This is a genomic window from Streptomyces sp. NPDC013317 (assembly GCF_055563155.1).
Genome location: NZ_JBVHDX010000006.1, coordinates 1 through 56,759, shown reverse-complemented (window position 1 = coordinate 56,759; position 56,759 = coordinate 1). Strand labels below are relative to the sequence as shown.

At 72.0% G+C, this 56,759-nt stretch carries 48 protein-coding genes (1 of these 48 running past the window's edge); 31 read left to right on the top strand and 17 right to left on the bottom strand.

Features of this window, described 5'->3' with window-relative positions; all coding sequences use genetic code 11:
• From ACZ3IJ_RS17820 to ACZ3IJ_RS17810, 3 genes are all read right to left on the bottom strand, one after another.
• On the bottom strand, nt 1–538 hold the 5' end (the start) of the coding sequence (locus tag ACZ3IJ_RS17820; RefSeq protein WP_467469186.1) for a lipopolysaccharide biosynthesis protein. It extends 1,604 nt beyond the left edge of the window; 538 of the gene's 2,142 nt are visible here — the first part of the coding sequence; the start codon lies at nt 536–538; its stop codon lies off the left edge, out of view.
• Entirely contained in the window at nt 531–1,751 is a 1,221-nt protein-coding gene (locus tag ACZ3IJ_RS17815; RefSeq protein WP_467469184.1) for a DegT/DnrJ/EryC1/StrS family aminotransferase, read from the bottom strand. The genes ACZ3IJ_RS17820 and ACZ3IJ_RS17815 overlap by 8 nt, the downstream gene beginning before the upstream one ends.
• Before the next feature lie 176 nt (nt 1,752–1,927).
• Nucleotides 1,928–2,830, bottom strand: a complete 903-nt coding sequence (locus tag ACZ3IJ_RS17810) for an RNA polymerase sigma factor SigF (protein WP_467469182.1) — start codon at nt 2,828–2,830, stop codon at nt 1,928–1,930.
• A gap of 209 nt (nt 2,831–3,039) precedes the next feature.
• Here ACZ3IJ_RS17810 and ACZ3IJ_RS17805 point away from each other — a divergent pair, with 209 nt between their 5' ends.
• The 7 genes from ACZ3IJ_RS17805 (at nt 3,040) to ACZ3IJ_RS17775 (ending at nt 8,615) form a co-directional block, all read left to right on the top strand.
• Nucleotides 3,040–3,408, top strand: coding sequence for an STAS domain-containing protein (locus ACZ3IJ_RS17805; RefSeq protein ID WP_391801060.1), 369 nt, complete (start codon nt 3,040–3,042; stop codon nt 3,406–3,408).
• 99 nt (nt 3,409–3,507) lie between these two features.
• Nucleotides 3,508–3,981: an ATP-binding protein gene (locus tag ACZ3IJ_RS17800; protein ID WP_467469179.1), complete on the top strand. Its 474-nt coding sequence runs from the start codon at nt 3,508–3,510 to the stop codon at nt 3,979–3,981.
• A gap of 135 nt (nt 3,982–4,116) precedes the next feature.
• Nucleotides 4,117–4,806, top strand: coding sequence for a peptidase (locus tag ACZ3IJ_RS17795; protein WP_467469177.1), 690 nt, complete (start codon nt 4,117–4,119; stop codon nt 4,804–4,806).
• Nucleotides 4,806–5,660, top strand: a complete 855-nt coding sequence (locus ACZ3IJ_RS17790) for a COG1470 family protein (protein WP_467469174.1) — start codon at nt 4,806–4,808, stop codon at nt 5,658–5,660. Before ACZ3IJ_RS17795 ends, ACZ3IJ_RS17790 begins: the two co-directional genes overlap by 1 nt.
• Nucleotides 5,657–6,748 (top strand): hypothetical protein, encoded by a 1,092-nt coding sequence (locus ACZ3IJ_RS17785; protein WP_467469172.1) that lies wholly within the window; start codon nt 5,657–5,659, stop codon nt 6,746–6,748. The genes ACZ3IJ_RS17790 and ACZ3IJ_RS17785 overlap by 4 nt, the downstream gene beginning before the upstream one ends.
• A gap of 14 nt (nt 6,749–6,762) precedes the next feature.
• Complete coding sequence (locus ACZ3IJ_RS17780) at nt 6,763–8,064, top strand: hypothetical protein (protein ID WP_467469170.1); 1,302 nt, start codon at nt 6,763–6,765, stop codon at nt 8,062–8,064.
• A gap of 200 nt (nt 8,065–8,264) precedes the next feature.
• A complete protein-coding gene (locus ACZ3IJ_RS17775) occupies nt 8,265–8,615 on the top strand; it encodes a hypothetical protein (protein WP_391801066.1) in 351 nt (116 codons plus the stop codon).
• An 88-nt stretch (nt 8,616–8,703) separates the two neighbouring features.
• Here ACZ3IJ_RS17775 and ACZ3IJ_RS17770 read toward each other — a convergent pair whose 3' ends face one another.
• On the bottom strand, nt 8,704–10,209 hold the full coding sequence (locus tag ACZ3IJ_RS17770) for a peptide MFS transporter (protein ID WP_467469168.1): 1,506 nt from the start codon (nt 10,207–10,209) through the stop codon (nt 8,704–8,706).
• A 426-nt stretch (nt 10,210–10,635) separates the two neighbouring features.
• Here ACZ3IJ_RS17770 and ACZ3IJ_RS17765 point away from each other — a divergent pair, with 426 nt between their 5' ends.
• Together ACZ3IJ_RS17765 and ACZ3IJ_RS17760 are read left to right on the top strand one after the other, a co-directional pair.
• Nucleotides 10,636–11,313: a response regulator transcription factor gene (locus ACZ3IJ_RS17765; protein WP_376446148.1), complete on the top strand. Its 678-nt coding sequence runs from the start codon at nt 10,636–10,638 to the stop codon at nt 11,311–11,313.
• Between the two features lie 186 nt (nt 11,314–11,499).
• Entirely contained in the window at nt 11,500–12,771 is a 1,272-nt protein-coding gene (locus ACZ3IJ_RS17760) for an ATP-binding protein (RefSeq protein WP_467469165.1), read from the top strand.
• A 3-nt stretch (nt 12,772–12,774) separates the two neighbouring features.
• Here the strand turns inward: ACZ3IJ_RS17760 and ACZ3IJ_RS17755 are convergent, their stop codons facing one another.
• The gene (locus tag ACZ3IJ_RS17755) at nt 12,775–13,293 is read right to left on the bottom strand and encodes a GtrA family protein (protein WP_467469163.1); all 519 of its coding nucleotides are present in this window, start codon (nt 13,291–13,293) and stop codon (nt 12,775–12,777) included.
• Nucleotides 13,294–13,476: 183 nt separating this feature from the next.
• On the opposite strand from ACZ3IJ_RS17755, the gene ACZ3IJ_RS17750 reads away from it, so the two are divergent.
• From ACZ3IJ_RS17750 to ACZ3IJ_RS17735, 4 genes are all read left to right on the top strand, one after another.
• Nucleotides 13,477–14,595 carry a 5-(carboxyamino)imidazole ribonucleotide synthase gene (locus ACZ3IJ_RS17750; RefSeq protein WP_467469688.1) on the top strand — a complete coding sequence of 373 codons (1,119 nt, stop codon included), beginning with the start codon at nt 13,477–13,479 and terminating at the stop codon, nt 14,593–14,595.
• Entirely contained in the window at nt 14,592–15,122 is a 531-nt protein-coding gene (gene purE / locus ACZ3IJ_RS17745) for a 5-(carboxyamino)imidazole ribonucleotide mutase (RefSeq protein ID WP_467469161.1), read from the top strand. The genes ACZ3IJ_RS17750 and purE overlap by 4 nt, the downstream gene beginning before the upstream one ends.
• Nucleotides 15,119–16,333 carry a dipeptidase gene (locus ACZ3IJ_RS17740; RefSeq protein WP_467469159.1) on the top strand — a complete coding sequence of 405 codons (1,215 nt, stop codon included), beginning with the start codon at nt 15,119–15,121 and terminating at the stop codon, nt 16,331–16,333. Before purE ends, ACZ3IJ_RS17740 begins: the two co-directional genes overlap by 4 nt.
• Before the next feature lie 178 nt (nt 16,334–16,511).
• Entirely contained in the window at nt 16,512–17,435 is a 924-nt protein-coding gene (locus ACZ3IJ_RS17735) for a membrane dipeptidase (protein ID WP_467469157.1), read from the top strand.
• 148 nt (nt 17,436–17,583) lie between these two features.
• Here ACZ3IJ_RS17735 and ACZ3IJ_RS17730 read toward each other — a convergent pair whose 3' ends face one another.
• Nucleotides 17,584–18,912: a UDP-glucose dehydrogenase family protein gene (locus ACZ3IJ_RS17730; protein ID WP_391801073.1), complete on the bottom strand. Its 1,329-nt coding sequence runs from the start codon at nt 18,910–18,912 to the stop codon at nt 17,584–17,586.
• Between the two features lie 126 nt (nt 18,913–19,038).
• Between ACZ3IJ_RS17730 and ACZ3IJ_RS17725 the strand changes: the two genes are divergently transcribed.
• A complete protein-coding gene (locus ACZ3IJ_RS17725; protein WP_467469154.1) occupies nt 19,039–20,211 on the top strand; it encodes an acyl-CoA dehydrogenase family protein in 1,173 nt (390 codons plus the stop codon).
• 76 nt (nt 20,212–20,287) lie between these two features.
• Here the strand turns inward: ACZ3IJ_RS17725 and ACZ3IJ_RS17720 are convergent, their stop codons facing one another.
• A complete protein-coding gene (locus tag ACZ3IJ_RS17720; protein ID WP_467469152.1) occupies nt 20,288–21,574 on the bottom strand; it encodes an LCP family protein in 1,287 nt (428 codons plus the stop codon).
• Nucleotides 21,575–21,693: 119 nt separating this feature from the next.
• Between ACZ3IJ_RS17720 and ACZ3IJ_RS17715 the strand changes: the two genes are divergently transcribed.
• Nucleotides 21,694–22,251 carry an acyl-CoA thioesterase gene (locus tag ACZ3IJ_RS17715; protein WP_467469150.1) on the top strand — a complete coding sequence of 186 codons (558 nt, stop codon included), beginning with the start codon at nt 21,694–21,696 and terminating at the stop codon, nt 22,249–22,251.
• Between the two features lie 107 nt (nt 22,252–22,358).
• Here ACZ3IJ_RS17715 and ACZ3IJ_RS17710 read toward each other — a convergent pair whose 3' ends face one another.
• Nucleotides 22,359–23,825 carry an LCP family protein gene (locus ACZ3IJ_RS17710; protein WP_467469148.1) on the bottom strand — a complete coding sequence of 489 codons (1,467 nt, stop codon included), beginning with the start codon at nt 23,823–23,825 and terminating at the stop codon, nt 22,359–22,361.
• Between the two features lie 170 nt (nt 23,826–23,995).
• Here ACZ3IJ_RS17710 and ACZ3IJ_RS17705 point away from each other — a divergent pair, with 170 nt between their 5' ends.
• Entirely contained in the window at nt 23,996–25,006 is a 1,011-nt protein-coding gene (locus ACZ3IJ_RS17705) for a glycosyltransferase family 2 protein (protein WP_467469146.1), read from the top strand.
• 84 nt (nt 25,007–25,090) lie between these two features.
• Here the strand turns inward: ACZ3IJ_RS17705 and ACZ3IJ_RS17700 are convergent, their stop codons facing one another.
• The 4 genes from ACZ3IJ_RS17700 to ACZ3IJ_RS17685 all read right to left on the bottom strand — a co-directional run bounded on the left by ACZ3IJ_RS17700 (nt 25,091) and on the right by ACZ3IJ_RS17685 (nt 31,036).
• Nucleotides 25,091–26,884, bottom strand: coding sequence for an LCP family protein (locus ACZ3IJ_RS17700; RefSeq protein ID WP_467469144.1), 1,794 nt, complete (start codon nt 26,882–26,884; stop codon nt 25,091–25,093).
• A 49-nt stretch (nt 26,885–26,933) separates the two neighbouring features.
• Nucleotides 26,934–28,691 (bottom strand): LCP family protein, encoded by a 1,758-nt coding sequence (locus ACZ3IJ_RS17695; RefSeq protein ID WP_467469142.1) that lies wholly within the window; start codon nt 28,689–28,691, stop codon nt 26,934–26,936.
• Between the two features lie 246 nt (nt 28,692–28,937).
• Complete coding sequence (locus ACZ3IJ_RS17690) at nt 28,938–30,077, bottom strand: LCP family protein (RefSeq protein ID WP_467469140.1); 1,140 nt, start codon at nt 30,075–30,077, stop codon at nt 28,938–28,940.
• A gap of 206 nt (nt 30,078–30,283) precedes the next feature.
• Complete coding sequence (locus tag ACZ3IJ_RS17685; protein ID WP_467469138.1) at nt 30,284–31,036, bottom strand: TIGR03089 family protein; 753 nt, start codon at nt 31,034–31,036, stop codon at nt 30,284–30,286.
• A gap of 137 nt (nt 31,037–31,173) precedes the next feature.
• Here ACZ3IJ_RS17685 and ACZ3IJ_RS17680 point away from each other — a divergent pair, with 137 nt between their 5' ends.
• The 3 genes from ACZ3IJ_RS17680 to ACZ3IJ_RS17670 all read left to right on the top strand — a co-directional run bounded on the left by ACZ3IJ_RS17680 (nt 31,174) and on the right by ACZ3IJ_RS17670 (nt 34,941).
• Complete coding sequence (locus ACZ3IJ_RS17680) at nt 31,174–32,577, top strand: peptidoglycan recognition protein family protein (RefSeq protein ID WP_467469136.1); 1,404 nt, start codon at nt 31,174–31,176, stop codon at nt 32,575–32,577.
• Between the two features lie 113 nt (nt 32,578–32,690).
• Entirely contained in the window at nt 32,691–33,773 is a 1,083-nt protein-coding gene (gene manB, locus ACZ3IJ_RS17675; protein WP_467469134.1) for a mannose-1-phosphate guanylyltransferase, read from the top strand.
• Between the two features lie 160 nt (nt 33,774–33,933).
• Entirely contained in the window at nt 33,934–34,941 is a 1,008-nt protein-coding gene (locus ACZ3IJ_RS17670; protein WP_467469132.1) for a DNA-3-methyladenine glycosylase family protein, read from the top strand.
• 24 nt (nt 34,942–34,965) lie between these two features.
• Here ACZ3IJ_RS17670 and ACZ3IJ_RS17665 read toward each other — a convergent pair whose 3' ends face one another.
• The 3 genes from ACZ3IJ_RS17665 to ACZ3IJ_RS17655 are packed head-to-tail and all read right to left on the bottom strand — an operon-like array spanning nt 34,966 to nt 37,917.
• Entirely contained in the window at nt 34,966–36,408 is a 1,443-nt protein-coding gene (locus tag ACZ3IJ_RS17665; RefSeq protein ID WP_467469130.1) for a coenzyme F420-0:L-glutamate ligase, read from the bottom strand.
• Nucleotides 36,405–37,361: a 2-phospho-L-lactate transferase gene (cofD, locus tag ACZ3IJ_RS17660; RefSeq protein WP_467469128.1), complete on the bottom strand. Its 957-nt coding sequence runs from the start codon at nt 37,359–37,361 to the stop codon at nt 36,405–36,407. Before cofD ends, ACZ3IJ_RS17665 begins: the two co-directional genes overlap by 4 nt.
• A 28-nt stretch (nt 37,362–37,389) precedes the next feature.
• Nucleotides 37,390–37,917 carry a cysteine dioxygenase gene (locus ACZ3IJ_RS17655; RefSeq protein ID WP_467469126.1) on the bottom strand — a complete coding sequence of 176 codons (528 nt, stop codon included), beginning with the start codon at nt 37,915–37,917 and terminating at the stop codon, nt 37,390–37,392.
• 667 nt (nt 37,918–38,584) lie between these two features.
• On the opposite strand from ACZ3IJ_RS17655, the gene ACZ3IJ_RS17650 reads away from it, so the two are divergent.
• The 3 genes from ACZ3IJ_RS17650 (at nt 38,585) to ACZ3IJ_RS17640 (ending at nt 44,241) form a co-directional block, all read left to right on the top strand.
• Nucleotides 38,585–38,848 carry a WhiB family transcriptional regulator gene (locus ACZ3IJ_RS17650; RefSeq protein WP_015033978.1) on the top strand — a complete coding sequence of 88 codons (264 nt, stop codon included), beginning with the start codon at nt 38,585–38,587 and terminating at the stop codon, nt 38,846–38,848.
• Between the two features lie 171 nt (nt 38,849–39,019).
• On the top strand, nt 39,020–42,727 hold the full coding sequence (locus tag ACZ3IJ_RS17645) for a glycosyltransferase family 2 protein (protein WP_467469124.1): 3,708 nt from the start codon (nt 39,020–39,022) through the stop codon (nt 42,725–42,727).
• Nucleotides 42,724–44,241, top strand: a complete 1,518-nt coding sequence (locus tag ACZ3IJ_RS17640; protein ID WP_467469122.1) for a DUF5719 family protein — start codon at nt 42,724–42,726, stop codon at nt 44,239–44,241. Before ACZ3IJ_RS17645 ends, ACZ3IJ_RS17640 begins: the two co-directional genes overlap by 4 nt.
• Nucleotides 44,242–44,430: 189 nt before the next feature.
• Here the strand turns inward: ACZ3IJ_RS17640 and ACZ3IJ_RS17635 are convergent, their stop codons facing one another.
• A complete protein-coding gene (locus ACZ3IJ_RS17635; protein WP_391802307.1) occupies nt 44,431–44,940 on the bottom strand; it encodes a metallopeptidase family protein in 510 nt (169 codons plus the stop codon).
• Between the two features lie 289 nt (nt 44,941–45,229).
• Between ACZ3IJ_RS17635 and ACZ3IJ_RS17630 the strand changes: the two genes are divergently transcribed.
• The 8 genes from ACZ3IJ_RS17630 to ACZ3IJ_RS17595 all read left to right on the top strand — a co-directional run bounded on the left by ACZ3IJ_RS17630 (nt 45,230) and on the right by ACZ3IJ_RS17595 (nt 54,346).
• Complete coding sequence (locus tag ACZ3IJ_RS17630) at nt 45,230–45,661, top strand: DUF3499 domain-containing protein (protein ID WP_467469120.1); 432 nt, start codon at nt 45,230–45,232, stop codon at nt 45,659–45,661.
• 242 nt (nt 45,662–45,903) lie between these two features.
• Nucleotides 45,904–47,271: a phosphomannomutase/phosphoglucomutase gene (locus ACZ3IJ_RS17625; RefSeq protein WP_467469118.1), complete on the top strand. Its 1,368-nt coding sequence runs from the start codon at nt 45,904–45,906 to the stop codon at nt 47,269–47,271.
• Between the two features lie 137 nt (nt 47,272–47,408).
• On the top strand, nt 47,409–47,591 hold the full coding sequence (locus tag ACZ3IJ_RS17620) for a Trm112 family protein (RefSeq protein ID WP_391802289.1): 183 nt from the start codon (nt 47,409–47,411) through the stop codon (nt 47,589–47,591).
• 632 nt (nt 47,592–48,223) lie between these two features.
• Complete coding sequence (locus tag ACZ3IJ_RS17615; RefSeq protein WP_467469115.1) at nt 48,224–49,408, top strand: SIS domain-containing protein; 1,185 nt, start codon at nt 48,224–48,226, stop codon at nt 49,406–49,408.
• A 184-nt stretch (nt 49,409–49,592) separates the two neighbouring features.
• On the top strand, nt 49,593–50,744 hold the full coding sequence (gene manA / locus ACZ3IJ_RS17610; RefSeq protein WP_467469113.1) for a mannose-6-phosphate isomerase, class I: 1,152 nt from the start codon (nt 49,593–49,595) through the stop codon (nt 50,742–50,744).
• Between the two features lie 66 nt (nt 50,745–50,810).
• Complete coding sequence (locus tag ACZ3IJ_RS17605) at nt 50,811–51,776, top strand: cation diffusion facilitator family transporter (protein ID WP_467469111.1); 966 nt, start codon at nt 50,811–50,813, stop codon at nt 51,774–51,776.
• A 365-nt stretch (nt 51,777–52,141) separates the two neighbouring features.
• On the top strand, nt 52,142–53,599 hold the full coding sequence (gene ahcY / locus ACZ3IJ_RS17600) for an adenosylhomocysteinase (protein ID WP_467469109.1): 1,458 nt from the start codon (nt 52,142–52,144) through the stop codon (nt 53,597–53,599).
• Nucleotides 53,600–53,731: 132 nt separating this feature from the next.
• Nucleotides 53,732–54,346, top strand: a complete 615-nt coding sequence (locus ACZ3IJ_RS17595) for a hypothetical protein (RefSeq protein WP_383229260.1) — start codon at nt 53,732–53,734, stop codon at nt 54,344–54,346.
• Between the two features lie 50 nt (nt 54,347–54,396).
• Here ACZ3IJ_RS17595 and ACZ3IJ_RS17590 read toward each other — a convergent pair whose 3' ends face one another.
• A complete protein-coding gene (locus tag ACZ3IJ_RS17590; RefSeq protein ID WP_467469106.1) occupies nt 54,397–55,296 on the bottom strand; it encodes an RDD family protein in 900 nt (299 codons plus the stop codon).
• 121 nt (nt 55,297–55,417) lie between these two features.
• On the opposite strand from ACZ3IJ_RS17590, the gene ACZ3IJ_RS17585 reads away from it, so the two are divergent.
• Complete coding sequence (locus tag ACZ3IJ_RS17585; RefSeq protein WP_467469104.1) at nt 55,418–56,425, top strand: stage II sporulation protein M; 1,008 nt, start codon at nt 55,418–55,420, stop codon at nt 56,423–56,425.
• Nucleotides 56,426–56,759: the final 334 nt, after the last annotated feature.

The window sequence follows — 56,759 nt, the reverse complement described above, 5'->3', positions numbered from 1 at the left end:
CGGTGAAGAAGAGCCCGGCGGAGAGCGAGCCGAGCGGCGCGTACGAGGGGCCCCACCAGTCCAGGGTCAGCAGGAAGATCCCGCAGGCCAGGGTGACGACGACGGAGCTGACCAGGTAGATCCGCCCGACCAGCGGGCCGGTGGCGCGGCCGGCCCGGGGGACGTAGCGGACGACCGCGCCGATCATGGTCGTCGCCGTGATGGAGGCGAGCAGGCGCTGCGCGGCGATGGCGGCGGAGCCCTGTCCGACGGCCTCCTCGGAGTAGTACCGGGCGGCGACCAGCCAGAATCCGAGCCCGAGCGCGGCGGAGACGCCGGTGGAGAGCATGAGCGCGTATGCGTTGCGGAACATCGAGTCCCCGCCGGAGCCCGCGACCGCGTGGGCGACGTCGGATGCCCCGGACCCCGGGTCGGAGTCGGAGCCGGTGCCGCCGTCTCGTACCGGCTCCCGTCCGTCTCCCCGCTGCCCGTGTGGCCCCTCCTGCCCCTGCTGCCCCTCCGGCCCCTCCGGCTTGTGCAGCCGAACGGCCTCAGCCACGGTCGTCGCCGTGCCGCACCGGCCCGACGCCCGCCGCGCGCAGTGTCTCGATCACCTCGCCGGCCCGCCGTGGGTCCACCGGCAGCGCGTGGCGGGCGAACCAGGACGCCGGTTCGGGGTCGGGGGAGAGGTCGGTGAACAGCTCGCCCGCGTAGGTGTCGAGCGGCGGGTCGTAGAGGTAGCCGGTGACGATGCGGCGGCGGGCGAGCGCGGCGACGGCCGCGTCCCGGTCCTCGACGAGCAGCGGGACCCGGAAGAGCGGCTGGACCTCCCCCGGCCGCGGGTCCCCGGGTTCCGCCTCCCCGCCGGGCGTACCCCCGCCGGATGCCCATTCCGTCCTGAGCAGCCGTTCCGTTCCGGCCCGGTGCGCGGCGAGCGTGGCGTCGAGGCGGGCCAGCAGCCGTTCCGTGCGGCGCAGCCGGCCCGGACCAGGTCCGAGGCGGTAGTCGTGCATGTCGACGCGGACCCAGGAGTGGAAGGGCGTGAGCCCCGGCGCGGCGGCGAGGGCCTGCTTCAGCTCCCCGGCCCGCAGCGGCATCCGGATCTCCTCGCGCTCCTGCTGTCCGAGCAGCCGCAGCGTGGCGTGCGCGGCCTTGACCAGGCGCAGTCCCCGGACGGCGGCCTCGGCGTACGGCCGTACGAGATAGGCCAGTTCGGCGCTCGTACGGGCCGGGTGCAGCAACTCGTCGCGTGCGGCCGACATTTCACCCCGCAGGCCCGGGTCGTCGAAGGTCAGGAAGCCCCCGGTCTTCGCCCCGGTGTGCTTGGAGAGGCTGAAGACGGAGGCCTCGCCCCAGGTGCCGACGGGGCGGCCGCCGACCGTCGACCCGATGGCGTGCGCCGCGTCCTCCAGGAGCGGGATGCCCCGGGCGTCGCAGCGGGCGCGCAGTTCGGGAGCCGGGTCGGGGTTCCCGTACAGGTTGGTGGTCAGTACGGCGGAGAGCCCGCTCCAGAGGGACTCGGGCACGGCGGCCGTGTCGATCGAGCCGTCACGAGGGTCGAGCGGCGCCTGGACGGGGCGGAGCCCGGCGGCGAGGACCACGAAGAAGATCACGTCGTCGTTGACCGGCGACATCAGCACGCGGCCGCCGGGTCTGCACCAGTGGCGCAGCGCGAGATAGAGACCGAAGCGGCACGACGGCATATGGAGGCACTCTCTGCCCCCGAGCCGGCCGCGCATGCGCTCTTCCAGTTCCGCGTACGCAGAAACCATGCGATTCCCCCCTGAACCCCGGCCTCAATGTGTCCCATTCCGGGCGGCCCGTCAATAACGCGGAAGGGCCTGTCCCGAGGGGAACAGGCCCTTTCCACAAGGCTTCTGGGGGCGCGCGGGGGGAGCGGAGAACCCACTCGCCCGGGGGCGGAGAACCGCTCGCCCGGCGCGGAGGATCACTCCTCCAGGGTCAGTCCCTTGCGCAGTCGCCCCAGCGTCCGCGACAGCAGCCGGGAGACGTGCATCTGGGAGATGCCCAGCTCCTCGCCGATCTCGGACTGCGTCATGCCGGCGACGAAGCGGAGGGAGAGGATGCGCCGGTCCCTGGCCGGCAGCGAGGCGATCATCGGCTTGAGGGACTCGATGTACTCGATGCCCTCGATGCCGTGGTCCTCGTAGCCGATCCGGTCGGCGAGCGCGCCCTCGCCGTCGTCCTCGTCGGGCTGGGCGTCCAGCGAGCTCGCGGTGTACGCGTTGCTGGCGGCCATGCCTTCGACGACCTCGTCGCGGCTCAGGTGCAGCTCCTCGGCGAGTTCGCCGACGGTCGGTGCCCGGTCGAGCCGCTGGGACAGGTCGTCCCCGGCCTTGGCGAGGTCGAGGCGGAGTTCCTGGAGCCTTCGCGGGACGCGCACCGACCAGGAGGTGTCGCGGAAGAAGCGCTTGATCTCGCCGACGATCGTCGGCATCGCGAAGGTGGGGAACTCGACGCCCCTGGCCAGCTCGAAGCGGTCGATGGCCTTGATGAGACCGATCGTGCCGACCTGGATGATGTCCTCCATCGGCTCGCTGCGGGAGCGGAACCGGGAGGCGGCGAACTTGACCAGGGCGAGGTTGAGTTCGACCAGGGTGTTGCGCACGTACGCGTACTCGTGGGTGCCCTCTTCGAGGGCGTCGAGCCTGGCGAACAGGGTCTTCGACAGGGCCCGCGCGTCCAGCGCGTCGACCTGGTCGAAGGGCCCGATCTCGGCGATCTCGGCGATCTCGGGAAGTTCTGCGAGGGTGGGGGGCGGAGTTGCTTCTGCCGACGGCGCGTCGTGGGTCCGCGTGGCGTCGAGCCGGGGTGACATGGTCTCCTCCATCGTGTCTTCCTGCTGCGGTTTGCGGCGCCTCCGAGCCGGCCGTTTCGAATGTCCTCTACTAGCCCTACCCGCTCCACGCACCAGGTTGCAAGTGTCAATTGTCCGTTTTGCGACAGTATGTTGCAGTGTTTGGGTGCAAGCCTTCACCTTCCGCTTGTATGGTTCAGGCACGTCAACCGGCACCCGCGAGAGCGAGAAGAGGCACGGGCATGGACCGCCAGCACATCGGCAGTACGCAGCCAGGACGGCTGCGGGTCGAGGTCCGCACCGTGGGGGAGACCGAGATCCTCACCCCAACGGGTGAACTCGATCACCACACGGCGGAAGTGTTGCGTGCGCCACTCGACCGCGCACTGGATGCGGGCAGGTCACGACTCGTGGTCGACTGCTCACGACTCGAGTTCTGTGACTCCACGGGCCTCAACGTGCTCCTCGGGGCCCGCCTGAAAGCGGACGCCGCAGGGGGAGGCGTCCATCTGACGGGGATGCGGCCGGTGGTGGCCAGGGTCTTCGAGATCACCGGTGCGGACGTCGTCTTCACCGTGCACGAATCGCTTGCGGCGGCGCTGCCCGACTGAAGGCGGCGGGTGTCGTCGGCCGAGGATCGGGCAGAAGAGCCCCGGTTTGGTCCGTTGTCTGGTGAATCCGTCTGGTGAATCGGTGAGGTGAAAGCGCTGATGGACACTGCTGCCGGTGGCAGGGAGGTCGAGGAGTCGGTGGGTCCGGTCGTGGACACCGCCGCTCTCGAGGTACGCACGCTCGCGCTCGGCGCCACCAGCGGCACCGTTCCGCTCGCCCGCGACTTCACCAGGACCGCGCTGTACGACTGGGGCTGGCTGCCGTCCACCTCCGCCGACGCCAGAGCCGCCGCCGAGGACGTCCTGCTCGTCGTCTCCGAGCTGGTGACCAACGCGTGCCTGCACGCCGAGGGCCCCGAGACTCTGCGCGTGGTGCGCCGGGGCAAGGTCCTGCGCCTGGAGGTCGCCGACCGCGGAGCCGGCCAGCCCGCGCCCCGCACCCCGCACCGCGCCGGGCGGCCGGGCGGCCACGGCATGTTCATCGTGCAGCGCCTCTGTCTCGACTGGGGGATCGACCGCAGTGCGGGCGCCCCCGGCAAGACGGTCTGGGCCGAACTGGCCGCACCCGCCTAGCGCCCGCGTACGGATCAAGCCATCAGGGGGAGCACTTCGGTGCTCCCTTTGTCTTCCCTCCTCAACGCCCCAGGCGTACCTTGACGCGCAATCTGATAAGCCGTCAGTAACTTCGCGGTGAGGGGTGCTTGGATCGTGCCGTACCGGAGGAGAACAGCGTTCACGCTGGCAGCGGCGGTGGCGGGCTCGGCGGTCCTGGCCTCGGCCCCCGCCGCGCAGGCCGCGGTCGTCGACGTGAACTACGCGTGCGAGACGAAGATCGGGCCCAAGGGCGCGGTCTCGCCCGTCGACATCAAGGCCGTCAGGAACGGCTCCTCGTACACGATCACCATGTCCTTCGAGAAGGGCGTCTCGGACAGCCCGATCGAGCTGCCCAAGGGGGTCATGACGCCGCGCGCCGAGCTGAGGCTCGGCGGCGCCGACGAGGGGACGCTCAAGGTCAAGGGGACGCCGAACACGGCGGCCATCCCGCCCAACACCCCCATCAGGATCGGGCAGTTGACGGGTACGTACACCCCGAGGAAGAGCGGCAAGGTCACCTTCACGGCCGGGCTTCTCACCGTCCACGCGCTCGGCATGGACGCGGCCGTCTGCACCCCGAAGAACAACCCCGCACCCTCGCTCGAACTGGACGTCACGGCGCCCGGAGGATCCTCGGACACCGGCTCCGGCTCCGACTCCGGGGGTACGCAGTCCGCGAGCGGCGGCGAACTGCCGAAGACCGGCCCGCTCGACTCCGCCACCGCGCTCGGCACCCTCGGCGGCACCGTGCTGCTGACCGGCGCGGCCGGGGTGCTCTGGCTCACGCGGCGCACGGCGCGCTGATGCGTGGGGCGTGGGCCGGGACCCTCACCGCCGTCGCCGCGCTGCTCGGGGCGGTGGCGGCGGCGCCCGTGCCCGCGCCGCCGGAGTGGACGGCACAGGCCGCGGCGGGACGGCCGTACGTCTATCTCGAAGGCGCGGCGGGCAGCGTCCTCCAGGACACGCTCTCCGTGAGCAACCCGGGCGCGGAGCCGCTCACCGTACGGCTCGACGGGCAGGGCGCCCCGCTCGCCTTCGCCGTGCGGACGGTGACCGTCCCGGCGCGGACGCGGGCGGACGTGCCGTTCGCCGTCACCGTCACGGCGGACACGGCCCTCGGCGACCACCGGGGCTCGGTGACGGCCGTGGCGGGCGGACGTGAGATGCGGGTGCCGGTGCATCTGCGGGTGAACGGGCCGAGCCTCGCGGCGCTGACGGTCGAGGAGGTACGGCTCGACGACTCGGGCACCGTGCACTACACCCTGGTCAACCGGGGCAGCACGGTCCTCGCGCCGCGCCTGTCGCTGCGCGCCGACGGCGCGTTCGGGACGGTGCTCGACCGCCCGGCCAGGCCCCTCGGACGCACCCTCCGCCCCGGCGAACGGCTCGCCCGCGCCGAAGCCTGGTCCGACCCGCCCGCCCTCGACTCGGTCACCATCCGCGTCCGCGCGACGGCCCCCGGCGCCCCGGCGGTTGAGGCCCGCGCCGAGCGCGTGTTCGTCTCCGGGGGCGCGTTCGCCGCCGGCGCGGCCGTCCTGATCGCGGCGGCAGCGGCGGCGCTCGCGGCCCGAAGGCGCCGCGCCCGGGCCGTACCGGAACCCGGACTCCCTGTGGAAGAAGCCCAGTTGGTCGACGTGACGGCAGGAGCGGACCGATGAGGACGAGCGGTACGGGACGGGCGGCGGCCCGGAGCCTTCGCGCGGTGGCGGGCGTGGGACTGGTCCTCGCCGCCCTCGCGCTCTCCCTCCTGCCGGCCGCCCCCGCCGGGGCGGCCGCTCCCGGGCCGACGGTGGCGCTGTCGCAGACCGAGGGCGGCAAGGGCGGCGAGATCACCGTCAGCGGGGCCGGGTGGAAGCCGGGCGCGCTGCTCATGCTGCTGATCTGCGGTCAGGGCGAGCCGGGCAAGGGCGTCATCGGCGGCACCAACTCCTGCGCCAACACCCTCGGCCGGGCCGCCACCGTCGACGCCAAGGGCGCCTTCAGCCAGAAGATGCCGGTCGCCGAGCCGCCCAGGCCCTGCCCCTGTGTCGTGCACGTCGCCGGCGTCACGGGCCAGCAGGACGTCGTGGACGTGGCGTTCACCGTCGCCGGCCACCCGACCGCCCCGCTCCCCGACGCCTCCGGCGTCGGCAGGCTGGCCGTGCTCGCCTCCGTACGTCTCGAAGGCTCGAGCGGCGTCCTCGTCTGGTTCGGCGCGCCCGCCCGCCGCGAGGTGGTCTTCACCGTCGGCAACCTCGGCCAGACGCCGGTCAAGGACCCGGTGTTCGAGGTCGGCACGCGCCACGGCGTCTTCTCGCCGCAGTACGAGGAACGGCAGTGGCGCGGCACGATCGAGCCCGGCAAGAAGGCACAGATCAAGCTGCCCGTCGAGCTGCCGGCGGGCGCGCACGGCGACTACGAGGTGTCGGTGAGGTACGCCGGCAAGGTGCTGGTCGACCAGCCGTGGGGGGTCGGCCGCCCCTGGGGCGTGACGCTCTTCTGGCTGCTCCTCGCCGTGGTCGTCCCGGCCGCGCTCTTCCGGGCCGGCATGGCGGTGGTGGACCGGGTCCGCCCGGGCCGCCCTGGCGGCTCCGCCGGGGCCCGCGCGGGACACCGGCGCCGCCGCGCTCTCGTACGTACGCACCAATCCGGCCCCGCCCCCGAGCGGGCCGGAACCACGACGACCGCGGTCCTGCCGTGGTTCACCCCGGACTCCGCACCGTCCGCACCGTCAGAGCACAGCCCGACGACGAAGGGACACCAGTGAGCACGCAACGGAGGATGAGCGCGGCGGGAGTCGCGCTGATGCTCGGCGGCGCGGGGATCATGCTGGCCGCCAGCCCCGCTCAGGCCGCCGAGGTCGCGTACAAGACCGAGTGCATTCCGCCGTCCATCTCCGGCCTTCCGCCGGTGCAGGGCACCACGAAGGTGCAGATCACCGCGCCCGCGGAGGCGAAGGTCGGCGACGAGGTGGAGGTCGTCTGGAAGACGGTCGAGGCGGCGTCGAAGAACCCCGACATCCTCGACCTGGAGAAGGACACGGTGAAGCCGACCGGCGTCATCAAGGTCGGCGGCGCGGCGAGCGGCACGCTGAACATGGAGGGTCCGCGGCAGAACCCGCCCATCCCGAAGAACAGCCCCATGGTGCTGCCCGAGATGAAGGGGAAGCTGAAGCTGGAGAAGGCGGGCGAGATCACGCTCACACCGGACAAGTACACGATCAACGTCTCGAAGCCGATGTCGACGGACACGAAGTGTTCGCCGAAGGAGACGGTGGCGGTCGGGGCGAAGATCAAGGTGTCGGCGGGCGGCGGCTCGACGTCGGGCGGTACGACGACGAGCGGCGGTACGACGTCGGGCGGTTCGACGACGAGTGGCGGTTCGACGACGAGTGGCGGTTCGACCGCCTCCGGCGGGAGTACGTCCGGAGGAGGTGGCGGGCAGACCGACTTCACCGGCAAGGAGGTCTCGGTCCAGTTCGCCTGCCAGTCGCCGGGTCCGGCGAACATCACGTCCAAGGTGACGATCAACGCCAAGAAGAACGGCGGCTCCTACGACCTCACGGTCAAGACCGCCAAGGGCGTCATGGACAGCCCGGCTCCGCTTCCCGCGGGCGCGCTCAAGCCGTCCATGGCGGTCAAGATCGGCGGCGCCGACAGCGGCACGGTCAAGGTCGAGGGCCCGGCGAACTCCGCCCCGCTGGAGCAGGGCAAGCCGGTCGACCTGCCGGACATGAAGGGCACGTACAAGCCCGGCGCGAGCGGCAAGTCCACGCTCAGCCCCGGCACCCTGACCATCAACGTCTCGCTCGGCGGCTCGCCGATCGTGATCCCCTGTCAGGTCAAGGGTTCCGTCCAGGCGTCGCTGGAGCTCGACACCACCAAGCAGGACGGCGGCGCGGCGGGCGGCGGTGACGCCGCGGCCGGCGGCGGCTCCGGCGACGGCGGCTCGGGCGGCGGGCTCGCCGAGACGGGCGCCGAGGACGACGGCGCCCTGCGCGCCCTCGCCCTGGTCGCCGGCACGGTGATCCTGCTGGGCGGCGCGGTGTTCACCTTCACCCCGTGGGCCCGCCTGAGGCGCTGACGCGGAGTCGGCGACATCGGACGGCGATGCTCAGATGTTTCTCAGATCCCTCGGTAACGTCTTGTGATGACAGGACGTACGTGATTGGTTTCTGAGCGTTCGCCGAAGTGAAGGCGTGCAACGTACGAACCTGCTTGACCAGCAGGTGAACGACATGTCGGGCCCTCGTTCGGGGGCCCGACATGCAGAAAGGAACGCACATGCGCTGGGGGAAGAAGTTCGCCGCGGGAGCACTCTCGGTGATGATGGGCGCAGCCGGGGCCGGTCTTGTCACCGCCGCTCCGGCCCAGGCGGCCGCCAAGTACAGCTGCAAGGCGTACGCGAGCATGGACAAGCTGGGCCGCCCCACGGCCTATTCGACCTGCAAGGCCGGAAGCGGCAAGGCGGTCAAGCAGCACCGTGTGGTCATCAAGTGCGACCAGGTCCAGGGGGCCCGTGAGCACGTGATGACGTGGACGCTCTACGGCCCCTGGGTCGGACCGGGGCAGAAGTCGAACGTCCGGTGTGGCACGAAGAACTTCCTGCGCGGCTTCAGCGCGCAGACGAAGTAGCGCGTCGGGGGCGGCTCGTCCCCGACCGAGAAAGGGTCTGGCCCGGCACACGTGAGGTGTGCCGGGCCAGACCCTTGTGCGACGGACGTCAGCGCACGTCGCCCATGAGGGCGCGGATCTTCTTGCCGGCCGTCATGAACGCCAGGCCCGCTGCGACGGCGATGACCGCCCACAGGGAGTAGTACATGGCGTCGCCCAGCGGCTCGTTGAGCTTGGTGGTCCAGCCGTTCAGGGCGTTGCCCGTCGCCGTCGCCAGGAACCACAGACCCATGATCTGGCCCACGAACTGCTTCGGCGCCAGCTTCGTCGACAGCGACAGGCCGACCGGCGAGAGGCACATCTCGCCGATGGTCTGGACGAGGTAGACGCTCAGCAGCCAGAAGACGGTGACCTTGCCGGTGTCGCTGTTGGCCGCGGCGGCACCCGCGAGGCCCATGATGGCGAACGAGCCGCCGATGAGGAGCATCGCGAGGGCGAACTTCATCGGGGCGCTCGGCTCACGGTTGCGCTTGGCGAGCTTGACCCACAGCGCGGCGAAGAGCGGCGCCAGGATGATGACCATCGCCGGGTTCACCGACTGGTACCAGGAGGCCGGGAACTCCCAGCCGCCGATCAGACGGTCGGTCTTGTTGTCCGCGAAGAGCGTGAGCAGCGAGCCCGACTGGTCGTAGATCATCCAGAACAGGACCGCCGTGGCGAAGAACCAGGCGAAGGCCTTGATCTTGGGCTTGTCCGCGGCGCCGAGGGCCGGGTTCCGGTACATCGCGACGAAGTACACGACCGGCACGACGATGCCGAGGACCGCGAGCACGTTCACGATGTGCTCGATGTCGTACGTGCCCAGCACGATGTCCACCAGGAGGGCGCCGACGGCCAGTCCGCCCCACAGCAGGACCTTGCGCAGCGCGCTCCGCTTCTCCTCGGGCGTCGCCGGGGTGCCCGGGTTCTTGCCCACGTCGCCGAGGTGACGGGAGCCGACGATGTACTGCGCGACGGCGAGCGTCATGCCGAGACCGGCGACGGCGAAGCCGAGGTGCCAGTTGACGTTCTCACCCAGGTAGCCGACGACCAGCGGAGCGGCCATGCCGCCGATGTTGATCGCCATGTAGAAGAGCGTGAAGCCGGCGTCGCGGCGGGCGCTCGGCTGGCCCTCGTAGAGGCCGCCGACCATGGCCGAGATGTTCGGCTTCAGCAGACCCGTACCGGCGGCGATGAGCGCGAGGCCCGCGAAGAACGCCGTGTCCGACGGAATGGCCAGGGTGAAGTGGCCCAGGGCGATGACGATGCCGCCGACGAGGACCGCCTTGCGCGCGCCCCAGAGTCGGTCGGCCACCCAGCCGCCGGGCATCGCGGCCATGTAGACGACCGCGTTGTACACGCCGTAGATGGAGGCGGCCAGCGCCTCACGACCCTCCAGAGGGCCGTCGAGCACACCCGCGACCAGGTAGAGGACGAGGATGCCGCGCATTCCGTACCAGGAGAAGCGCTCCCACATCTCGGTCATGAAGAGAGTGGCCAGGCCGCGGGGGTGGCCGAAGAAGGTCTTCTCGGAACCAGGGGTTCCGGTGGAATCCTTCGTCAGGCTGGACGCCATGTCGATCCTTGCTCTGTCGGGACGCGCGCCTTGTGAGCGTGGTGCGCCCGGTGGGGGAGGCCGGCACCGGCTGGAGTGTTCGTACTCCACCGGGATCCACGCCCCGCGACGCCGTATCGCGCCACGGAACCCGGCCCACAGGTCGTTCACCGTCTCGAGGTCGGCCGTGCCGACCTCGTGCAGAAAAGAGACCCTTGGCGCGCTTAGCGAGCCAAAGGTCCCCGATTACCGCTACAGACGTCTCGCCACCATACGACACGACAGTGCCGGATATGGAAGGACTTGAGAGATGGATCACAGGTGACGAAGGAACCAACGGGCCCTATTCGAAGGTCATGTGCAGATTACTTGCCTTGATCCGCAGGCTGCCCCGGGACCCTGTGGATCATGCCCCTCGGTGTCCACCGTGCGGACTACCATCACTCCATGACCCGTGTACTGCTCGCCGAGGACGACGCATCCATCTCGGAGCCGCTGGCTCGCGCGCTGCGCAGAGAGGGATACGAGGTCGAGGTGCGGGAGGACGGACCGACCGCGCTCGACGCCGGACTCCAGGGCGGCGTCGACCTCGTGGTGCTCGATCTCGGGCTGCCCGGCATGGACGGCCTGGAGGTCGCCCGGCGCCTGCGCGCCGAGGGCCACACGGTTCCGATCCTGGTCCTGACGGCCCGCGCGGACGAGGTCGACACCGTGGTCGGGCTCGACGCGGGCGCCGACGACTACGTGACGAAGCCGTTCCGCCTCGCCGAACTCCTCGCCCGCGTCCGGGCCCTGCTCCGGCGCGGCGCCACGGAGCCCGCGGTCGCCCCCGCGACGCACGGCGTCCGGATCGACGTCGAGTCGCACCGCGCCTGGATGGGCGACGAGGAGCTCCAGCTCACGGCGAAGGAGTTCGACCTCCTGCGGGTCCTCGTCCGCGACGCCGGCCGGGTGGTCACCCGCGACCAGCTGATGCGGGAGGTCTGGGACACCACGTGGTGGTCCTCGACGAAGACCCTGGACATGCACATCTCCTGGCTCCGCAAGAAGCTCGGCGACGACGCGGCGAACCCCCGCTACATCGCGACCGTCCGCGGCGTCGGCTTCCGCTTCGAGAAGAGCTAGGCGGTGTCTCACCGGTCGTGCCGGGCTCGCGGGGCCCTGAACCGGCCTGAACGACGAGATACCCCCTAGGCACTCTCCTACGGATCGGGCCGGGCCCACCCCGCCCGCGACCTGGTCCGGGCGGGGAGGCGCCGCCCGTACGCTCGGGGAAGCTCCTCGTACTCCGCCCCGCCCCCGGAGGGCCCCGTGCGTCGTCGTCTGATCAACTCCACCCTCGCCGTCGTCCTCGTCGTCATCGGCGTCTTCGGGGTCTCCCTCGTCCTCGTCGAGACGCGCACGATCTCCTCCAGCGCCCAGGAGAGCGTGGACTCCGAGGCCCTCCGGCTCGTCTCCATCGTCGACAGCCGGCTCTTCGGGGGGGAGCCGGTCAACCCCGACATCCTCGCCGAGCAGAGCGGAGCCAAGCGGTACGCCCTGATCGACATCCCCGGCCGCGCCCCCATCGAGATCGGCACGCGCCCCGAGGGCGATGTCATCCGGGGCAGCGCCGAGGGCGAGCGCGGCGAGACCGTGACCGTCGAGGAGTCCCGCTCCACGATCACCAGCGAGGTCGCCCGCACCCTGCTGATCATCGGAGCCGTGGCGCTGCTCGCCGTCGTGGCCGCCGTGCTCCTCGCCGTACGCCAGGCGAACAAGCTCACCTCCCCGCTCACGGACCTCGCCGAGACCGCCGAACGCCTCGGGTCCGGCGATCCGCGCCCGCGCCACAAGCGGTACGGGGTTCCGGAGCTGGACCGGGTCGCCGACGTCCTCGACGCGTCCGCGGAGCGCATCGCGCGGATGCTCACCGCCGAGCGCCGGCTCGCCGCCGACGCCTCGCACCAGCTCCGTACACCGCTGACCGCACTCTCGATGCGTCTGGAGGAGGTCGCCGTCGCCGACGACCTTCCCACGGTCAAGGAGGAGGCGACGATCGCGCTCACGCAGGTCGAGCGGCTCACCGACGTCGTCGAGCGGCTTCTGACGAACTCCCGCGACCCCCGTACCGGCTCCGCGCTCGCCTTCGACCTCGACGAGGTCATCAAGCAGCAGATCGAGGAGTGGCGCCCCGCGTACCGCAGCGCGGGCCGCGCCATCGTCCACTCCGGCAAGCAGGGCATGCGCGCGGTCGGCACTCCGGGCGCCGTGGCCCAGGTCCTCGCCGCGCTGATCGAGAACTCGCTCATGCACGGCGGCGGCACCGTCGCCCTGCGGACCCGCGTCACCGGCAACCAGTCCGTGATCGAGGTCACCGACGAGGGCCCCGGCGTCCCCGCCGATCTCGGCGCGCGGATCTTCGAGCGGGCCGTCAGCGGCCGCAGCTCCACCGGCATCGGTCTGGCCGTCGCCCGGGACCTCGCGGAGGCGGACGGTGGCCGGCTCGAACTGCTCCAGCAGCATCCGCCGGTCTTCGCGCTCTTCCTGAGCCGTGAGGTCAGGAGCCGCGGGGACGAGTCGAGGCAACGCCCCGTCCGGTAGCTGTCAGAGCACGCGGTCCGGCTGCTTCCTCGTGGACTGCTTGGGAGCCTGCTCCAGGAACGATTCGGCGGTCTGCACGGCCTCCCGGGCCGGCAGCGTCCGGAAGACCCAGGTGCGGTACGACCAGAAGCGGAACAGCGTCGCGACGCCGATGCCGAAGAACTTGAAGAAGTTGCTCTGCAGCGGGGTGTCCCAGCCGAAGCCGTACGTCGCCGCGTAGAGGATGCCGTTCTGGATCACCAGACCGGCGACGCTGAAGAGCAGGAAGAGCGTCAGCTCCTTCGTGCGGCTGCTCTTGTCGCGGTCCCGGTAGGTGAAGTACCGGAAGCCGAGATAGTTGAAGCCGATCGCGACGACCGTGGCGATGACACTCGCCCGGACCACGGGAAGCTCCGTCACCTGGCGGACGAGGTTGAAGACCCCCAGGTCCACCAGAAGGCCGACACCACCGACCGCGCCGAACTTGGCGAACTCACGTGTGAGCCGGTCAAGCCGCACACGCAGTGCGCTCTGTTCACTCATGGTGATCGCTCAGCCCCGTCCGTTCGGTTTCGTCAACCAAGCCATGCTAACCAGCCCACCTGTGACCCGCCCGAGGACGTCGCAAACCTCTGAAAATCCCGTTGCGCTGTCGTAAAGCACAGGCGGGGCGGGCTCCGCTCGTCGTGCGGATACCCTAAGAGGGTGACGTTCCCGGTAGTCGGCATGGTCGGTGGCGGTCAGCTCGCCCGTATGACCCACGAGGCGGGCATCCCCCTCGGCATCAAGTTCAAGCTGCTCAGTGACACCCCGCAGGATTCGGCGGCGCAGGTGGTGAGCGAGGTCGTCCTCGGCGACTATCGCGACCTGGCTACGCTGCGTGACTTCGCGCGCGGCTGTGACGTGATCACCTTCGATCACGAGCACGTCCCCGCCGAACATCTGCGTGCCCTGGAGGAGGACGGCGTCGTCGTCCGCCCAGGTCTCGCCGCGCTGGTGCACGCCCAGGACAAGGGGGTGATGCGCGCGAAGCTCGACGAGATCGGCGCACCGAGCCCCCGCCACCGGATCGTCGCCGATCCGGCGGACGCGGCGGCCTTCGCGGCCGAGGTGGGCGGGTTCCCGATCATCCTCAAGACGGTCAGCGGCGGCTACGACGGCAAGGGCGTCTGGTTCGTCCGTACGGCAGAGGACGCCCACGACCCGTTCCGTGCGGGCGTCCGGGTCCTCGCCGAGGAGAAGGTCGACTTCACGCGCGAGCTCGCCGCGAACATCGTCCGCTCCCCGCACGGCCAGGCCGTCGCCTACCCCGTCGTCGAGTCGCGGCAGGTCGACGGCGTCTGCGACACCGTCATCGCGCCCGCGCCCGGCCTGTCGGACGAGCTGGCCGGCCAGGCTCAGGAACTCGCGCTGCGGATCGCCAAGGAGCTCGACGTCGTCGGGCACCTCGCCGTGGAGCTGTTCGAGACGCGCGACGGCCGGATCCTGGTCAACGAGCTCGCGATGCGTCCGCACAACTCCGGTCACTGGACCCAGGACGGGGCGATCACCTCGCAGTTCGCCAACCACGTCCGCGCCGTGCTCGACCTCCCGCTGGGCGATCCCCGCCCGCGCGCCCCGTGGACGGTCATGTGCAACGTCCTGGGCGGGGACTACCCGGACATGTACTACGCCTATCTGCACTGCATGGCCCGGGACCCCCAGCTCAAGATCCACATGTATGGCAAGGACGTGAAGCCCGGCCGCAAGGTGGGGCACGTCAACACCTACGGCGACGACCTGGACGACGTGCTGGAGCGCGCCCGTCACGCCGCCGGCTACCTGCGAGGAACGATCACCGAATGAGCCCTGTGAGCCCCGTCGTAGGCATCGTCATGGGATCCGACTCCGACTGGCCCGTCATGGAGGCCGCGGCCCAGGCCCTGGACGAGTTCGAGATCGCGTACGAGGTCGACGTCGTCTCCGCGCACCGGATGCCGCACGAGATGATCGCGTACGGCGAGCAGGCCGCCGACCGCGGACTGAAGGCGATCATCGCGGGCGCGGGCGGCGCCGCCCATCTGCCGGGCATGCTCGCCTCCGTGACCCCGCTCCCGGTCATCGGCGTGCCGGTCCCGCTGAAGTACCTCGACGGCATGGACTCGCTCCTGTCGATCGTGCAGATGCCGGCCGGGGTGCCCGTGGCCACCGTCTCCGTCGGCGGGGCCCGCAACGCGGGCCTCCTCGCCGCCCGGATCCTCGCCGCGCACGACCCCGAACTGCTCGGCCGGATGCGGGAGTTCCAGCAGGAGCTGAACGACCAGGCGACCGAGAAGGGCAAGCGGCTGCGGGCCAAGGTCGAGGGCTCGGAGTCGTTCGGCTTCGCCAAGTGACCGCCCCGGCGAGCGCGGCCGACCGGCTGGCGGAGGCCCTGGAGCTGCTGGCCTCCGCACCCGTCGTCGACGGACACAACGACCTGCCCTGGGCGCTGCGCAAGCACGCCGGCTACGACCTGGACCGGCTCGACATCGCGGCCGACCAGACCGGCGCGCTCCACACCGACCTCGCCCGGCTGCGGGCCGGCGGCGTCGGCGCGCAGTTCTGGTCGGTATACGTCTCCACCGAGCTGACCGGGGACGACGCCGTCAGCGCCACCCTGGAGCAGATCGACGTCGTCGACCAGCTCCTGGAGCGGTACGCGGGCGAGCTGGCCCCCGCCCTGACCGCGGACGACATGGAGGCGGCGCGGAAGCAGGGCCGTATCGCCTCCCTCAAGGGCGCCGAGGGCGGCCACTCCATCAACGACTCCCTCGCCACCCTGCGCGCCCTGCACACCCTGGGCGTCCGCTACATGACGCTCACCCACAACGACAACACCGCGTGGGCGGACTCGGCGACCGACGAGCCGCGCGTGGGGGGCCTCTCGCCCTTCGGCCACGAGGTCGTCCGGGAGATGAACCGCACCGGCGTGCTCGTCGACCTCTCGCACGTCGCAGCGACGACGATGCGGGACGCCCTGGACACCTCGGTCGCGCCGGTGATCTTCTCGCACTCCTCGTCGCTCGCGATCTGCGACCACCCGCGGAACATCCCGGACGACGTCCTGGAGCGGCTGCCGGGGAACGGCGGGGTCGCGATGGCCACGTTCGTGCCGAAGTTCATCCTTCCGGCCGCCGTGGAGTGGACGGCCCGTGCGGACGACAACCTGCGGGCGCACGGCTTCCACCACCTCGACACCACCGCCGGGGCGATGAAGCTCCACCGCGCCTTCGAGGCCGAGCACCCGCGCCCGATCGCCACGGCGGCGACGGTGGCGGACCATCTCGACCACATGCGCGAGGTGGCCGGCATCGACCACATCGGCATCGGCGGCGACTACGACGGCACGGCGTTCACCCCGGCCGGCCTGGACGACGTCGCGGGGTACCCGAACCTGATCGCCGAGCTCCTCCACCGCGGCTGGTCGCACGCCGACCTCGCGAAGCTGACGTGGTCCAACGCGGTCCGCGCCCTGCGGGACGCGGAGGCGGTCTCCCGCGACCTGCGCACGCGCCGCGGCCCGTCGAACGCGACGATCGACTCGCTGGACGCGCCCCCCTCCTGACGGTCGGCCGATCCCCGTGTGGCCCGTCGCCGAACCGAACCGGCGGCGGGCCACCGTCGTGACCGGACGGAGCCGCGAGGTCGCCGCCGTCCCCTGAACGGCCTACTCCACCACCCTTCACGAGGGGTTCCGTGCCACGGTGGGCGGTACTGCCCAGTACGTTCGGAGTTGTCAGGCCATGGCAGATCTGGAAGAGCATCACCCCTTCTCCGTCGAGCACGCCGGCGCCGCGGCCGGTGACCTCGACGCCCCCGAACAACTGTCGCCTCGCGACGAGTTGACCCGCGCGCAGGCACTGCTCGCCGCGCAGCCCGTCGTCGAGGGGCACGCGATCCCACCCCGGGAGTTCGACCCCGAGGACCTCGCGCCGGTGCGGGCGGCGGAGGCCGGGGCGCAGTTCTGGTCCCTCCGCTCCGGGCCGGACGAGGACGTCGTCGGGACGCTGCGCCGCATCGACGGGATCCGTGCGCTCGTCGCCGCCTACCCCGAGGAGCTGCGCCTCGCGCACAGCACCGCCGAGATGGGCCACGCCGTCAACTGCGGCCGGGTCGCCGCGCTCCTGGGGCCCGTGAGCTGGTCGGCCCTGGCCGGCTCGATCGCCGCCGTGCGGGCGTACCACGCGCTCGGGGTACGGGTCGTCAACCTCACCCGGTTCGACGGCTTCGCCCGCGAGGCCGTACGGGAGATGAACCGCCTGGGGGTCGTCGTGGACCTCTCCGGGGCCGACCCGGAGACGGTCCGCCGCACCCTCGCGCTCACCAGGGCCCCGGTCCTGGCGACGCGCGCGGACCCGGAGGAGCTGACGGACGAGGTCCTCGGCCTGTTTGGGGAGAACGGCGGCGTCTGCATGCTCCCGGTGACCGGGGATCTGCCGGCGACCGCCGATGCCCTCGACCGCGTCCGCGCCCTGGCGGGCCCGCGCTGTGTGGGCCTGTCCCACACCACGGACCCGGCGGCCGGCTACGCGCCGCTCTTCGCCGAGCTGCTGCGCCGCGGCTGGCCCGCGACGGACCTGACCGCCCTCGCCCGCGACAACGCCATCCGGACCCTGCGGGAGGCGGAGTTCCTCGCCCGCACGTCCGGCCCGCGCCGCGCGCCCTGACGGCGGATCGGGCAGGCGCCCGCGCGCCCTGACGGCGGACCCGGCAGGCGCCCGGTCGGATCGACGGCGGACCCCGCGGGCGCCCGAAGATACGGGAAGGGTCCCGCCCCCCCCCATGAGGGAGGCGGGACCCTTCCCGGTCCGTTCGCTAGGCCCGCGGGCGTCCCATCGCGCGGTACGTCCAGCCCGCCTCGCGCCACCGCGTGGCGTCCAGCGCGTTGCGGCCGTCCAGGATCACCCGGGAGCCGGCCGCCGCGGCCAGCTCCGCCGGGTCCAGGTCGTCGCGGAACTCTCGCCACTCCGTCAGGTGCAGCACGACGTCCGCCCCGCGCACCGCCTCCAGGGCCGACGCGGCGTACCCCAGGGTCGGGAAGAGCCGGCGGGCGTTCTCCATGCCCTTGGGGTCGTAGACCGTGACCTGGCCGCCCTGGAGGTGGATCTGTCCGGCCACGTTCAGCGCCGGCGAGTCCCGTACGTCGTCCGAGTCCGGCTTGAACGTGGCGCCGAGCACCGCGACCCGCTTGCCGAGGAACGACCCGCCGCCGACGGCGTCCCGCGCCATCTCGACCATCTGGCCGCGCCGCCGCATGTTGATGGAGTCGATCTCGCGCAGGAAGGTCAGCGCCTGGTCCGCGCCCAGCTCGCCCGCCCGCGCCATGAACGCGCGGATGTCCTTCGGCAGACAGCCGCCGCCGAAGCCGATGCCGGCACGCAGGAACTTGGAGCCGATCCGCTCGTCGTAGCCGATCGCCTCGGCCAGCTTCGCGACGTCGCCGCCCGCGGCCTCGCAGACCTCGGCCATCGCGTTGATGAAGGAGATCTTGGTCGCGAGGAAGGAGTTCGCGGCGGTCTTCACGAGCTCGGCCGTCGGGAAGTCGGTCACGACGAAGGGCGTGCCCTCGGCGATCGGCGTGGCGTACACCTCACGCAGCACCTTCTCGGCCCGCTCGCTCCGCACACCGGCGACGACCCGGTCCGGGTGGAGCGTGTCCTTCACCGCGAAGCCCTCGCGCAGGAACTCCGGGTTCCAGGCCAGCTCCACGCCCTCCGGCAGCAGCTCCGCGAGCCGCTCGGCGGAGCCGACCGGCACGGTCGACTTGCCGACGACGAGCGCGCCCTCGCGCACCACGCCCGCCAGCGAGCTGAACGCGGCGTCGACGTAGCTCATGTCACACGCGTACTCGCCGTGCTTCTGCGGGGTGTTCACGCAGACGAAGTGCACGTCGCCGAAGGCGCCGACCTCGTCCCAGGAGGTGGTGAAGCGCAGCCGGCCCGTCGATCCCTCGATGCCGGCGACGTGCCGGGAGAGCAGCTCCTCCAGGCCGGGCTCGTACATCGGTACGCGACCGGTGGCCAGCAGCTCGATCTTCTCGGGCACGACGTCGAGGCCGAGCACCTCGAAACCGAGCTCCGCCATGGCCGCTGCGTGCGTGGCGCCGAGGTAGCCGGTGCCGATCACGGTGATCTTGAGGGCCATACGGGACTCCAGTGAGGTCGGGCGGAATGCCTGCCCGAGCATAGTCGGGCCCTGGCCGGGGGCCCGGACACGCCCTACCCTTTGGATTACTTAACGGTAGTTAACAGACGTGGGAGTGAGTGAGCAGTGGCGCGGGAGAAGAACGACACAGCTGCGGATTTCGACCTGTATCGCCTGTCCGAGGAGCACGACATGCTCCGGGAGACGGTCCGTGCGCTGGCGGAGGCGAAGATCACGCCGTTCGCGGCGGCGGTCGACGAGGAGGGCCGGTTCCCCCAGGAGGCGCTGGACGCGCTGGTCGCGGCCGATCTGCACGCGGTCCATGTGCCGGAGTCCTACGGCGGTGCGGGCGCGGACGCGCTGGCGACGGTGATCGTGATCGAGGAGGTCGCCCGCGCCTGTGGTTCGTCCTCGCTGATCCCGGCGGTGAACAAGCTCGGCTCGCTGCCGGTGATCCTGTCGGGTTCGGAGGAGCTCAAGCGGAAGTACCTCGGCCCGCTGGCCAAGGGCGACGCGATGTTCTCCTACGCGCTGTCCGAGCCGGACGCCGGCTCGGACGCGGCCGGGATGAAGACCCGCGCCGTCCGCGACGGCGACTTCTGGGTCCTCAACGGCGTGAAGCGGTGGATCACCAACGCCGGAGTGTCGGAGTACTACACGGTGATGGCCGTCACCGACCCCGACAAGCGCTCCAAGGGCATCTCCGCGTTCGTGGTGGAGAAGAGCGACGAGGGCGTCTCCTTCGGCGCGCCGGAGAAGAAGCTCGGCATCAAGGGCTCCCCGACCCGCGAGGTCTACCTCGACAACGTCCGCATCCCCGCCGACCGCATGATCGGCGCCGAGGGCACCGGCTTCGCCACCGCGATGAAGACCCTGGACCACACCCGCATCACCATCGCCGCCCAGGCCCTCGGCATCGCCCAGGGCGCCTTGGACTACGCCAAGGGCTACGTCCAGGAACGCAAGCAGTTCGGCAAGCCGATCGCCGACTTCCAGGGCGTGCAGTTCATGCTCGCCGACATGGCCATGAAGCTCGAGGCCGCCCGCCAGCTCACCTACGCCGCCGCCGCCAGGTCCGAGCGCGTCGACAGCGACCTCACCTTCTTCGGCGCCGCCGCCAAGTGCTTCGCCTCCGACGTCGCCATGGAGGTCACCACCGACGCCGTCCAGCTCCTCGGCGGCTACGGCTACACCCGCGACTACCCCGTCGAACGCATGATGCGCGACGCCAAGATCACCCAGATCTACGAAGGCACCAACCAGGTCCAGCGCATCGTCATGGCCCGCAACCTCCCGTAGGCAAGGAGAAAGGGCGCCCCTCCGTCCTCCGGAGGGCGCCCTTCTCACATCCGTACGGCGACGGCAGCGGCTCGGATCAGCGGTTCGACGTGACCGTGACCTTCTCGTCGTTCTGGATCTGCGAGACCAGCTGCTTCACCTTCGGCATGTCCCACTTCAGCGAGCCCTGCGGCGCGCTGCCCGAGATCGGGATGTTCATCGACTTCCCGTCGCCACCGCTGATGCCCTTCATCGCGAAGAACATCTGGCCGAGGTCGTAGAGCGACATGTCCTTGTCCACGATCAGCGTGTCGAGACCGGCGCCCAGCGTCGGGTACAGCTTGAACGGGTTGAGGATCGTGCCCGGCGTCGCCGCCTGGTTCGCCAGGGCGGAGAGGAACTTCTGCTGGTTCTTCGTCCGCGCCAGGTCCGACTCGGCGAACGCGTACCGGGTGCGGACGAAGGCGAGGGCCTGCTCGCCGTTGAGCGTCTGCTCGCCCGCCTGGAAGTCCGCGCCGGACTTCTTGTCCTTGAAGCCCTTCTCGATGTTCATGTCGACACCGCCGAGCGCGTCCACGATGTTCGCGAAGCCGGCGAAGCCGATCTCCGCGTAGTGGTCGATGCGCAGCCCGGTGTTGAACTCGACGGTGCGGACCAGGAGCTCCGGGCCGTCCATCGCGTACGCCGCGTTGAGCTTGGAGCCGCCGCGCGCCCCGTACTTCTTGCCGGACTCCGAGCCGACGAAGGACGGGATGGTGACCCAGGAGTCACGCGGGAGCGAGATCATCGTGTTCCCGCTGGAGCAGGCCGCGAGGATCATCATCGAGTCGGTCCGCTTGCCCTCGGCGGAGCCGGTGTGCAGCTTCTTCTTCTCCTCGGCCGACATGCCCTCACGGCTGTCGGAGCCGACGATCAGGTAGGTCGTGCAGTCGCCCGCGGCCGGCCGCTCGATGACCTTGGAGAGGTCGACCTCGTTGCGCATCCGGGAGCTGGCCCAGGCGTAGGTGCCGACGCTCCAGCCGAGCAGGGCGACGACCAGGACGATGGAGCCGATCTTGATGCGGCGGCGCCAGTCCGGGGCCGGGCGGCCGGCCGGCTGGGGCGCGTACCGGGGGTCGTGCTGCGGCGGTACGGTGCCGTGGCCTCCGCCCTGGCGGCCGCCGCCGTAGACCTCGCCGGTGTTGTAGCCGCTGTCGTACCCGGTGGCCTGCTGCTGGGTGAAGTTCGGGTTGTACCCCTGGCCCTGTCCCTGGTCGTACCGCGGGTCGTACTGCGGCTGCTGGGGCACCTGCGGGCGCTGTACATGGCGCATCCGGCGAGCGCCCTCGGGCTGCGAGTTCGCGCCGCCACGGCCGTATCCGCTGTCATCGGGCCAGTCATTCATGCGGACCAGTGTGCAGGCCGCCTCCCGGGGGCCGACAGGGCGGGTGGGGAATCGGGGCGGCGCTGTTGCCAAGCTGATGCAAAGGGGACCAGGTCGGGACCCGGCATAAGGTGGAGGGCATGACAGATCAGGCCCAGCGCACGGACCGCCCGGAGACCGAAATTCCGGGCAAGCCCACCTCCGCGTCCCGCACCACTCTCAGCCACATCATGACCAGCCACGACACCAACCTGCTCGGTACGGTGCACGGCGGCGTGATCATGAAGCTGGTGGACGACGCGGCGGGGGCCGTCGCGGGCCGTCACTCGGGCGGGCCGGCCGTGACCGCGTCCATGGACGAGATGGCGTTCCTGGAGCCGGTACGCGTCGGTGACCTGCTGCATGTGAAGGCGCAGGTCAACTGGACCGGCCGGTCCTCCATGGAGGTCGGCGTGCGGGTCATGGCGGAGCGCTGGAACGAGTCCACCCCCGCCCAGCAGGTCGCCTCCGCCTACCTGGTCTTCGCCGCGGTCGACGCCGACGGCAAGCCGCGCCGCGTGCCGCCGGTCCTCCCGGAGACGGAGAAGGACAAGCGCCGCTACCAGGAGGCCCAGATCCGCCGCACCCACCGCCTGGCCCGCCGCCGCGCGATCATGGACCTCCGTGAGCGCCGCGCGGCCGAGGGCTACGAGGACTGACCCCGCCAGCCGCGCGCGGGGGCCCGGTACGGGCAGACCACCCCGGTCCGCCCCTACGGGCAGACCACCCCGGTCCGCCCCTACGGGCAGACCACCCCGGTCCGCCCCTACGGGCAGACCACCCGGTCGCCCGTGACCGCCTCGAAGGTGCCGGTGGCCTTCTCCTCCGCCCGTACCGGCTTGACGCTCTTGTAGTCGAGACCGGCCACCACCCGCAGGGTGCGCCCCCGTCCCTTCACCGGCCGCAGCTCCGCCCCCGGCAGCGCCGCCGCCAGGGACTTCGCCGAGCGGTCCCAGCGCGGGTCGTACTCCACCACCGTCCGCCGCACCTCCGGGCCCTCCCCGGTGCGCGGCGCCCGCGTGGTGTCGAAGCCGGTGGCGTGCAGGGCGTCGTCCACCCTGCGGCCCAGGCCGTCCGTCCGCGTCCCGTTGTAGACCTGCACCCGGATCGTCTTCGGCGCCACGTCGACGACCGTTCCCCCCGCCTTCGCCTCCGCCGTCCTCGGCGGCGCGAGCGGGCGGTCCTCGCGCAGGGCCTGGAAGAGCCGCTGCGCCTTGGGCGCGTCCCACTTCACGGTCGAGCCGATCCCCTTCACCGGGAAGCTCACGTCCCCGAGCGGTACGGAGACGAACTCCGACGACGCCGGGTCGAAGCCCCGCATCGCCCGGGCCAGGCTCAGCAGCTGATCCGTGCCGAACCCCCGGTCCGCCCGGACCGAGCCGAGCATGGTCGTGGAGACCTCCCGGAAGCGGACCGGGTTCAGCAGGACCCCGCCGCTCGTCACCCGGTCGATCAGCGCCGCGAGGAACCGCTGCTGGCGTTCCATCCGGCCGATGTCCGCCGCACCGTCGACATGGCGCGCGCGCACGTACTGCAGCGCCTGCCCGCCGTTCAGATGGTGCGGCCCGGCCGCGAGGTCGAGCCCGGTGTACTTGTCCTTCATCGGCCGGACCGTGCAGATGTCGACCCCGCCGACCGCGTCGACCGTCTTCATGAAGCTGGTGAAGTCGACCTCCAGATAGTGGTCGATCTTGACGCCCGTCATGTTCTCGACGGTCCGGACCGTGAGCCCCGGCCCGCCCTCGGCGTACGCGGCGTTCAGCTTCACCGGGTGCGCCTCGTGCCGTCTCCCCGTGGTCGCGTCGACGTGCGCGGGCATCTCGGCGTACGAGTCACGCGGCAGGCTCACCACGCTCGCCCGCTCCCGGTCCTCGCTGATGTGCACGAGCATCACGGTGTCGGTGCAGTGACAGGGTGCCCCGCCCAGCCGGTAGGCCTTGCGCTGCTGCTTGGTGAGGCTGTCACGCCCGTCCGTGCCCACGAGCAGCAGGTTCATCCCGTGCCCGCCCTGGGGGCGGTTCTTCATGTCCTTGAACGGGTCGACCCGGTCGATCCCGGTGTCCAGGCCGGTGACCAGCGCGTGCCCGATCCCGCCGGCGCCCAGGACGAGCACGGACAGGGTCGTCGCCATCCGCATGCCCCACCGTGGTCGCGCGGGCCGTCTGACGCGGCGGGCCGCCGGTACGGGACGGGCGGCCGGGCGGCGGCGAGGCGCGCGGGGCGGTGTGGGCACCGGGGGACACCTCCGCGGGTGGGACAAGGGGGCCGTGAGCACCGTAGGCCCATACGATCAGCGCAAGGGTGCGGCGGTCCGCGTGACGCGCTTCGTGTCCCCCATTCGCGGTAACGTGGCCGACGATTCTGCTGTCTCCCGGGGGCGACCCCCGGAACCCCGAGGATTCCATGCAGCCCCCCGTCTCCGTGATCATGCCGGTCCTCAACGAGGAACGGCACCTGCGCAACTCGGTCCGTCACATCCTCGAGCAGGAGTACGACGGCGAGATGGAGGTGGTGATCGCGCTCGGCCCGTCCACGGACCGCACCGACGAGATCGCCGCCGAGCTCGTACGAGAAGACCCGCGGGTCCACACCGTGCCCAACCCCACGGGCCGTACGCCCGCCGCCCTCAACGCGGCGATCAAGGCCTCCCGCCACCCGATCGTGGTGCGGGTCGACGGGCACGGCATGCTGTCGCCGAACTACATCGCGACGGCCGTCCGCCTCCTGGAGGAGACGGGCGCGCAGAACGTCGGCGGCATCATGCACGCCGAGGGCGAGAACGACTGGGAGCACGCGGTCGCCGCCGCGATGACCTCGAAGATCGGCGTCGGCAACGCGGCCTTCCACACCGGAGGCGAGGCGGGCCCGGCGGAGACCGTGTACCTGGGTGTCTTCCGGCGCGAGGCGCTGGAGCAGCAGGACGGCTACAACGTCGAGTTCATCCGCGCCCAGGACTGGGAGCTGAACTTCCGGATCCGCGAGGCGGGCGGCCTGATCTGGTTCTCGCCCGAGCTGCGCGTCCAGTACCGCCCGCGGCCGAACGTGCGCGCGCTGGCCAAGCAGTACAAGGACTACGGCCGTTGGCGCCATGTCGTGGCCCGCTACCACCAGGGCTCCATCAACCTGCGCTACCTCGCCCCGCCGACCGCCGTCTGCGCGATCGCGGCCGGCGTGGTGGTGGGCGCGGCCCTCACCCCGCTCGGCTTCCTGGTTCCGGCCGGCTACCTGGCCGCGATCACCGCGGGCTCGCTCCCGGCGGGCAAGGGCCTTCCGCTGAAGGCCCGGCTCCAGATCCCGGTGGCCCTCGCGACGATGCACATGTCCTGGGGCTACGGCTTCCTGACGAGCCCGCGCGCCCTGGCGAGGAAGGTCATCGCGAGCCGCCGCCCGTCCGTGCCGGCCACGAAGGTCTGACGCTCCTCCCGCCACGCACACGGCGACGGCCGGACCCCTCGGGGCCCGGCCGTCGCCGTCTTGTACGCCGCGTGCGCGGGAGCGTCAGCTCTTGCCGTCCCACTTGTAGACGCTGTAGACGTCCATGCAGTCCACCTTGTCGTCCGCGCCGTCGGGCAGGTCGCCCGCCTCGCTCTTCGGCTTCTCGTACGTGGCGCCCTGGCGCCAGTCCGCGCCCACGACCAGCGTGATGTTCTCGGCCTTGGCGTCCGCGCGGACGGCCGAGTCGGGCAGACCGAGAGCCTTGGCGACGGAGAGCGCGTCCGCCTTGCCCTGGTCGCCGTCCGCCTTCGGGTACTTCACCACGGTGTCCTTGCGGGCCTCGGCGGCCTTCGACGACTCCGCCTGGGTGAAGCCCTTGCCCTGCAGGGTCTGGGCCAGCGTGCCCGCCCGGCCCTCCGCCGGCGGCTGGCCGTCCCCGCCCGTCCCGTTGACGACCGTGACGTCGAGCGTCGCGGGCGCGGCCGCGGCCGGCCCCTTCGGCTTCGCGGAGGCGGACGGCTTGGCGCCGGCCGGGTCACCGTTCTTGTCGAAGGCCACGTCGTCGCGGAGCATCGACCACATCTTGTCGGCGGCGCTCTCGACCATGACGAGCTTGTTCCTGTCCTGCGACCACTCGCTCGTGGGGACCGTCGCCGTCGTGAGGCGGTCCAGCTTCACGTTCTTGAGCTGCATCGACAGGTCGAAGAGCTTCGACACCGAGCGGATCTCGTCCGAGACCTGGAGCGCCCTCGTGGCGGTCTCGGCCAGGCCGGTGAGGCGTCCGGTGTCGGTCCAGGCGTTCTGGCTCTGGAGCTTCTCCATCATGCCGTTCATGTACATGTGCTGGGCCTTGGCGCGGTTCTGGTCGCTGCCGAACGCGTGCCGGGTGCGCAGCCACTGGAGGGCCTGCTCACCCTTGATCTCGGTGGTCCCCTCCTTCAGCTTCAGGCCGGAACCGCCCTTCTGGAGACGGGTCGACTTGTCGTGCACACCCGTCTTCACACAGACCGGTACGCCGCCGACCTCGTCCGCCATCGCGACCACGCCCGCGAAGTCGACCATCATCCAGTGGTCGACGTAGACCCCGGTGAGGCTCTCCCACGTGGTGAGGGTGCAGCCCGGACCGCCGCGCTGCAGCGTCTCGTTGATGGGGCTGGTGGTGGTCGCCGGATAGGTCGTGCCCTCCTTGTCCCTGCACTCCGGGATCTTGACGATCGTGTCGCGCGGGATGGAGATGATGTTGGCGTTCTTGCGGTCCGCCGAGATGTGCAGCAACATCTGCACGTCGGCGAGCGGCTTGCGGTCCCGGTCGTTCTTCCCGCCGCCGAGCGCCACGTTCTTGGCGTCGGAGCGGTCGTCGGAGCCGATCAGCAGGATGTTGAGCGGGGTGTCTCCGAGCGCGTTGGGCGCGGTCTTCTTCACGCCGCTGTCGCCGCCTGCGCGGCTGCCGCCGCGGAGGTTGCCGTTGAGGTGCTGGTAGTACAGGTATCCGGCGGCAGCCGTGCCGAGTATCAGCAGCGACAGGGTCGCGGCGACCCAGCGCAGCACCTTGCGTTTACCACTCTTCTTGGCGCGTCGACGCGGCCCTTTGCGACGGTGGTTCGCACGGCCCTCGCCGCTTCCACCGCCGCTCGCGGCGCCGCCCGCCGTGTCCTCGGCGGCCCGTTCGCCGCCGGCCGATTCGTCCTTCGTGGACGTGCCGCCCCTGGCCCCGCGGCGCCTGGACCCTTCGGTCCCGGCCGCGCCGCGCGAACTCCCCTCGGCCTCGTCCTCGTAGAGCGTCTCGTCCCAGCCCAAATCACGGGCGTGCGGGACGCGTCCCCGCGTCCCCTCCCCACGCACGCTGTTCTGTCCCACCCCTGGTCCCCCTCGTCTCAGGTGTGCGCCACAGCCCGGTGTTTCCGGGTCACTGTGCGCACACCTTCTTGTCTGCCGTCTGCGCACCTTCCGGCGCCTTTGCCGGACCGGTGATGGGCACCCCCGCCCCCTTGAAGTCGGAGCCGAGGACGAGCGTCATGGGTGCGAGCTCCTCGGCGTCCTGCGTGCCCGGCTTGAGAGCCGTGGCGGGCAGACCCATCAGGTCCGCCAGCTTGCGGGCCTGATCGGCCTGGTTCGGTGCGTACTCGAGCGTGGTCTTCGCCGCCTTCTCGGGGGCGTTGCTCTTGTTCGTGGACCGTGTGACGCCCTGCTCGACCTGCAGCCAGTTGATCGTCGACTGGGCGGCGCCCTGGATGCCGCTGCCGTTGTAGACGTCGACGCGCACCTCGCGCGCCGTGGACCGCTCGCCCTTCAGCAGGGCGGCCTGGGCGTTCTTGGCGTCCTGCTGCTGCTTCTTCACCTCGGTGAGGGAGATGTCGGACTTCATGTTCGAGAAGAGCTGCGGCGCCTTGACCGGGTCGGGCACGACCGTGGCCTTGATCTTCTCGGCCGGGTTGTCGATGACCGGGAGCGTCGTGAACGTGATGTTCTTCGCGTCGATCTTGGCCAGTTCCTCGCCGAGGGACTTGAGCTTCCCGATGCTTCCTATGCCGGAGTCCACGGTCAGCGCGTTGGTGGCCGCCTCGGCGAGGTCGAGCAGCTTCCCCGGACTCGTCAGGGTCTCGTCCGACTTCATCTGCCGGATCATCGAGCTGAGGAACTGCTGCTGGACCTTGATCCGGTCCAGGTCGCTCTCGTTGCCGAAGCTGTGGCGCGTACGGACGAAGGCGAGGGCCTGCTCGCCCTGGATCGTCGACTCGCCCGCGGGCAGGTCGAGCTTGGAGTCCTTGTCCTTGACCGGCTTGACCAGACAGACCTTCACACCGCCGACGGCCGTGGTCAGCTCCTTGACGGCGTTGAAGTCGGCCATCATGAAGTGGTCGACGGTCAGCCCGGTGAGCTTCTTGACCGTACGCATGGTGCAGCCGGGGTCACGGTCGGACTGGCCGAGGCTGACGTTGAACCGCTCGTCGGCCTGGCCCGGGATGGTCTTGATGGTGCCGTCGGGCATCTTCGTCTGGCACTCGGGGATCTCGGTCTTCAGGTCGCGCGGGATGGACATCGCCGTGGCGTTCGTCCGGTCCTTGGAGACGTGGAAGAGGATCGTGGTGTCGGCGTGGCCGGGGCTGTTCTTGTCGCCGTAGCCCTCGTTGCCGTCACCGGTCCGCTTGTCGGTGCCGATGAGCAGGATGTTGACGGCCTGGTCCTTCTTGAACCCGGTGCTCTCGGCGCCGACCACGTCGACCTTGTTGATGTTCCCGTTGAGGTGCTCGTAGTACGCGTACGCGCCCACGCCGCCGGCCACGAGCACGAGCGCCATCGTCCCGCCGGTCCACAGCAGGACCTTCTTCTTGCGGGACTTCGCGGGCTTGCGCTTGCGGCGGCCCGGCTGCGGCTGCTGCCCGCCGGGGCCCTCGGGCGCACGGCGGCGGCGCTGGCCGGGGACGGGAGCCTCGGCCGGCGCGCCGGCCGTACGGGAACGCCGGTCGGTGCGGGAGCCCTCGGCGGAGCGGGAGCCCTCCGCGGATCTCGGGCCCGGAGTGGTCGCGCCGCGGGGGCGGGACTGCGGTGCCGACTGCCCAGCGGAGTGGTTCAGTCGCAGTTCGTAGTTGCCCGTTCGCGGGTTGAGGACCCACTGGTCGGCGGGGTCGATCTCATCCGCCTGTCCACGGCTGTGCGCGTCCACGGTTACTTGAATCCTCCGTCGGTGCCACGCGAGGCGCCTCCCCCGGTCGGCGCTCGGTCGTTCGATCCATTGAGTGCGCGACCATGAGGTCGGAAGCACCGGATCGCGTCACACTATCCGCCCAGTTCAGCGTGGGGCGACGTCCGTGACAAATTCCACGCCCCTTACAACTGGGCAATTTGCCCAAACCCCTTCTGCCGCCCTCTTCCCCTCCCACTCCTTGGGCGCTCCTTTACTCACCCACCCCTAGGCACACGCTCCGTCCGCCGCGTTACGCCCCGAGAAAGTCGGTGTCGGCGCGGGATTCGGGGCCTTCGCGGCCCCCCGTCCCCTGTCGCTCTCCGTGCCCGGCGTCACGGTGACGGGCTTGTCCTCGCGCAGTCGCGTGAAGAGCTGACTCGCAGCAGGTTGTACGAGTTCGTCCCGGTTCGCGTCGTACGAGTACGGCCGACGCGGCACCGTGAGGAACTGCACCTTCTCCGTGGGCACCGAACGCATCGAGCGCGCCAGGTCGTACAGATCCCGCAGCGAGTCGAGCCCCGGGTCGGTCGTGATCGACTTCGTCGCCGCGTCCAGGACGGGGTACAGCCGGGTCGGATTCAGTAGGACGCCGTTGCTCTGCACCTTGTTGACCAGGGCGCCCAGGAACTGCTGCTGGCGGTCCATGCGTTCCGTGTCGCTGCCGTTGCCGAGCGACTTGCGGGCCCGTACGAAGCCCAGCGCCTGCTCACCGTTGAGCGTCTGGCGCCCGGCCTTCAGCCTCAGCTTGGCGTCCTTGTCGTCGACCGCCTCCCGCAGGCAGATCTCGACACCGTCCACGGCGTCGACCATCTTCTTGAAGCCCCGGAAGTCGATCACCATGTGGTGGTCGATGCGGATCGCGGTCAGCCGCTCGACGGTACGGATCGTGCAGGCCGTGCCGCCGATCTCGAAGGCCGAGTTGAACTGGGCGAATTGTTCCTTTGTGCGTGTTCCGTCCGGAGTGCGGCAACTGGGCATGGTCACCATCAGGTCGCGCGGGATGGAGACGGCCGTCGCGCTCGTCCGGCCCGCCGAGATGTGCAGCAGGATCGTGGTGTCCGAGCGCTGGGTGCCCTTGTCCCTGCCGTACTTGGTGTTGCCCGCGCCGGTCCGGGTGTCGGAGCCGATCAGCAGGATGTTCTGCGCCCCCAGCGCGCCCGCGGCGGGGCGCTCCTTCTCGTATCTGAGCAGCTCCGCGGCGGCGTCGGTGTCGGTGGTGATGTTGCCGTCGAGCTTGCGGTAGAGCCACCAGCCGACTCCCGCGGCGGCGAGGACGACGACCGAGACCCCGAGAGCCGTCCAGCGCAGCCAGTGGCGCTTGCGCGGGGCCTCCGGTTCGGCGGGCGTGCCGGGACTGTCCGTCACGTCTGAGTCCATCCTTCGCGGCGTCGGCGGCGCGCCCGGGGGCCGCCGTTCGAAGAGTGAGACGGCCGAACCAGGCGCCTGGTTGTGCGGGAGGGGGTGCGTACCCGCCGATCATGTACCGGAGTTGAGGCGCGGACCCGAGGACTCGGCGAGTCGGTGCGCCATACGGGTGGAACGTCGGCGGGTTGTCCCGCGGCGGCCCGCCGTCAGTCGGCGGTCGTCGTGACGCGCTCGCTCTCGACCCGCTTCTCGAGCCCCTCGGGCGCCAGCAGGTCCAGGTTCCGGCACAGGACGACGGACCCGCCGGCCGCCAGGGGCGCGTACAGCCCGGCGGAGAGTCCGTCCCAGGTGTCGTACGGACGTCCGGAGAGGAGCCGCGCCCCGGGGGCGAGGCCGAGCGCCGCCGCGTCCGCGCGCGCCCGCTCGACGAGCTGGGCGCCCGTCAGTTCCGTACCCCCGACCAGGAGGGCCGTGGCGTCGGCGTCTACCGGGACGAACGGGGCGAACCGGTCACCCTGGCTCGGCACCTCGACCGCGTAGTCCGCGTACCCGGCGGGCGCGGCGGGGAAGCGGCGGCCCAGCGGGGCCAGCGAGAGCGCGATCCGGTCTCCCGAGCAGGCCAGGCCCGCGTCGAGCGTGTCCGGCCCGGCGACCACGTAGTCGGCGTCGGCCGGGTCCCCGCCGAACTCCGCGGTCACGCCCACGGAGGAGCAGGCGAGCAGCCAGACCGCGGTCTGCCAGTGCGCGGGCAACAGCAGCGCGAGCCGGTCGCCGGGGGAGGCGGACAGCTCTCCCTGGAGGAGATTGGCCGTCTTGGCCACCCAATTGGCGAAGGTGGCCACGGACAATTCGACGCGCTCACCGGTGGCGTCGTCGTAGAAGGTGACCAAGGGGCGGGCGGGGTCCGCGGCGAGCGCGGATCGCAGCAGGTCGGCGGGGGTGCGGTCGCTGGCGTTCACGCGGGCAAGGGTACGCGGGGAGGGGTGCGGGGACCCCCCGTACCGGTGACGCCGTCCTCCGGTCGGACCGACGGGCCGTCAGTTTCCGTGCCCGATTCCGCCGAGCGGAACCCGCGAGGCGTACAGAGGATCGCCTCATGCGTGCCTACCTCGCCACCTCCATCGCCGTCACGTGCGCGACGGCGCTCGCCCTTCCGTTCACCCTCGCGACCCCCGCCGGGGCGCTGCCACTCGGTGCGGCCGCCGCGCCGACGGCGGCGCCACCCGCCGCGGATCCAGCCGCGGACCCCGCCGCCGGCCCCTCCGCCCCGGAAGCGGCGCCGGACGCCGTCCCGCGGGAGACCGACGTCGCCGGTTCCACCCAGTCCCTGCCGCTGGCCCCCCTCGGTGACGGCCGCCGTGCCGTCGGGGCCGCCGGCGGGGCACAGGGACTGGCCCGACGGGACGTCAGACCCTTCTCGCTCGTGGGCGTCGTCTGGGACGACGCCCGGGCCCACCTCCACGGCACGGTCCAGGTCCGCACCCGGGCGACCGGGAACGCGCGGTGGTCCGCGTGGCAGGACGTCGAGATCCACAACGACGACCACGGGGCGGACCCCGGCACCTCGGAGGCCGCGTCCGGCGCGCTCCGCGGGGCCACCGCACCGCTCTGGGTCGGCGACTCCGACGGCGTCGAGGTCCGCGTACGTCCCGACCGCCAGGACGACATCGCCGCGGCGGTGGCCGAAGCACTCCCTGAGGGCCTCCGTGTCGAGCTGGTCGACCCGGGGCCGGAGCCCGTCGCCGCCCAGGGGCCCGAGCCCCGCGCCGGGCTGGCGCACGGAGCGCGTGCGGTACACCGCGCGCCGACCGTCGAGGAGGCGGCCGCCGCCTCCGTGAACGCCCAGCTCGCCTCGGTCGGTACGGCGGTGATCCCGGCGGCCGCCGCGGCGAAGCCGTACATCGGCCCGCGCCCGAGGATCATCACCCGCAAGGGCTGGGGCGCCGACGAGCGGCTGCGCGAGAAGGGCTTCGTCTACACCAAGGCGGTCAAGGCCGCCTTCGTCCATCACAGCGCGACCGGCAACAACTACACCTGCAAGCAGGCGCCCTCCGTCCTCCGCAGTATCTACCGCTACCACACCCAGAGCAGCGGCTGGCGTGACTTCGGCTACAACTTCGCCGTCGACAAGTGCGGAAACATCTACGAAGGCCGCGCCGGGGGCGTGGCCAAGCCGGTGCACGGTGCCCACACGCTCGGTTTCAACACCAACAGCATGGGCATCGCCGTCCTCGGCACCTACGGTTCGACGACTCCGCCGGCCGCCGTCGTCACCGCCGTCGCGAAGCTGACGGCCTGGAAGCTTGGGCTGCACGGGGTGAATCCGAAGGGGAAGACGACACTCGTCTCCGCCGGCGGGAAGTACAAAAAGGGCAAGAAGGTCACGTTCAACTCCATCGCGGGACACCGTGACGGCTACGCCACGGCCTGCCCCGGAGCCCGCCTCTACGGCAAGCTCGGCACCGCGCGCACCGCGTCCGCGAAGTACCAGGGGCGGTGATGCGGTCGCCGGTCCGACCATCTGCATAAACTGACCGGTCATATCGCCCGGACGAGCGACGAACGACGTGACGGGCGATGAGACCGGCCCCGGACAGGAAGCAGAGACGACAGGTGACAGAAGCGATCCTCCTGGTCGGTGGCAAGGGCACACGGCTACGCCCGCTGACGGTGAACACCCCCAAGCCGATGGTCCCCGCGGCCGGTGTGCCGTTCCTGACGCACCAGCTGGCACGGGCCAGGGCCGCGGGTGTCGAGCACGTGGTGCTCGCCACCTCGTACCTGGCCGAGGTCTTCGAGCCGTACTTCGGGGACGGCTCGTCGCTGGGGCTCAGCCTGGAGTACGTCACCGAGGAGGAGCCGCTCGGCACGGGCGGCGCGATCCGCAACGTCGCCTCGCGCCTGCACTCCGGCCCGGACGACCCGGTTCTCGTCTTCAACGGCGACATCCTGACGGGCCTGGACATCCAGGCCCTGGTCGCCACCCACGACTCCTCGGGCGCGGACGTCTCGCTGCACCTGACCCGGGTCGACGACCCCAGGGCGTTCGGCCTGGTGCCGACGGACCCGACGGGGCGCGTCACCGCGTTCCTGGAGAAGCCGCAGACGCCCGAGGAGATCGTCACCGACCAGATCAACGCGGGGGCGTACGTCTTCCGCCGCTCGGTCATCGACACGATCCCGACCGGGCGGCCCGTCTCGGTGGAGCGCGAGACCTTCCCCGAGCTCCTCGCCACCGGAGCGCACCTCCAGGGCCTGGTGGACTCCACGTACTGGCTCGACCTCGGCACCCCGCAGGCCTTCGTGCGCGGCTCCGCGGACCTGGTCCTCGGCCGCGCCCCGTCCCCGGCCGTCCCGGGCCGGTGCGGCGACCGTCTGGTCCTCCCGACGGCCCGCGTGGCGCCGGACGCCAAGCTCACCGGCGGCACGGTCGTCGGCGCGGACGCCGTCGTCGGCGAAGGCGCCCGCATCTCGGGCTCGACCCTCCACGCGGGCGCGATCGTCGAACCGGGAGCGGTGATCACCGACTCCCTGATCGGCGCGGGCGCCCGCATCGGCGCGCGCACGGTCCTGACAGGCGCGGTCATCGGGGACGGCGCCCAGGTCGGCCCGGACAACGAACTCCGCGAGGGCGTCCGCATCTGGTGCGACACCGCGCTCCCGGCCCGCGCGATCCGCTTCTCGTCGGACCAGTAGGGACCACCGCTCCGACGGTCACCCTTCTCCCGGCCTCCGTCCGGCGGAGGGCGACCGCCCGGGACGCCCGCCGCCGCCGCGTGGGCGGGTGCCGGTGCTCCGCCCGCGGGCGGAGCCTTCCCGGGGTCGCTCGGGCGGGGGCCCGGATACGCTCATAGACATGGCCGGCCGCTTCGCACCCCGCAACCCCAGCACCCGCACCACCGTGCGCGGCGGCCACGTCCCCGTACCCGCCGCCCGGCCGGCCGCCCCGGTCGCCCAGGGCGCGACCCGCCGCTGGACCCCCGACGCGCCGACCGACCTCGGCCTCACCCTCGGTCCCCTCCGCCGTGGCACGGGCGACCCGACCTTCCGCACGACCCCCGACGGCTCCGTCTGGCGCACCGCCCGCACCCCGGAAGGCCCCGGCACGCTCCGGGTCGCCCTCCGGCAGGGCACGGCGGAGGCCGAGGCCTGGGGGCCCGGCGCCCAGTGGCTCCTCGACGGGCTGCCCCGGCTGCTCGGCGCCGAGGACGACCCGGGCGCCTTCGTCCCCCGCCACCGGCTCCTCGCCGCCACGCACCGCGCCCGCCCCGGCCTCCGGCTGAGCCGCACCGGCCTGGTGATGGAGTCGCTGATCCCCTCGATCCTGGAGCAGAAGGTCACCACGGCCGAGGCGTACCGCGCCTGGCGGCTGCTCGTACGGAAGTACGGCGAGCCCGCCCCCGGCCCCGAGAGCCACCGCCTCCACGTGGTGCCCGACACCCGCACCTGGTCGCTCATCCCGTCCTGGGAGTGGCACCGCGCGGGCGTCGACAACAAGCGCGCCGCCACGATCCTGCGGGCCGTCAAGGTCGCCCGCCGCATGGAGGAGGCGGCGGCCATGGAGCCGGAACAGGCGCAGCAGCGGCTGGAGTTGATCCCCGGCATCGGCCCATGGACCTCGGCCGAGACGGTCCAGCGCAGCAACGGCGCGCCGGACGCGGTCTCCGTCGGCGACTACCACCTGCCGTCGATCGTCGGGTACGCCCTCGCGGGCGACCGGACCGCCGACGACGCGGCGATGCTCGAACTCCTCGCCCCGTACGCGGGCCAGCGCCACCGCGCGGCCCGCCTCGTCCTCCTCAGCGGCCGCGTCCCCCCGCGCCGCGCGCCCCGGATGACGCCGGGGAACATCGCGGCGCTCTGAAGCGGATCCCGTTGCCGGGACGCGCTACCGCACCTCGATGAACCGGCCTGCCTGCCGCGCCGGCCGGTCCTTCGGCGGCGCCGCCGCGTGACCCACGGCCACCGCGCCCATCGGGTCCCAGTCCGCCGGGAGCCCGAGGACGTCCCGTACGACCTCACGGCAGAACATCGTCGAGGACACCCACGCCGAACCGAGCCGCTCACCGGCCAGAGCCACCAGGAAGTTCTGCACACCCGCACCCGCCGCGACCACGAACATCTCGCGCTCGGCGGCGTCGCGCCGCGGGTCGCCGTAGTGGTGCGAGCCGTCCATGACGAGACACGGCACGACGAGGTACGGAGCGTTCCGCAGCACGTCTCCGCGGCGCACCCGCTTGGCGATGGACTCCTCCGACTTGCCGTCCCGCCGCAGATCCGCGACCCACGCGTCACGCATCGCGTCCAGCAGCCCGGTGCGCGAGGCCTCGGACTCCAGGAGCACGAACCGCCACGGCGTGGTGTGGTGCGGCGCCGGAGCCGTCACGGCGGCGGCGACGGCACGCCGTACCGCGCCCGGGTCGACGGGCTCGTCGGTGAACTCCCGGACGGTACGCCGCAGGGTCACCGCCTCCCGGACCGCCTCGGAGGTCCCGAGCCGGAACATGTCGTCGGCGGCGCCGCGCACCAGCGCCCGGGCGCCCACGTCGGCGGAACCGTCCACGACGTGCGGCAGCCCGCGGACGACGGCGACCGGGAGGCCCTTCGCCTTGCCCTTCACCAGGTCTCCCGCGGCGGCGAGTTCGTCCGCGGTGGCGACGACCGTCGCGCTGAGCGGATTGCCGTGCGCGTCCGTGCCGCCGCGCAGGTCGTCGAGGACGCGGACACCGGCGGCGCCGATGGCCACGTCGGTGAGACCGCTGCGCCAGGGCCGCCCGAAGGTGTCCGTGACGACGACACCGACGTCGACGCCGAGCGCGTCGCGCAGCCCCTCCCGTATCGCGCGCGCCGAGGCGTCCGGATCGAGGGGCAGCAACAGGACGGTGCCGGCGGGGGTGTTGGAGGCGTCGACCCCGGCCGCGGCCATGACGAGGCCCTGCCGGTTCTCGACGATCCGCAGGGCGCCGCGCCGGGCCACCACCCGTACGGTCTCGGCGTCGATCGCCTCCTCCCGGTCGGTGGCGGCGATCACCCGCCCCTCGGCCTTGCTCACGATCTTGGAGGTGACGAGCAGGACGTCCCCGTCCTGGAGGCCGGGGGAGACGGAGGCGATCAGCTTGGCGAGATCGTCCCCGTCCCGCACCTCGGGCAGCCCGTCGAGCGCCCACACCCGATAGCCGCCGGCGCCGATGCCGCCCGCGCCGTCCGCCACCGGGTCGTTCCGGTCGGGATCCTGCGCGAGGCCGCCGCCGGCGGAGCCGCCCGTCACCGAGGCCGGCATCGTGACGTCCTGTGCCGCGTCCTGCGCCGAACCGTCCGCGGGGCCCGTCATCCCCGGACCTCCTCCGCCAGCGCCAGCGCCTCGCGCGCCATCGCCGCCGTCGCGTCCGGGTCCGTCATCATCAGCGGCACCGCGCGGCAGCGGATCCCGGCCGACTCGACGTCAGCGACGACGCCCGCGTCGACCGTGTCGACCAGCCAGCCGTCCAGCAGCCCCGAGCCGTAGTGCCGCGCCACCGCCGCGGCCGTGGACTCCACGCCCACCGCCGCGAGGACCTTGTCGGCCATGCCCCGCACCGGCGCGTCGCCGACGATGGGGGAGAGGCCGACCACCGGCACGTCCGCCTCGGCGATCGCCTCACGGATGCCCGGCACGGCCAGGATCGTGCCGACCGACACGACCGGGTTCGACGGCGGGAAGAGGATGACGTCCGCCTCGGCGATGGCCTCGAGGACACCCGGCGCGGGCTTCGCGGCCTCCGCGCCGACGGCCACCACGGCCTGGGCGTCCACGGACGCCCGCAGCTTCACCCAGTACTCCTGGAAGTGCACCGCCCGCGACTCGCCGTCCACCTCGATGGCGACGTGCGTCTCGACGCGGTCGTCGGACATCGGCAGCAGCCGTACGCCCGGCCGCCAGCGCGCGCACAGCGCCTCGGTCACCGCGCTGAGCGGATAGCCGGCGCCCAGCATCTGCGTGCGGACGATGTGCGTCGCGAAGTCGCGGTCACCCAGACCGAACCACTCGGGCCCCACTCCGTACGCCGCGAGCTCCTCCTTCACCGTGAAGGACTCGTCCTCGCGGCCCCAGCCCTGCTCCTCGTCGATGCCACCGCCGAGCGTGTACATCACCGTGTCGAGGTCCGGGCAGACCTTCAGGCCGAAGAGATGGATGTCGTCACCGGTGTTGCCGACGACCGTGATCTCCGCGTCCGGAGCCGCCTGCTTGAGGCCGCGAAGGAAGCGGGCACCACCGATGCCACCGGCCAGAACCACAATGCGCATGTGGATCAGTGTGTCAGGCCCGCACCGCTCAGGGGGCGGCCGGGGCCAGGCCCGCCGGGGCGGTCGGAACCCCCGGGGCGCACTGGGCCTGCAGGGACTCGTGCATGGGCATCTCGGTGAGGCCCGGGTAGTAGACGTGCAGGCTGACCGCCGGCTCGAGGGAGTCGTTGACGACCTCGTGGACGTACCCCGGCGCGAACACCCTCGTCGAGCCTCCGCCGAGCTTCCGCACGCCCCGTTCCGTACGCTCCGTCAGTTCGCCCTCGAGGACGGTCAGTACGCCGGAGGACAGGCCGTGGTCGTGGAGGCCGCTGCCCTGGCCGGGCACCCACGAGAGCAGCCAGACCTCGTAGCCGGGCCCGGTGCGCAGGCGGTGGTACCAGCGGGTGGTGGCGTCGTACTCGACGTGCGGGGCCCACTGCGCGCGGTCGGCGGCGATGGAGCGGGCGAGGCCGACGAACTCGGCCACGGTGGCGGGGTGCTCGCGGGCGGGCTGCAGGAGGTGCTGGACCTCGAGGATGTCGCCGGCGATCTGGAGGTCGCTGTCGCTGTTCATGGGTGCGGTGGTTCCTCGGCAGTAACAGAAGTCGTGGCGGGGGGTCACGCGAGAACGTTCAGGGGGTTACACGGGGCAACGCTGGGAACGCGGGAGAACGGTGCTGGAGCTCTGGGGCATCAACAGCTGGAACAGCAACAGCAACAGCGCGCCTGGACAGCGCGGCGGTACCCACGGGCGTGGGTCGCGGAGGGCGCTGAGGTCGCTGGCATGGCATCAAAGGTGCAGGGAGGGCCACCCGACTGTCAACCCAATGACCGTTTTGGGGGGAATGTTTCACCTCATCCGGTTACAGAGGCGGAAGAAAGGTTTGTTCAGTCGCCGAGCTGGAGACATGGCGCAACATCCGTGCCCGTAAACGCGGCTGGGGTCCCGTGATCAGACTGTGATCCGGATCGCTTCCGTGGTGAGGTCGCAACAAGATCCACGCTTCGGGCGTCTCTCTCCGCGAGAGGGAGCGGCGCGGTCAGGCCGGTGGCATGTGTCAGGTTTTTGGTGATTTGAACACTTTCCGCATAGCCTTGGTTCCGCAGAGTGAATACCGGGCCCAATAGCAGATTCCGGCTTGACTCGCACAGAGCACAAACTTGTAATTTCACTCGTGTCGTTCGACCGGCAGCGGGGACGGCAACATCACGGGGACGCGAAGAACAGACGAGGGGCGCACATGACCGAGTTGTTCCAGGAACTGCTGGTCGAGGACGCGGACGAGGAACTCGGCTGGCAGGAGCGCGCACTGTGCGCCCAGACCGATCCCGAGTCCTTCTTCCCCGAGAAGGGCGGCTCGACCCGCGAGGCCAAGAAGGTCTGCCTCGCCTGCGAGGTCCGCTCCGAATGCCTGGAGTACGCCCTGCAGAACGACGAACGATTCGGTATCTGGGGCGGTCTGTCGGAACGCGAACGCCGCCGCCTCAAGAAGGCGGCCGTCTGACCGGCGTCCCACCCGTCGAACCCCCCACACCCGTACACATCGAACGCTCCGCCTCCTGTGCTCCGGCGACAGGAGGCGGACCCTTTTCCTGGCAGCCGTTAGTGTGGGGCCCCGTCCGAGACGTACCCACGCCCCCCGCGGGCGACCCCCGGCCGGAGGGCCCGTACCTCGATGTCCTCAACTCCTGAGTTTCCGCGACACGTCGTCACCGCCGTGCTCGTCGCCCACGACGGCGCCCGCTGGCTGCCGGACGCCCTCGCCGGGCTGCTCGCCCAGGAACGCCCCGTGCAGAACGTCGTCGCCGCCGACACCGGCAGCGCCGACGACTCCGCGCAGCTCCTCGCCGACGCGATCGGCGTCGACCGCGTGCTGCACCTCGCCCGCCGCACGGGCTTCGGCGCCGCCGTCGAGGAGGCGGCCCGCACCGCGCCCGTGCTCGGACCCGAGGAACTCCCCTATCTCAAGCGGCCCAGCGGCTGGGACCCGGTCAGCAGGACCTGGAGCGACGAGGCCTACGACCTGCCCGAACTCCCGCACGGCGAGCCCGTGCAGTGGCTCTGGCTGCTCCACGACGACTGCGCCCCCGAGCCCGACGCCCTCGCCGAACTCCTGCGCGTCGCCGACGCGGACGCGTACGCGGCCGTCGTCGGACCCAAGCTCCGCGGCTGGTACGACCGCAGGCAGCTGCTCGAAGCCGGCGTCTCCATCGCCCGCAGCGGCCGCCGCTGGACCGGCCTCGACCGCCGCGAACAGGACCAGGGCCAGCACGACCAGGTCCGCTCCGTCCTCTCCGTCTCCAGCGCCGGCATGCTCATCCGCCGCGACGTCTTCGAGGAGCTCGGCGGCTTCGACCGGCGCCTGCCCCTGATGCGCGACGACGTCGACCTGTGCTGGCGCGCCCACGCCGCGGGCCACAGCGTCCTCGTCGCCCCCGACGCCGTCCTGCGGCACGCCGAGGCCTCCGCCCGCGAACGCCGCACCGTCGACTGCGCGGGCCGCTCCGTGGCCAACCCGCACCGCGTCGACAAGGCCGGCGCCGTCTACACCCTCCTCGCCAACAGCCGCGGCGCCACCCTGCCGTACGTACTGATCCGGCTGATCGTCGGCACACTGCTGCGCACGCTCGCGTACCTCGTCGGCAAGGTCCCCGGCCAGGCCGTCGACGAGGTCATGGGCCTCTTCGCCACGCTGCTGCGCCCCGAGAAGATCCTCGCCGCCCGCCGGCGCCGCAAGAACCCCGCCGTCCCCGCGAGCGAACTCCGCGCGCTCTTCCCGCCGCCCGGTGCCACCGTCCGCGCCACCGCCGAGCAGGTCGTCGCGAACTTCGGCGGCTCCGACGCCGATTCCGGCGGATCACGCCACGGCGCGGTCGAGTCCGGCCCCGGCGGCGACGACGCCGACTTCCTCGAAGTCGAGCAGTTCGCCCGGCTGAAGAAGATCGCCCGCAAGCCCGGGCCCGTCCTCTTCGCCCTGCTCCTGCTCATCTCCGTGGTGGCCTGCCGAGGCCTGTACGGCGGCGGTTCGCTCGCCGGCGGCACCCTGCTGCCCGCCCCCGACACCGTCTCCGAGCTGTGGGGACGGTACGCCGACAGCTGGCACGCCCTCGGCACCGGCGGCACCCAGACCGCACCGCCCTACCTCGCCGTGCTGGCCGGACTCTCCGCCCTCTTCCTCGGCTCCACCTCCTTCGCACTCACCGTGCTGCTCGTCTGCTCGGTCCCGCTGGCCGGCTTCACCGCCTACTTCGCCGCCCGCCCGATCGTCGAGTCCCCGCTGCTGCGCGCCTGGGGCGCCATCGCGTACGCCTTCCTGCCCGCCGCCACCGGCGCACTCGCCGCCGGCCGGCTCGGCACCGCCGTCCTCGCGATCCTGCTGCCACTGATCGCCCGCGCCGCCGTCGCCGCCCACGGCCTCACCGGCGGCCCCGGCGGAGCCCGCGGCAGCTGGCGCGCCACCTGGGCGTACACCTTCCTGCTCACCTTCACGATGGCGTTCACGCCGATCGTCTGGCCGCTCGCCGTCGTCCTCGGCCTCGCCGTCCTCGTCCTGCGCCGCGACGACATCACCGCCTACGGCCTGCGCTTCCTCGCCACCGTCGGCACCCCGGTCCTCGTCCTCGCCCCCTGGTCGCTCTCCCTGCTGACCAGCCCCTCCGCCTTCCTGCGCGAGGCCGGACTCGACATCCGTACGGGCACGGCCTCCGCGCTCGACCTGCTCGGGATCAGCCCCGGCGGCCCCGGCACCACCGGCGGCCTCCTCCTCATCGGCATCGTGCTCGCCGCGCTGGCCGGACTGCTGCGCGAGGAGCGCCGCTTCGCCGTCGGCGCCGCCTGGACCGTCGCCCTCGTCGGCCTCCTCTTCGCCGCGCTCTCCAACGGAGCGGGCGGCACCGGCTGGGCGGGTCCCGCCACCCTCGTCTACGGCGCGGCGCTCCTCGCCGCCGGCATGATCGGCGCCGAGTACGGACGTACCCGCGTCGCCGCGCACGGCTTCGGCTGGCGCCAGCCGGTCGCCGCGCTCATCGCGCTCGCCGCCGCCCTCGGCCCGGTCGTGGCCGCCGCCGGCTGGATGATCGGCGGCGCCGACGGCCCGCTGACCCGGCGCGACCCGGTCCAGGTCCCGGCCTTCGTCGCCGAGGAGAGCGACACCGACGACCAGCCCCGCACCCTTGTCCTGGGCGGCACCTCGCCCGGCGAGGTCTCGTACACCCTGGTCCGCGGCTCCGGCGGCCGTCTCGGCGACGCCGAACTGGCCGAGGCGGGCGGCAGCGACGCGGGCCTGGACAAGGTCGTCGCGCACCTGGTGGCCGGCTCCGGCGCCGACCAGACCGAGGAGCTCAGCGGTTACGCGATCCGCTACGTCCTCGTACGGGACGGGGCCCCGCGCCAGATGAGCCGCGTCCTCGACGCCACCCCGGGCCTCAGCAGGCTCAGTCAGCTCGACGGCAGCGCCCTGTGGACCGTCGCCCGTGAGCGCGTCGTCGCCCGCGCCACGATCGTCCCGCCGGCGAAGGCCACGGACACCGCGAAGCCCGCCGACCCCGCGAAACCGGCCGACGCGGCGGCCGGGCCGGTCGCCGTCGCCGCAGGCCCCGTCGAGGCGCACACGAAGATCCCGTCCGGCCCGGCCGGCCGCCTCCTGCGCATCGCCGACCGCGCCGACGAGGGCTGGACCGCCACCCTCGACGGCAAGGAGCTGACGCGGACCACCGTCGACGGCTGGGCGCAGGGCTTCGAACTCCCCGCCGAGGGCGGCAGGCTCGACCTCACGTACGACCAGCCGCTCACCCACACCCTGTGGATCTGGGCCCAGGTCGGCCTCGGCGTCGTCCTGCTCGTCCTCGCCCTGCCGGGGCGGCGCCGCGAGATCGACGACGACCTGCCGGAGGAGGAGGTCGCCATCCCCGCCCAGGCCATGGAGGGCGACGGCCGCCGCGCCCGCCGCCTGCGCGCCGCGGCGGAGGCCGAGGCCGCCGCGGAGGCCGAGCAGGAGCGGGACCCCGAGCTCGTCCCCGTACCGCAGGAGCAGGCCCAGGGGCAGGAACAGGCTGAGGAGCAGGCCCAGGCGCAGGCCTACGCGCCCGCGGACTGGCAGGACCAGCAGCACCCGCAACAGCACCAGCCGCAGGACCAGTACGCGCAGCAGGGCTACTACGCCCAGCCCCAGCAGTACACCGAGTACGGCACCGATCCGTACCAGCAGCAGTACGAGCAGTACCCCCAGCAGGGGTACGACCCGCAGCAGGGTTACGACCCCCAGCAGTACGAGCAGTACCCGCAGCAGGGGCAGCAGCAGGGCTACGACCCGCAGCAGACGTACGACCCGTACACCTACGGCTACGAGACCGAGCAGCGTCCCGACGGGAGCAGCAACCAGTGAAGCGCCCCACCCTCTCCCTGATCGCGGTCGCCACCGCCCTCGCCGCCGTCACCGGCTTCGCCGCGCTGACCGCGCCCGACGGCTCCGCGACCGCCGGGGCCAAGGCCCCCGCGAAGCTGCCCGTGGAGCGCTCCAGCCTGCTCTGCCCGGCGCCCAGCACATCCGAACTGGCGGAGACCGACTACACGTCGTTCACCCCGGGCGCCACCGGCAGCGGCTCCGCCAAGTCCGGTAGCGCCGCCAAGGCCGTACTCAAGGCCGCCGCGGCCTCCGCCACCCCCGGCGGCACCGCGGCGAAGAAGCCCGCGGCCGTCAAGGCTCCGGCCACCGTCACCGAGCCCGGCAAGCCCGTCGCCGCCGAGGCGAACGGCCCCACGGCCCCCGCCCTGACCGGCACGGCCACCGGCGGCCTCGCCCCCGGCTGGACGGTCCAGCAGACCACCGTCGTCCCGGCGGGCGGCTCGCGCGGCCTCCTGGGCGTCACCTGCACCGCCCCGGACACGGACTTCTGGTTCCCGGCCGCCTCCACGGCCAAGGAGCGCCAGGACTACGTCCACCTCACCAACCCCGACGACACCGCCGCCGTCGCCGACGTCCAGCTGTACGGCGCCGAGGGCGAACTCGCCTCGCAGCTCAACGACGGCATCCCCGTCCCGGCCCACTCCACCGTCCCCGTCCTGCTCTCCACGCTCACCGGCGCGGCACCGGCGGCCGACGTGACCGTCCACGTCACCACCCGCAGCGGCCGGGTGGGCGCGGTCGTCGGCGCCGCCGACGACAAGATCGGCAGCGACTGGCTCCCCGCCACCGCGGACCCGGCCTCCACCGCCGTTCTGCCCGGCGTCCCCGCCGACGCGACCTCGGTGCGCCTCGTGGCGTACGCGCCCGGCGAGGACGACGCCGAACTGAAGATCCAGCTGGTGGGCGAGGGCGGCACGATCGTCCCGGCGAGCGCGGAGTCCCTGCACGTGAAGTCGGGCATGACCGCGGCCGTCGACCTTCCGGACCTCACCCGAGGCGAGGCGGGCGCGCTGCTGCTCACGCCCTCGGACCCCAAGAAGTCCGCACCCTTCGTCGCCGCGCTGCGCGTCGTGCGCGGCAAGGGCGACAAGCAGGAGGTCGCCTACATCCCGGCCACCGCGGCCATCGGCGCCCGCGCCACCGTCGCCGACAACCGCGCCGCCGGCTCGACCCTCACGCTGACGGCGCCGGGCGCCACGGCCCAGGTCAAGGTCACCGCCTCGGCCGGTACGGGGGGAGGCACGCCGGTCTCCAAGACCGTCACGGTCAAGGCGGGGACCACGATGAAGGTGACCGAACTGGTCCCGGCAGGCCTCAAGGGCTCCTACGCCGTGACGGTCGAACCCGTCTCGGGCGGCCCGGTCCACGCGGCCCGCATGCTGGCCCTCCCGGACGACGGCATCCCCATGTTCACGGTCCAGACCCTGGTGGACGACCGAGGCACGGTGGAGGTCCCGACGGCGAACCAGGACCTCTCGGTCCTGGACGACTGAACGCCCCGCGACCCTGCCCGTACGGGGCGGGTGGGCCCTCGCCCGTACGGGTCCTCGCCCGTACGGGTCCTCGCCCGTACGGGTCCTCGCCCGTACGGGTCCCGACGGACGTGGTCCGGCCTGGGCCCGGCTCGTACGGGGTTCGACCGACGTGAAGGAGGCGGCCCGGCTCGCGCCCGTACGGGGGTCTCAGTCCTGGCCGTACCGGGGGTCGACCGACTCGGGGGAGAGGCCCAGGAGCTCGGCCACCTGCTCGACCACGACCTCGTGGACGAGCAGAGCCCGCTCGTCCCGGCTCTTCGAGCGGATCTCGACGGGCCGCCGGTAGACGATCACCCGGGCCGGCCCGCCCTTCGCGGCGGCCGCGGAGCCGCCCAGGGGCACCGACTCGCCCGACACCGACGGCGGCACGTCAAGCACCAGGAACTCGACGTCCGCCAGCTGCGGCCAGCGCCGCTCCAGGCGCTCCACCGAGTCCAGGACCAGATCGCGGAACGTGTCCGCCCGGCTCGCCGACAACGGCACCTGCGGCGGGGCGACAGGCCCCCGCATCCCGCGGCCGTGACGGTCGCGACGACGCGTCCGGGGCTCCGGCGGTTCCGGCCGCGGCTCCGCGGGGCGCGCCTCGGCGGAGCGGGAATCTCCCGCGTGGGGCTCGGCCGGACGGGACGAGGGGCGCGGCGGCACAGGACTGTCCATCACTGACGCAGCGTAACTCTCCTCAGTGTCAGTCGGCCGTGGCGCACACGTGCCACCACGATTCCTGCGGACCCGCGCTGTCGATAGTTGAACGTTCCGGCCAAGCCAGGGCTCGATTCGATGGGGTCCCGCGATCGGCCATCTGGCCGTGGTTGACCGGATTCCGCTCGGACAGTGTCCGGATCGACCGTCGTCCCCACCCCCGTTCTCCTCCTTACGCGCAGGTCAGGACGGCCCTCCCGAGAGGGACCGTGTCGGACGTCACACCGCGACACGGTGGAGTGACCTGGTGGAGAGTCGTCGCGGCCCGCTCAAGAGTGCGGTACCGTCCAACGTCGTGAGCCCTGTACGTCGCTGTTCGCGCACCGCGTGCGGCCGCCCTGCCGTCGCGACACTGACGTACGTCTATGCCGACTCGACTGCGGTCCTCGGCCCGCTCGCCACCTACGCCGAGCCCCACTGCTACGACCTGTGTGCCGAACACAGCGAGCGCCTCACCGCGCCGCGCGGCTGGGAGGTCGTGCGGCTCTCCGACGGCTCCGCGCCGTCCCGCCCCAGCGGGGACGACCTGGAGGCCCTCGCCAACGCGGTACGGGAGGCGGCCCGCCCCCAGGAACGCGCGGCAGAGGCCGGCGGCAAGGGCGGCGGAGGCCGTGGCGGGGACCCGATGGAGGTCGGCCGCCGCGGACACCTGCGGGTCCTGCGCTCCCCCGACTCCTGAACGTGCCCGGGCCGAGCGCCTGACGTTCCCCTGCCCGACCGTGCCCGTGCCCGTGCCCGCACACCCTCGTGCTCGTCCTCGTGCTCGTGACGGAACATCCCCCGGCCGAAAGTCCCCTGGCCGAACACCCTCCCATCGGCCAAGGCGCTCTGCCCTCCCGCGAGCGGCCCCCGGTAGGTTGGGCCTCCTGTACACGCGCCGCACACGCGTGCCGATGAAGGCGTATTCAGGAGGGTTGTTCCGTGGCTGCTGATCTGTCGCAGATCGTGAAGGCGTACGACGTCCGCGGGGTGGTGCCCGACCAGTGGGACGAGACGCTCGCCGAACTGTTCGGCGCCGCGTTCGTCCAGGTGACGGCCGCCGACGCGATCGTGGTCGGCCACGACATGCGGCCCTCGTCGCCGGGCCTCTCGGGCGCCTTCGCCCGCGGCGCGGCCCGCCTCGGCGCCGACGTCACCCTGATCGGGCTCTGCTCGACCGACCAGCTCTACTTCGCCTCGGGCAGCCTGGACCTGCCGGGCGCGATGTTCACCGCGTCCCACAACCCGGCCCAGTACAACGGCATCAAGATGTGCCGTGCGGGCGCCGCCCCGGTCGGCCAGGACACCGGACTCTCCGAGATCCGCACGCTCGTCGAGCGCTGGTCCGACGAGGGCGCCCCCGAGGCCGCCGCCACGGCCGGCACGGTCACCGAGCGGGACACCCTCGCCGACTACGCCGCCCACCTGAAGGCGCTGGTGGACCTGGCGGCGATCCGCCCCCTGAAGGTCGTCGTGGACGCGGGCAACGGCATGGGCGGCCACACCGTCCCGACCGTCTTCGCGGGCCTCCCGCTCGACCTCGTACCGATGTACTTCGAGCTCGACGGCACCTTCCCGAACCACGAGGCCAACCCGCTCGACCCGGCGAACATCGTCGACCTCCAGGCCCGCGTCCGGGCCGAGGGCGCGGACCTCGGCCTCGCCTTCGACGGCGACGCCGACCGCTGCTTCGTCGTCGACGAGCGCGGCGAGGCGGTCTCCCCGTCGGCGATCACGGCACTCGTCGCCGCGCGCGAGCTGGCGAAGACGCCCGGCGGCACGGTCATCCACAACCTGATCACCTCCTGGTCGGTCCCCGAGGTCGTCCGCGAGAACGGCGGCACCCCGGTCCGCACCCGCGTCGGCCACTCCTTCATCAAGGAGGAGATGGCGAAGACGGGCGCGATCTTCGGTGGCGAGCACTCGGCGCACTACTACTTCAGGGACTTCTGGAACGCCGATACGGGCATGCTCGCCGCGCTCCACGTCCTCGCCGCCCTCGGAGGCCAGGACGGCCCGCTCTCGGAGCTGGTCTCCTCGTACGACCGCTACGCGGGCTCGGGCGAGATCAACTCCACGGTCGCCGACCAGGCGGCCCGTGCGGCGGCCGTCAAGGCGGCGTACGCGGACCAGGACGGTGTCGGCATCGACGAGTTGGACGGTCTGACGGTGTCGGCGGAGGACTGGTGGTTCAACCTGCGCCCGTCGAACACCGAGCCGCTGCTGCGCCTGAACGTGGAGGCCCGTGACGAGGCCACCATGGCCAAGATCCGCGACGAGGTCCTGGACCTGGTCCGCGCGACCGGCTGACCCGCCCGCGCCGACCCGCTCGTGAGTGCCGGGAAACGGGGCAGGTGCCGAGCCGCGCGCCCCGTTTCCCGGCGGTAGGCTGACCTGGCCCGAAGGGCAGCAACAGCACCGCAACCGTTTGTTCGAAGGGACACCTCATGCCGCTCGAAGCCGGCCTCCTGGAGATCCTGGCCTGCCCGGCGTGCCACGCGCCGCTGAACGACCGCACGACGGCCGAGACCCCCGAACTGATCTGCACGAGCGCCGACTGCGGCCTCGCGTACCCGGTCCGCGACGGCATCCCGGTCCTCCTCACAGACGAGGCCCGCAAGCCCCAGTAACCCAGGGGGCGCGGGAGCGTGTGGGCCCGTGTGGGCAATCGCCCCGCAGGAGCGGGCACCCGCCCGCCGCGTGACCCACCGCCCGACCCCACCCCCCCCGCGTGGGCAACCGCCCACCCCCCCCGTGTGGGCAATCGTCCCGCTGGGGCGGGACGGGTGGGCGCACGGGACGGCGCCCAGGCGGGCGCGTCCGCCCCGACTGCCCCCCACGAGGCCCCCGCACCACGCAAGGGCCCCACCCGCAAGCCGCCCGACGAGGCGAGGCCCTGCACCACGCAAGGCCCCACCCACGAGCCCCCCCACGAGGCCCCGCACCACGCAAGGGCCCCGCCCACAGCCGCCCCACTAGGCGAGGCCGCGCATCACGCAAGGGCCCCACCCGCAAGCCGCCCGACGAGGCGAGGCCCTGCACCACGCAAGGCCCCACCCACGAGCCCCCCCCACGAGGCCCCGCACCACGCAAGGGCCCCACCCGCAAGCCGCCCGACGAGGCGAGGCCCTGCACCACGCAAGGGCCCCACCCGCAAGCCGCCCGACGAGGCGAGGCCCCGCATCACGCAAGGGCCCCACCCGCAAGCCGCCCCCACGAGCCCACAGCGCCCGCATCCGCCCCGGACCCGGAGGCCCGCCCCATGCTCGACGAGACCCTCCTCGACGCCCCGGACGCCCTCGCCCTCGCCGACCGCCGCGGCCTGCTCCGCGGCGCGGCCGAGGCCGGCGCGCGGGTGCGGACCGCCGCCCGCCACGCCACCGAGGCGGGCATCTCCGAGCTCAGCCCCGAGGGCCGCCCCCGCTCCGTCCTCGTCGCCGGACCCGGCACCGCCGCCGCGGGAGTCGCCGACCTGGTGGGCGCGCTCGCTGGAGCCGCCGCCCCGGTCATCCGCCTCCAGCCCACCGGCGTCGCCCCGGCCTCCGGTGCCCTGCGCTGGGCGCTGCCCGGCTGGGCGGGCTCGCTGGACCTGCTCCTGATCCCGACGACCGACGGCTCCGAGCCGGGCCTCGCGCGCCTCGCGGAACTCGCGTACCGCCGGGGCGTCACCGTCGTCGCCGTCGCCCCGAAGACCTCCCCGCTCGCGGAGACCGTCAGCGCCCCGCGCGGGCTGCTCGTACCGATGGCCATGGCCCCGCACGAGAGCGCCGAGGAGTACGAGGAGACGCTCGCCGCGGGCCCCGGCGCGCTGTGGGCGCTGTTCACCCCGCTCCTCGCGCTGCTGGACCGCGTGGGCCTCCTCGAAGCGCCGTCGGAGATGCTGGAGAAGGTCGCCGACCGGCTGGACAGCACGGCCGAGCGCTGCGGCCCGGCCATCGCCACGTACAGCAACCCGGCCAAGACGCTCGCCGCCGAACTCGCCGACACGCTGCCGCTGATCTGGACCGAGGGCGACGCCGCCGGGCCCGTCGGCCGCCGCTTCGCCGCCGTACTGGCCGAGCTTGCCGGCCTGCCCGCGCTCGCCGCCGAACTGCCCGAGGCGCTGCCCGCCCACGGTGTGCTGCTCGCCGGCGACTACGCGGCCGGAGCCGACCCCGACGACTTCTTCCGCGACCGGGTGGACGAGCAGCAGGCGCTGCGAGCGCGGGTCGTGCTGCTGCGCGACCGCCCGGCGGACGCCGGCGGCCTCACGGCCGCCCCCGCCGCCCGTGAGCTGGCCCTCAGCCACGGCACCGCGATCAGCGAGCTGGAACCGCTGGTGTCGGAGGAGGCGTCGGGGGAGAGCGGCGAACTCCTGGAGACGCTGGCGGAACTGCTTGCCGTCACCGACTTCGCGGCCGTCTACCTGTCCCTTGCGTCGGCGGGGATCGCGCCACCCCACGCCTGACGCACAAGCCAGGCGACCCCACCACAAACCACCCGCCACTCACCGCCCGTCGCACCCTGTCCCACCCGCCCTACCCGCCCCACACCGCACCGCCCGTCGCGCCCGCACCACCCGTCCCACGACGCCGCCACGTCCCACGACGCCCCCACCTCCATCACCGCACCGAGGAAAGCTGGAAGGCTCCATGGACCGCCTCGTCAACACCGTCCGCCCCTACGCCTGGGGTTCCACCACGGCCATCCCCGAACTGCTCGGGACCGTCCCCACCGGCGAGCCCCAGGCCGAGATGTGGATGGGCGCCCACCCCGGAGCCCCCTCCCGTACGGAGCGCGGACCGCTCAACGAGGTCATCGACGCCGATCCCGTACGCGAGCTGGGTGCCCCGGCCGTCGGGAAGTTCGGCCCGCACCTGCCCTTCCTCCTCAAGCTGCTCGCCGCCGGAGCCCCGCTCTCCCTCCAGGTCCACCCCGACCTCGCCCAGGCGAAGGCCGGGTTCGCGGCCGAGGAGGCGGCCGGGGTCCCGATCGACGCGCCGCACCGCAACTACAAGGACGCCAACCACAAGCCCGAACTGATCTGCGCACTGACGCCGTTCACCGGGCTCTGCGGCTTCCGTGACCCGATCGAGGCCGCCGACACGATCGCCGCGCTCGGTGTCGACTCCCTCAAGCCGTACGTCGATCTGCTGCACGCCCACCCCGAAGAGGCCGCGCTGCGCGAGGTCATGACCGCTCTGCTCATCGCCGACCGCGAGGAGATGGCGCACACCGTCGCCGAGGCCGCCGCGGCCGCGGAACGGCTCGGCGGCGCCCACGCCCCGTACGCCGCACTCGCGCACCACTACCCGGGCGACGCCGGCGTCATCGCCGCCATGCTGCTCAACCCCGTACAACTCCAGCCCGGCGAAGCCCTCTTCCTCGGCGCCGGCGTGCCGCACGCCTACCTCGACGGCCTCGGCGTCGAGATCATGGCCAACTCCGACAACGTGCTGCGCTGCGGGCTGACGCCCAAACACGTCGACGTACCGGAGCTGCTGCGGATCGTCCGCTTCGAGGCGAGCGAGCCGGCCCTGCTCCGCCCGGAGGCCTCCCCGTCCGGCGAGGAGGTCTACGACACCCCCATCGACGAGTTCCGACTCTCCCGTCTCGTACGGGCCGAGGGCGCGGCCCCCACCGACGTCACCGCCACCACCCCGCAGATCCTGCTCGCCGTAGCCGGCCGGCCGAAGGCGGGCGAGGTGACCCTCGCCCCCGGCGAGTCCGTCTTCGTACCGGCAGGCGAAACGACCGAACTGTCCGGTACCGGAACGGTCTTCCGCGCCACCGTCGTGGCCTGATGCAACAATGACCGGCCGAATGGCGGCGACAGTGCCGGAGTACCGACGAAGGGAACACGTACACCCATGAGCGCGTCAGGCGGAACCAAGGCGATCGTGGCGGCACTCGCCGCGAACCTCGCGATCGCGGTAGCCAAGTTCGTGGCGTTCCTCTTCAGCGGCTCGTCCTCGATGCTGGCCGAGAGCGTCCACTCCCTCGCCGACTCCGGCAACCAGGGTCTGCTGCTCCTCGGCGGCAAGAAGGCGAAGCGCGAGGCGACTCCGCAGCACCCCTTCGGCTACGGCCGTGAGCGGTACATCTACGCCTTCCTCGTCTCCATCGTGCTCTTCTCCGTCGGTGGCATGTTCGCCATCTACGAGGGCTACGAGAAGATCAAGCACCCGCACCCGATCGAGGACTGGTACTGGCCGATCGGCGTCCTCGTCTTCGCGATCATCGCCGAGTCCTTCTCCTTCCGTACGGCCATCAAGGAGTCGAACACGATCCGGGGCCGCCAGTCCTGGAAGGAGTTCGTGCGCCGCGCGAAGGCGCCCGAGCTCCCGGTCGTCCTCCTGGAGGACCTGGGCGCGCTCGTCGGCCTCATCCTCGCCCTCGGCGGCGTCGGTATCGCCCTCCTCACGGGCGACGGCGTCTGGGACGGCATCGGCACCCTCTGCATCGGCATCCTGCTCATCGCGATCGCGCTCGTCCTCGCCGCCGAGACCAAGTCGCTGCTGCTCGGCGAGTCAGCGGGCACCGAGCAGGTGAAGCAGATCGAGGAGGCGGTCGTCGACGGCGAGACCGTCACCCGCCTCATCCACATGCGCACGCTCCACCTCGGCCCGGAGGAGCTCCTCGTGGCCGCCAAGATCGCCGTACGCCACGACGAGTCGGCCACCGAGGTCGCCCATGCGATCAACGCGGCCGAGGAGCGCATCCGCGCGGCGGTCCCGATCGCCCGCGTCATCTACCTGGAGCCGGACATCTACAGCGAGTCGGCGGCCGCGGCGGGTGTGAACCCGGCCAAGTCCCCGGGCGGCCCGAGCCACTAGGCACATGCGAACCGGAAGGGCCCGGGGTCATGGTGACCCCGGGCCCTTCCGGCTGTTCGCGCGTGGCTACCGGACCTCGCCGAGCGCCTCAGGGACCGCCCCCGGCCCGAAACCGAGGGCGAATCCGGCCGGATCCCGGCGCAGGCCGGACTGTGGGTCGCCACACTGATCGGTGTAGATTCGTGACCAGCCAGACGTCGCTGCTGATGGCGGTCGGGCGGTCCGCGGGACCGGCCGAGGGAGAGAGGGCCTCCGACGACTGCACCGCGGGAGTACCCGGGCATTCGTGTGCCCGCGCTACGCACGTCGCGGTGTCAGGCGCCCCACAAGACCCTCGAACCCGATCCACGAGGAGCAGCCCAGTCATGACGACTGCCGCCACCAAGCAGGACTTCAAGGTCGCCGACCTGTCCCTGGCCGTCTTCGGCCGCAAGGAGATCACCCTCGCCGAGCACGAGATGCCCGGCCTGATGTCGATCCGCCGCGAGTACGCCGACCAGCAGCCGCTCGCCGGCGCGCGTATCACCGGCTCCCTGCACATGACGGTGCAGACGGCCGTCCTCATCGAGACCCTGGTCGCCCTCGGCGCCGAGGTCCGCTGGGCCTCCTGCAACATCTTCTCCACCCAGGACCACGCCGCCGCGGCCATCGCCGTCGGCCCGACCGGCACCCCCGAGGCCCCCGCCGGCGTCCCGGTCTTCGCCTGGAAGGGCGAGACCCTGGAGGAGTACTGGTGGTGCACGGAGCAGGCCCTGACCTGGCCGAACACGCCCACCGGCGGCCCGAACATGATCCTCGACGACGGTGGTGACGCCACCCTCCTCGTCCACAAGGGCGTCGAGTTCGAGAAGGCCGGCTCCGCCCCGGACCCGTCCACCGCGGACAGCGAGGAGTACGGCCACATCCTCCGCCTCCTCAACCGCACCCTCGGCGAGAACCCGCAGAAGTGGACCCAGCTCGCGTCCGAGATCCGCGGCGTGACGGAGGAGACCACGACCGGTGTCCACCGTCTCTACGAGATGCACCAGGCCGGCACCCTCCTCTTCCCGGCGATCAACGTGAACGACGCCGTGACGAAGTCGAAGTTCGACAACAAGTACGGCTGCCGCCACTCCCTCATCGACGGCATCAACCGCGCCACCGACGTCCTCATCGGCGGCAAGACCGCCGTCGTCTGCGGCTACGGCGATGTCGGCAAGGGCTGCGCCGAGTCCCTCCGCGGCCAGGGCGCCCGTGTCATCGTGACCGAGATCGACCCGATCTGTGCGCTGCAGGCGGCGATGGACGGCTACCAGGTCGCCACCCTCGACGACGTCGTCGAGACGGCCGACATCTTCATCACCACGACCGGCAACAAGGACATCATCATGGCGTCGGACATCGCCAAGATGAAGCACCAGGCCATCGTCGGGAACATCGGCCACTTCGACAACGAGATCGACATGGCCGGCCTCGCCGCCACGCCCGGCATTGTCAAGGACGAGGTGAAGCCGCAGGTCCACACCTGGACCTACCCCGACGGCAAGGTCGTCATCGTCCTGTCCGAGGGCCGCCTCCTCAACCTCGGCAACGCGACCGGCCACCCGTCGTTCGTGATGTCCAACTCGTTCGCGGACCAGACCCTGGCCCAGATCGAGCTGTTCACGAAGCCCGAGCAGTACCCGACCGACGTCTACGTGCTCCCGAAGCACCTGGACGAGAAGGTCGCCCGCCTCCACCTCGCCGCGCTCGGCGTGAAGCTCACGACCCTCCGCCCCGAGCAGGCCGCCTACATCGGCGTCGAGGTCGAAGGCCCGTACAAGCCGGACCACTACCGCTACTGATGCCGGTCCGGACGGCGCCCGTGCACTGACGCGCGCCCGTCCCACGCACCCGTAGAGGAGAAAGGCAGGCCCCCGCACCCCCGTGCCGGGGGCCTGCCTCGTCTATCGCCCCCGCAAGCACCCCGAGGACCCATGCCCCGCGGCCGCTATTCGCTCCATGATCCGCACGATCACACCCCCCTCGGTGAAGAGCACTTCAACTGCGCGCCCGGCCCCTCCGGCTGGCGCTACGTCTCACAGACCACCACCCCCTCCGGCGAACACGCCGGCTCCGTCGACCTGGCCATCGACGAACTCGGCCGCCCCATCCGCCTCGAACTCCACGCCGCGAGCTGGCAGGTCCGCGGCGCCGCCCTGGACGGCGTCACCTGGGTCCGCACGGACCCCACCGGAACCCACGCCACCGAAGGCAATGTGCGCGCCCACGCCTTCACCGGCACGTCCCCGGCGTTCCTCGTCGCGATCACGCGACTCCTGCGACTCACCCCCGCTTCCCCAGCGACCCGCGTCAGGCTCGTCGCCTTCACGGATCCCGTGCTCGCCCCCCTCACGATCGACCAGTCCTGGGCCCTGGTGAACAGTGAAGCGCACCCCACTGACAACGGCCGTCTGATGGTGGACGAGTACCAGGTCAACGCCCTCGACACGGGCGAACAGCACACGGTTCACATCGCGGGAGACGTGGTCCTCTCGGCCCCCGGCGTCGAACTCGAATCCCTCGACACCCCGCCGTCCCTCTTCCCCTGACGACCGCTGCCCGACGACTCGACGCATCGGCGGCGTCCGCATCGGCGGCGTCAGGCAGGCGGCGCGAACCCGGTCGGACGCCCGGGCTCCACAGGCTGCGCGGGCGCGGGCGCCGGCGCCGACGACGGAGAGGAAACAGAGGGAGACGCAGGGGCAGGAGAAGCAGGGGCAGAAGAGGGCGCGAAGGAACCAACCGCGGGAGGAACGGCGAAGGCCCGCCGCGCGTCCCGCGCCTGCCGCTCCCCGACGACCCCCGCCAGATACGCCGCCGCCGGTACACCCGCCGGCGGAGGGGTCCCCGTCCGGGCGACCAACTCGTCGGCCAGGCGCTCCGCGATCCGCTGCCCCACGGCCGGGTCGAGCTGCCGCATCCGCGTCAGGTACTGCCGCACCTCCAGCCACAGCGCGTCCGGTACCGCGGAGAGATCCAGCTCGGTGAACCGCCCCACGAGCCAGGGCGGGGGAGGCGGCACGACCGATGTCCGAGCGGCAGGCACCCGCTCCCGTACGACGAGGGTGCCGGCGAAGACATCACCGATCCGCCGGCCGCGCGCGGAGACGAGGGACGCGATACAGGCGACGGTCCCGAACGTCATGAGGATCTCGACCACTCCCATCGCCCCGCGCACGAGCGCGTGCCGGAACCGGATCGGACCCCCGTCGTCCCGCACCACCCGCAGCCCGCAGGCCAGCTTGCCCAGCGACCGCCCGTGCGTCAGCGTCTCCACCGCGATGGGTGCGCCCACGAGGACCAGGAGGAAGGAGACGATCGACAGCGCGGTCTGCGCCGCGTCGTCGAGCGAAGCCGTCGCCACCGCGAGCCCGACCGTGATCAGCAGATAGGCCGCCCACACCACCAGTGCGTCGAGGAGCAGCGCGAGAGCCCGGCTCGGCAGCCGCGCCGCCTGCAACCCCAGTACGACGGCGTCCCCCGTCACAACCCCGCTCACGGCCGCCCACCCTTCTTCGCCCTGCCCCGGCCCCTCGGTACGACAGTCTGCCAAGCTGACCCGCAGCGCGCCGCAGTAGTACGGACCCGTACGCACCCAGTGCCTGGAGCAGCAGCCGATCATGGACCTCGACGTCTACGTCACCGCCCACCGCGCCGAGTGGGACCGACTCGACCACCTCCTGCGCCGCGGCGGCAAGCTCAGCGGCGCGGAGGCGGACGAACTCGTCGCCCTGTACCAGCGGACGGCCACCCATCTCTCCCTGATCCAGTCCAGCGCCCCGGACCCCGTACTGACGGCCCGGCTCACCCAGCTCGTCGCCCGTGCCCGCGCCACGGTCACCGGCACCCGCCGCTCCTCGTGGCGCGACGCGGTCCGCTTTCTGACGGCCGGCTTCCCGGCGGCCGTGTACCGCTCGCGCCACTGGTGGGTCCCGACCGCCGTCCTCTCCACCCTCCTCGCGGTGATCATCGGCTGGTGGATCGGTACGCACCCGGAAGTGCAGTCCGCCATCGGCGCCCCGGCGGAACTGCGCGAGATGACCCGCCCCGGCGGCCAGTACGAGACCTACTACTCGAGCCACCCGGCTGCCTCGTTCGCCGCCCAGGTCTGGACGAACAACGCCCAGGCCGCCGCCATGTGCCTCGTTCTCGGCGCGTTCCTCTGCTTCCCGGTCCTCTGGATCCTCTTCCTCAACATGCTGAACCTCGGCGTGGCCATCGGCCTCATGTCGGCGGCGGGCCGTCTCGACGTCATGCTGGGCCTGCTCCTGCCGCACGGCCTCCTGGAGCTCACCGCGGTCTTCGTCGCCGCCGGTACGGGCCTCCGCCTCGGCTGGACGGTCATCGAACCGGGCCCGATGACCCGACGTGCCGCCCTGGCCGAAGAGGGCCGCGCGGCCGTGGGCATGGCGGTCGGCCTGGCCCTGGTCCTCTTTCTCTCCGGCCTCATCGAAGGCTTCGTGACCCCGTCGGGGCTCCCTACGTGGGCGCGCATCACCATTGGAATAGCCGCCGAGCTGGCATTTCTCGTCTACGTCTACGTCCTGGGAGCCCGTGCCGTCCGCGCCGGTGACACGGGCGACGTCGAGGAGACCGACCGCAGCGCGGCCCTGCCGACGGCCGCCTGATGTGCGGAGCACCCCGCTGACCTGCTAGTCTCCTCCTCGCCCACAAAAACCGTTGACACGGCTCGAGTGGGGAGGTAGATTCAAACGGTTGCCTCGGACTGGACAAGTTCGAAGGCCAGCAGCTAGACTCTCTCTCGCTCCGGTCGGGAAGTTGATTTCCACGGAGCCGCCCCGATTCCTTATTCGAATCACGAAGCCACCGATTAGGTCGGCCGAAATGAATCTGATAAAGTCGGAATCGCCGGAAAGGGAAACGCGAAAGCGAAGAACAGCCCGGCAGCCCGCTCCAGCGGGTGGCAGAAACGGAAAACGGATCTGCTAAGCTGGAAACACG

Excerpts from the sequence above, each read along its gene's own strand:
- ACZ3IJ_RS17815 (WP_467469184.1), bottom strand. The coding sequence starts at position 1,751 with ATGGTTTCTGCGTACGCGGAACTGGAAGAGCGCATGCGCGGCCGGCTC.
- ACZ3IJ_RS17810 (WP_467469182.1), bottom strand. The coding sequence starts at position 2,830 with ATGGAGGAGACCATGTCACCCCGGCTCGACGCCACGCGGACCCACGAC.
- ACZ3IJ_RS17805 (WP_391801060.1), top strand. The coding sequence starts at position 3,040 with ATGGACCGCCAGCACATCGGCAGTACGCAGCCAGGACGGCTGCGGGTC.
- ACZ3IJ_RS17800 (WP_467469179.1), top strand. The coding sequence starts at position 3,508 with ATGGACACTGCTGCCGGTGGCAGGGAGGTCGAGGAGTCGGTGGGTCCG.
- ACZ3IJ_RS17790 (WP_467469174.1), top strand. The coding sequence starts at position 4,806 with ATGCGTGGGGCGTGGGCCGGGACCCTCACCGCCGTCGCCGCGCTGCTC.
- ACZ3IJ_RS17785 (WP_467469172.1), top strand. The coding sequence starts at position 5,657 with ATGAGGACGAGCGGTACGGGACGGGCGGCGGCCCGGAGCCTTCGCGCG.
- ACZ3IJ_RS17780 (WP_467469170.1), top strand. The coding sequence starts at position 6,763 with ATGAGCGCGGCGGGAGTCGCGCTGATGCTCGGCGGCGCGGGGATCATG.
- ACZ3IJ_RS17775 (WP_391801066.1), top strand. The coding sequence starts at position 8,265 with ATGCGCTGGGGGAAGAAGTTCGCCGCGGGAGCACTCTCGGTGATGATG.
- ACZ3IJ_RS17770 (WP_467469168.1), bottom strand. The coding sequence starts at position 10,209 with ATGGCGTCCAGCCTGACGAAGGATTCCACCGGAACCCCTGGTTCCGAG.
- ACZ3IJ_RS17765 (WP_376446148.1), top strand. The coding sequence starts at position 10,636 with ATGACCCGTGTACTGCTCGCCGAGGACGACGCATCCATCTCGGAGCCG.
- ACZ3IJ_RS17755 (WP_467469163.1), bottom strand. The coding sequence starts at position 13,293 with ATGAGTGAACAGAGCGCACTGCGTGTGCGGCTTGACCGGCTCACACGT.
- ACZ3IJ_RS17750 (WP_467469688.1), top strand. The coding sequence starts at position 13,477 with ATGGTCGGTGGCGGTCAGCTCGCCCGTATGACCCACGAGGCGGGCATC.
- purE (WP_467469161.1), top strand. The coding sequence starts at position 14,592 with ATGAGCCCTGTGAGCCCCGTCGTAGGCATCGTCATGGGATCCGACTCC.
- ACZ3IJ_RS17735 (WP_467469157.1), top strand. The coding sequence starts at position 16,512 with ATGGCAGATCTGGAAGAGCATCACCCCTTCTCCGTCGAGCACGCCGGC.
- ACZ3IJ_RS17730 (WP_391801073.1), bottom strand. The coding sequence starts at position 18,912 with ATGGCCCTCAAGATCACCGTGATCGGCACCGGCTACCTCGGCGCCACG.
- ACZ3IJ_RS17720 (WP_467469152.1), bottom strand. The coding sequence starts at position 21,574 with ATGAATGACTGGCCCGATGACAGCGGATACGGCCGTGGCGGCGCGAAC.
- ACZ3IJ_RS17715 (WP_467469150.1), top strand. The coding sequence starts at position 21,694 with ATGACAGATCAGGCCCAGCGCACGGACCGCCCGGAGACCGAAATTCCG.
- ACZ3IJ_RS17705 (WP_467469146.1), top strand. The coding sequence starts at position 23,996 with ATGCAGCCCCCCGTCTCCGTGATCATGCCGGTCCTCAACGAGGAACGG.
- ACZ3IJ_RS17680 (WP_467469136.1), top strand. The coding sequence starts at position 31,174 with ATGCGTGCCTACCTCGCCACCTCCATCGCCGTCACGTGCGCGACGGCG.
- ACZ3IJ_RS17670 (WP_467469132.1), top strand. The coding sequence starts at position 33,934 with ATGGCCGGCCGCTTCGCACCCCGCAACCCCAGCACCCGCACCACCGTG.
- ACZ3IJ_RS17665 (WP_467469130.1), bottom strand. The coding sequence starts at position 36,408 with ATGACGGGCCCCGCGGACGGTTCGGCGCAGGACGCGGCACAGGACGTC.
- cofD (WP_467469128.1), bottom strand. The coding sequence starts at position 37,361 with ATGCGCATTGTGGTTCTGGCCGGTGGCATCGGTGGTGCCCGCTTCCTT.
- ACZ3IJ_RS17655 (WP_467469126.1), bottom strand. The coding sequence starts at position 37,917 with ATGAACAGCGACAGCGACCTCCAGATCGCCGGCGACATCCTCGAGGTC.
- ACZ3IJ_RS17650 (WP_015033978.1), top strand. The coding sequence starts at position 38,585 with ATGACCGAGTTGTTCCAGGAACTGCTGGTCGAGGACGCGGACGAGGAA.
- ACZ3IJ_RS17645 (WP_467469124.1), top strand. The coding sequence starts at position 39,020 with ATGTCCTCAACTCCTGAGTTTCCGCGACACGTCGTCACCGCCGTGCTC.
- ACZ3IJ_RS17635 (WP_391802307.1), bottom strand. The coding sequence starts at position 44,940 with ATGGACAGTCCTGTGCCGCCGCGCCCCTCGTCCCGTCCGGCCGAGCCC.
- ACZ3IJ_RS17620 (WP_391802289.1), top strand. The coding sequence starts at position 47,409 with ATGCCGCTCGAAGCCGGCCTCCTGGAGATCCTGGCCTGCCCGGCGTGC.
- ACZ3IJ_RS17615 (WP_467469115.1), top strand. The coding sequence starts at position 48,224 with ATGCTCGACGAGACCCTCCTCGACGCCCCGGACGCCCTCGCCCTCGCC.
- manA (WP_467469113.1), top strand. The coding sequence starts at position 49,593 with ATGGACCGCCTCGTCAACACCGTCCGCCCCTACGCCTGGGGTTCCACC.
- ACZ3IJ_RS17605 (WP_467469111.1), top strand. The coding sequence starts at position 50,811 with ATGAGCGCGTCAGGCGGAACCAAGGCGATCGTGGCGGCACTCGCCGCG.
- ahcY (WP_467469109.1), top strand. The coding sequence starts at position 52,142 with ATGACGACTGCCGCCACCAAGCAGGACTTCAAGGTCGCCGACCTGTCC.
- ACZ3IJ_RS17595 (WP_383229260.1), top strand. The coding sequence starts at position 53,732 with ATGCCCCGCGGCCGCTATTCGCTCCATGATCCGCACGATCACACCCCC.
- ACZ3IJ_RS17585 (WP_467469104.1), top strand. The coding sequence starts at position 55,418 with ATGGACCTCGACGTCTACGTCACCGCCCACCGCGCCGAGTGGGACCGA.